The following is a 57,671-nucleotide window of genomic DNA, read 5'->3' as shown; positions in this document are numbered from 1 at the left end:
TCAATTCCGTATCTGTCTCAATGTCCTCACGGTCTACTTTTAAAATGCCGCTTACCATGTCTGTCAAAGCGGTCTGAAGCGTTTGAAGAGATTCTTCTGCATCGTGTTTTTCTTCCGGCTGAGAAGGAAGGCCGGCTTCTGCCTCATCCGTCAAATACTCTGCTAAACTGCGGATCGTCCCGTGTTCGAAGAAGATCGTCGGCGCCAGTTCCAGCTGATACGCTTCATTTAATTGATTCGTAAAGACGGTAAACGATACGGAATCAAAACCGTATTCACTCAGTTCCGTATCAATATCAATCTCGTCTTGGCCGACTTTTAAAATTGAACTGACCAATCGGATAAGCGCACCGTGCCATTTGTCTCCCGAAACGGCGGATACAGGCTCTATTTTCTCCACCTGCGGCTTTTCAGTTTCAGAAACGGATAGGAAGGACTGTTTTAATTTTGCTGCGTGTCCTTCAGCTGCTAAAAGCTGCGGCTTTTCCTGAGCCATTCCTTCATAAAAAGCAGCCAGGCCTGACGCCTTTTGAAGCGGAACCATGCCGAAAGCTTTTTTCATCATTCTCTCCGTCTCGTCTCCCGCCTGCATACCGCCATCTTTCCACAGCGTCCAGTTAAAGGCGACCGTTTTTCCGTGCCGAAGGCCATTCTCCGTAAGGGATTGCCTGTAAGCGGCGTACGCATCCATAAACGCGTTGCCGGCGGCATAATCAGCCTGCCCGACATTGCCGAGAACGCCGGAAACACTGGAGAACAATACGAAAAAGTCAAGATTGCAGTCTTTGCTGGCTTCATCTAAATAAGCGGTTCCGATCACTTTCGGATCAAGCACTTCCCTGAACTCTTCCTTCGTTTTTTGCAGCAGGAAGCGGTCTTGTATCACTCCCGCAGCGTGAATAATTCCGTTAAGCTTTCCGAAATCCGCCGTAACCTCTTTTATCAGCGCTTCATTTTCCCGCCGGTCTGCCGCATTCATCTTTTTGTAGACGACATTTGCGCCTGAGTGCTGAAGCATAGCAAGCTCACGCTGTTTGGCTTCTGCCAGATTTGAGCGGCCGGTCAGAATGATTTTCGGGTGTTTAACGCGACCTGCGATTTCTTTTGCGAACATCAACCCCAGGCTTCCTGTCCCTCCGGTTATCAGATATACGCCTTCGTCCTTCCAGACGGCGCCGCCCCCTGCGGGATGCATTTCTTCCCAAGCCTTCACATACCGTTTGTCTCCTTTATAACGGATATGTTTATCATGCGGCCGATGACTGTCGTTTTTCAGTTTTTGAGCGACAGCCGGCATTTCACCGATTGATTCCATTTCGATGAGCTGACAGTCAAGTTTTCCGTATTCCAGCTCGGCTGTTTTTAACAAACCTGTTAACCCCGCAAACAATTGCTGGCTGCCGTCTGCTGAAATAACAGTCTGAATCAGAATGCGGCCCTGCCTTTTTTCGCTGATGATCCGCCGGATGTGTTCAGCGATTGTCTGCGCGTAGCTTTGGAAGCGTTCAGCGGCTGTTTCACCCTCACCTTCTGCAATCAGCAGTTCGGCGTCTTTCAGGCCGGATGCCGCTTCATCTTTTATACGGCAGGCATCTTCACAAAGTATGATCAAATGCTCATCAGCATGGACAGAGGCTTTCTCGGATGCGGCGGCTTCTTTCCAGACCGGTGCAAACAAGACCTTTTCCGAGCCTGATAGCCGCTGAGCCGATTCTGCATCGCCTTCAAGCACTCTCGTAGAAAATCCTCTCACCTTCACGCAAAGCGCTCCTGTTTCGTCGAACAGGTCAATGTCGGCTTTCTGCACGGAATCACCGGTTTGATATCCTTCGCTGAAGCGTGCATGCGCCCGCATAGTCGGCGTGCATGCTTTGACGACTTCAAGATATTCCAGCGCAAACGGCAGAATCAGCTTTTGTCCGGGAAACTCCTGCATAATGCAGATCGTTGCCGTCTGAATAGCTGAATCAATGATGCTCGGATGAAGCGTAAATTGTCCGTTCGTGTGAGAAACAGAATCCGGAAGCTGTATGTCCGAAAGCACTTCTTTCTCGCCGATAAAGGCGGACTTAATGCCTTGGAAGGCTTTTCCGTGGAACATCCCCCTGCTCCGGCCTTCCCGATAAAAGGCCGCCGGATCAAGAATGTCCGCTGTGCATCTGTTTTGTATGGCAGAAAGGTCGGCCTCAGGCTCTCGTTCAGCCTTTATGATTTCGGCCCGCCCTTGGCTGTGCAGCACTTCTTCGCCGTCAGCGTTTACGCTGTAAATGTCATATGAGATGATGCCGTCCTCTTCAGGGAACAGCGCAATATGGACCTGGCGCTCTTGTTCGTGAACGACGATCGGCTTCATCCAGACGGTATGATGGAGCGTTATTCTGTCTTGGTCTTTTAATAAGCCGCCAAGCGCCCGTTTTACCGCTTCATAAGACATTTCCAAATATGCCGCTCCCGGCAGCACAGCTTTTTCCCTGACCACATGATCCTTCAGGAAAAATTCTGAGCCTGTAAACCGTGAGCTGAACCGCTGAACGGCCAAATCTGACGTATTTTGCTGCACGAGCGGGTGTAAAACTGAGACTCCGGTGTGTGCGGCAGATGTGTTCGTTTCTGCTTTTTTCGGCCAGTACGGCTCCTTTGCAAACGGGTAGACCGGCACGCTGATTCGTTTCGGATGCTTGTCTTTGTAAAGCTTGTGCCAATTGATGGCGACACCTTTACTCCACATTTCACAGAGCTTCGATCCTTTTCCTTTCGCAAGCCATTTCTCAATGAGTTCAGCGCTGTCATCATCATCAGAAAGCCAGGCAATATCTTTCGCCTGCTGTTTTTCTCCCCTGAAGCAGCCTGTTACAGCCGGCTTATCATTGATAAAATCGGCAAGCTGCCGCTTCAGCTCCGCAATGCCGCTTGTGATAAAGGCCGCGCGCTCTTCCATCGCTTCCCTTCCGACTTGGAACGTGTAGGCAAGATCAGCGAGGTCGGCGTCCGTTTTTCTTTCCAGAAAAGCCAGCAGCTGTTTTGCGTACTCCTTCAGACGATCTTTTTTTCTGGCAGACAACGGAATGATGAACGGACCGGCAGCGTCTGCTGCCTCAGATGCATCCGGATATTGTTCAAAAATCGCGTGTGTGTTTGTTCCGCCAAGACCGAAAGAGCTTAAAGCCATGCGGTGCGCTCTGTTCTCACGGGTTAACTCTTTCTTTTCTTCCGCTACGTAAAACGGAGAGTCTTCTAAATGAAGATTCGGGTTCGGCTCTTTGTAATTGATGCTCGGCGCGATTTCCTGATGATATAAGCTCATGACAACCTTGATGCAGCCCGCCATTCCGGCCGCTGTATCCAAATGCCCGAGATTTGTTTTGACTGAACCGATGCCGCAGTATTGTTTTTTATCTGTATATCGGCCGTACACCGATTGAAGTGCGGACAGTTCGATCGGATCGCCGAGTTTTGTTCCTGTGCCGTGAGCTTCGACGTACGCGATCGTTTCGGGATGGATGCCCGTCTGATCAATGACCTTCTGAATGACCTCAGCCTGTCCTTTGACGCTCGGCGCATAAAATCCGACCTTATCCGCTCCGTCGTTATTGACGCCGATTCCGCGCAGCAGCGCATAAATATGGTCGCCGTCCTTAACGGCATCAGACGCTTTTTTCAAGAGCACGGCGCCGGCTCCTTCACCGCCGATCATTCCGTCAGCAGCCGCGTCAAACGCTTTAATATGCCCGTCGCTCGAAAAATTCAGCCCCGGCTGATGAACATATCCGGCGCTTGATTCCGTATGAAGGGTCGCACCGCCGACAAGGGCGTACTTGGCTTCGCCGGACTGCAGGCTTTGAAAAGCCGAATGCAGGCCGATTAACGAAGATGAGCAGTTGGCATGGACAAAATAGCTCGGCCCTTTCAACCCGAGTTTATGAGAAATCATCGTCGGAATCGTACCGCTTTGGGCAAGCACCCATGACACGTAGCCATCCGGCGTTTCCAGCTGTGCTGTCGTCTCCTCCGGCAGCAGGCTGCGGTAAGAGTTCGTGCTGGCAGACATATACACGCTTGTTTCCGGAATTTCTTTTGAGATATATCCCGCATCCTCGATTGCCTTCCATGAATGGAGCAAAAGCATTCTCAGCTGAGGGTCCATATATTCCGCATCTTTCGGTGAAAAGCCGAAGAAACCGGGATCAAACATTTCTTTCCCCTCTAAAACTGATTTAGCCGGAACGAAGCCGGGATGATCAGCCAGTTCTTCAGAAATACCGGATCGGCGGAGCTCTTCTTTTGAAAAGAAGGTGATGCTTTCTTTGCCTTCTTTGATGTTATTCCAAAATTCATAATGATCTTTCGCTCCCGGAAATTCACAGGATATACCGATAACCGCGACACTGTCCTCGTAATAACCGGGAATTTCTCCCGCTAGATGTTCCCGGTCTTCTGTATTCACTTTCTTTTGCGGCACAGGAGCCAAAACGGTTTCTTTCGGTTTTTGTTCTGTGATGTACCGGCTGATGTCTTTTACCGTCGCGTATTCAAAGAGCTCTGTTACACTGAATTCACAATCCAGTTCCTGCGTCATCCGGTCAGTGACAGTCACGGCAAGAAGCGAATCTCCCCCCGCATCAAAAAAGCGGTCATCAAGCTCTATATCTTTGCTTTTCAATACATCCTGCCAAATCGCCAGCACCGCCTGCTGGATATGAGATGATGAAAATGTTTGTGTGTCCGGCTGCTTTTCCGTCAGATCGCGGGCAGCAAGAAGCTTGCGGTCCACTTTTCCGTTCGGTGTGAGCGGCAGCTCTTCAAGTCGGATAAACGAAGCTGGCGTCATATATGCCGGCAACGCTTGTTTCAAATGATTGCGCAATTCCTTTGCAGATGGAAGCGGCTCTCCGTTTTTCAGGATATAAAACGCGCAAAGCTTCTCATTTCCGGAGTGATTGTTCACAACCACTACGCTTTCCTGTACGGCCGGATGGGCATTCAGCCGGCTCTCAATATCTCCGGGTTCAATCCGGTAGCCGCGGATTTTGACTTGGGTGTCCATCCGTCCCATGTATTCAATGCGGCCGCCGGGAAGAAAACGCGCCATATCGCCTGTTTTATAAAGCTTTGATCCCAGTTCGAGCCGGTGGCTGACGAAAGCTTTATCTGTCAGCTCAGGCTTGTTGAAATACCCTCTTGCCAATCCGTCTCCCGCAATACAAAGTTCTCCCGGCACCCCTTCTAAAACAGGGTTGAGACCGGAATCCATAATATACACGCGGGTATTGGCGATCGGGCGTCCGATCGTAAGCGCACTCTCATTTTCCGTGATACGCTGCACCGCGGACCAGATTGTCGTCTCTGTCGGCCCGAACATATTCCAAGCCTCACTTTTCGTATCTAGAAACTGCTGCTTCAATTGTTCGCTGAGCGCCTCTCCGCCGCAAAGGATTTTCACTTTTTCTTCATTTGACCATCCGGAATGAAAGAGCATTTTCCACGTAAACGGCGTCGCCTGCATGATCGTCGGTTTGTACTCTTGAATCAGCTCTTTCAGCTTTCGTGCGTCTTTTGTGACTTCTGTCTTACAGATGTTGCACTCCGCTCCTTTGATTAAAGGAAGGTACAGCTCCAGTGCCGCGATGTCAAAGCAATATGTCGTGACGGCAAGCAGTTTGTCTTCGGACGAAAGCCCCGGTTCATTCGCCATCGAGATTAAGAAGTTGGTCAGCGCCCGGTGCGGAATCATCACGCCTTTCGGTTTGCCCGTGCTGCCCGACGTGTAAATGACATACGCCAGATCGTCAGGTGTCACTAACCGCTTCAGCGACGTTCTTTCCGCGGCTGTACTTTCAATATGAGACCAATCGCGGTCAATGGCAGTTGTCTGCACGCCTCCCCAGTTCAAAGAGTGCTCTAAATCAGCTGTCGTCAGGCACATTGAAATCCTGCTGTCGGTGATCATATATTCCAATCTGTCAGCGGGATAAGAAGGATCAAGCGGCACATACGCTCCCCCGGCTTTTAAAATGCCGAGAAGGCCGACAGCCATATGCAATGAACGGTCTGTATAAATGCCGATGAGATCATCAGGGCCTGCACCGTGCGCCTGCAAATAGAGCGCCAGCTTCGTGCTTTTTTCATCAAGCTCACGGTACGTCAGCCTTTGCTGTTCATACACGACCGCACAAGCGTCCGGTGTTTCTGCCGCCTGACGTTCGAATAATTCATGGAAGCAGGCATCCGGATATTCACGGCTTGTCTCATTCCAAGTCTTAAGAATCATGTGCTCCTCTCTTTTTGTCATGAGAGAAACGTTCTCAAGCGGCATATCCGGATTCGCCGTCAAAGCTTCAGCAGCCTGTACAAATTGGCTAAAAAGCCTGGCCGCCCCTGCTTCGTCGAATAATTCGGTGCTGTATTTAATCGTAAGATCCATGCCTGATGCTTCTTCCCACATTTCAAAAACAAGATCATATTCCCCCTCCTGATGAATGTCTTTTACAAACTCACAGGAGAATTCCTTGTATTCATCAAGCATCGATTGATAGCTCGAATGCTGCAGAAAGTTCTGATAGAAAAAGGCATTGCTGAAAACAGGCGAACCGTTCTGCCGGGGTTTCGCATGCACATCACGCACCATTTTCGGAAACGGATAAAATGAGTGATCCAGTCCGTCCAGAACGGCATCCTGCACCTTTTGAACAAAGTCAGCAAATGTTTCTTTTCGTCCGGCTCTGTTCCGTATGGGAAGCATGTTGAGGAAATGGCCGACCACTCCGTCAAAGCGTTCTTCGGGTCTGACCATTGCAGGCATGCCTGTCACAATATCTTCCTTATCCGTATATTTGCTTAAAAGCACCATGTAACAGCTCAGCATGACGGTAGACAAATGAATCGAACGGGATGCGGCAAACACCGTTATATTATTCAGCAGCCGTTCGGGAAGACGGCGTGTCAGCGTATCTTCTGTAAACTCCGGAACACTGCTGTCCGTGCGCATCGGCGGAAGCTGAAGGCCAGGCAGATCGCCCCCGAGCTGTTTCATCCAGTAAGCGCGGGCAGCTTTGCTTTCTTCCCCCGCTAAATACCGCTTTTCCCAAGCCGCGAAATCGGGATGAATGCCGGGAACGGCGGCCGTAAACTCTTCTTTTCCCTCCAGCAGCGCCTGATAACGATCCAGCAGACTGTGAATAAATGTAATGGATGAAATGCCGTCAAATACGATGTGGTGAATGACCGTCAAAAGATAATGTTCCTCGGCGGATTTTGAAAGCAGCTGCACGCGCAGCAAAGGCCCGCCTTCTTTGACAAACGGCTCTTTCACTTTTTTCCGTATCAGAGCGGATATTTGTGATTCATTGACGTCAGAAATATCTTCTTCCGAGAATACAAAAGGATTTGCCGCTTCTCTGAAATAAAACCCGCCGTCTGTTTCATTCACCGCGCTTTTGAGCATCGGATGCTGCTTTAATACGAACTGAAACGCCTGTTTCAGTTTCTCTTTGTCGATTCCGGATGTGAATCGGAAACAGAGCGGGACATGGTATACAGTCGTTTCAGGCGACATTTTCTGCAATGTCCACAGCCCTTTTTGGACTTCTGAAAGCGCTGGCGCCGTTTGCCGTCTCTCCCGTTCTGCCGGCGGGTCGGTTTTTTGGAAATGATGCTCCGCTGACATGTTTGCCGCTTTTTCAGCAGTATAAGCTGCTAAAGCGCCAATCGTCGGGTTTTTGTGCAGCTCTCTTGCCGTCAGCCGGACGTGATACGTTTTTTCAATTGATCTGGCGAGTTTCATCATCTTGATGGAATTGACGCCAAGACTTTGAAACGGCGTATTTGGATCAACGAGCTCATCCGCGATGGAAAGTTTCTCTTTCAGAAAACGGATAAAATCCCGTTCAATTTCTTTCTCTGCAGAAGCCGTGTCTGAATTGCCGCCTTCTTGCCTGCTATTATGTAATGAATCAAATTCCCCTTGTTCGAATGAATGTTTCAGCTGAGTGCGCTGGATTTTCCCGATCGCCGTCTTAGGAATGTCTTCTTTTGCGACCGGAAGCAGATAATCAGGGGTAACGCCGATTCTCTGTGTCACGTGCTGGTGAATGTGATGAAGAAGCTTCGTCATGCGGTTCTCATCCAACGGAACAGATGTCACAAAGAAAATCGCCAGCTCATCTGTCGTGCTTTGATTCGGCCGGACGGCGCATGCCGCTGTATAAGACGTTTCAATTTCCGGCAATTCCTCAACGGCTGATTCAATGGCATGGCTGTAATAATTCACACCGTTGATAATGATGGCATCTTTCGTGCGCCCCGTTATCGTCAGGCGGCCTTCACGCAGAAATCCGAGATCTCCCGTTTCAAACCAGCCGTCTTCTGTAAAGACACTGTCATTTAAGTCCGGGCGCTCATAATATCCGCTCGTTACAGTCAGACCAGACACTTGGAAGCGGCCGATTTCTCCTTCTTCCACCACTTGATTGCGGTCATCGGTAATTCTCATATTAAATCCCGGAATCGGCAGACCGATCTCGACGAAACGATCGTCGTCACTCGTGTTTTCCAGTGTAAACTCATCTGAGAAAATAACGCCCGAAGACGTTTCGGACATTCCCCATGCGGGACGGATGGCATTAGCCGGCAGACCGTGCGGCTCTAAAAGCTCCATAATTCTGCGTCCGACTTTCGCAACCGCGGCCTCCCCGCCGTTCAGCATGTAACGCATGGAAGATAAGTCCCATTTCCGCGTTTGAATCTCTTCTGCAAAATCGGCAAGCAGTCCAAAGGCAAAATTGGGGGCCCACGTGACCGAAGCGCGGTAATGATCAATCAGGTCGAGCCATTTTAAAGGGTCCATCAAAATGGATTCGCTCGGTATGTTGATTTCCTCACATCCGAGATAAACATCACGCAGATGAAGCATTCCGATGCCGCCGACGTGGTCAAAAGGCATCCAGTTAAACGTGACATCCTCACTTGTATAGCCCTGCATCTGAATATTTCCTTTGACCATGCAGACGATGTTTTCATGGCTGAGCATCACGGCTTTCGGCGTGCCCGTGCTTCCCGAGGTCAAAAGCAGCATCGCCAAATCTTCCGGACGGGGATGATGACAGTCCGTATCCATTTCGTGCGCACTGAGATCTTCTGCCGCCAAAGCGCAAAACCCGGAAAGCTCCTGCTCCTCCGCCCATTCAGTCATCTCCGGCAGCACGTCACGGCTTGTGATGACATACGGCTGATTCAACAGCATCCAGGCGTCTTTTAGTTTTTGCGTCCCGCTGTTCATTTCTGTATAAGCCGGAGCGGCCGCAAGCGGAACCGGGATCGCTCCTAAAAAAACACAGCCCCAAAAAGCAGGAATCAGCTGGGAATTGTCACTGAGCTGTAATATGACTTCATCCTGAGCCTTCACTCCTGATTGGCGGAGCCCTTTCACAATCGAAAGAGCGATCTTTTTCAGGCCGCTGTAAGTCTGGTACACTTTGGTGCCGTCAGGCTGTATATATGTGATGCCCTTTTGATCTCCCGCTGCCGCGGCGGTTTTGTGCAGGACTTCAGGAATCGTCATCGGCTGATCCGCTGAAAGCCGCAATGATTTTCCATAGCTGACAGATGGCTTGAGTAACCCGCTTGCCTTCATATCACTTTTCATAGAGCTGCCTCCATTTCATCTGTATGTAAGATGTATGTCTTATACTCCGTACATCGTCGTGATTCGTTTTTTCACTTCATCATCATGAAACGTCTCATCGTGCATGATTAACTCCTTCTCAATGACGGCCGGAAGCTGCTCGCGAAACGGCGTCACCAAGTGCCTTTTCAATGTAATTAAAGAGTTTCTCGGTTTTTCCGCAAGCTCACGGGCCAATTCCTGCGCATAGTCTAGTACTTCCTGCCGCGGAAGCACCGGAAAAGGCACCCCTCTTTTCTCCAGGTCACCGCCGCGGTAGTGGCCGCCGTTTAACAGCATTTCATGGCCGAGGCTTGCCCCAAGCTTCTCCGGAACGATAAAGGTAGCGCCCATTCCGGGGGTGAAACCGTATTTCATAAAGTTTGCGGTATACACGCTTTCTTTGCTTAATATGACAAAATCACTGAAAAGCCCCATGACAAACCCGCCTCCGATTCCGTGGCCCTGCATGGCGGAAATGACGGGAATATCACATTCCAGCGCCAAAGAGTACATGCGGTCTTCCGTAAACTTCGTGATGCCCTGCTGAATCCTGAGCAGGCCTTCCTGTGTGCCTCCGGAAGCAAAGTAATGGCCGTATCCTGTTAGAATCACAGCTTTATAGACTGACGATTTTTTTATACGGGTGAACGCTTCCATCAATCCATCCGTCAGTTCTTTGGAGAAGGCGTTTTTATGGGCTTTATCCTGCATTGTCACTTGGATAATATCCGGTTCAATTTCGAGCAGTTCAACTGCGGCGTTCGGCATGATATCCTCCTAACTGTTCTCCGTTTCCCAAGGAAGCCGTCCCGTTTCTGCATAACGGGTGATGGCTGATTGGTTATCCGGATCTGAAAACATCGCTTGATTTTCGGCTAAAGCAATGGATTTCGAACGATGAACAAGGTCGTTTAAGGAATCCATGTATTTTTTATAGCGGATGACTGCTTTTTTCGACAGCGGGCGAAGACGCAGCAAATGCTTTCTCAGCTCTGTTGCTGAGTCCGGGACGCATACGTCACAAAGTCCCCATTCAAGCGCCTGGCGTGCCGGCACGGGCTTTGTCATGATCGTCATATAATGCGTCTTTTGAAATCCGATTCTTTGAATTAAAAACGGCAGAACGCAGGCCGGATAAAGTCCGAATAACAGTTCAGATAAACTGAACGAAGCACTCTCCTCTGCAATGACGATATCGCACGCGGCGGCAAAACCGACACCTCCCGCATTTACTTTTCCGCGGACGCGGGCGATTGTGATGTACGGCCCGGATTTTAATGCCAGCCACAAACGGTAAAGCGGCTCCTGCGATTCCGCATGCTGCATTCCCTGCCTCATTTTCCGGTACATCTCATCAAAATCCGCCCCGAAACAAAATACCTCCGGCTGCCCTTCAAGCACTACGGAGGTCACGGAGTCTTCACATTCAGAAAGAACGTGCAGGCATTCCTCCACTAAACGCTCATTAATCGTATTGTTGGCTTCAGGCCGATCAAAGGTGATGAAGCAGACATTTTGCTGAAAACGGACGTTTATCGTTTCATAGGTCACGATATCCACCTGTATTTCCGATGAAATTCCGTGATTTCTTCCAAATACAAACGAGGGCTTCCGGCATGATGGTCTAAAATGTTCGGAATCATATTCATATCCAATTTGACATTCCGGGTTCCGAACTTCACCAGACCGCTGCCTTTAAACAATTCTTCATACTCCTCCATGGACAGCCTGTACCTGTTGTTCAGGTGCTCTTCTATTTTGAAAGAATGCTGCCGCGTTTGTCCTTCAGGCGTCACAACGCCGCTGTAAAATTCTGAACAGCACCCGGAGCCGTACGAAAAACAGCCGATCCGCTTAGAAGTGTCGAATGCCCCTTGGTCAATCGTGCTTGCAAGAGCCAGTAAAGAGGCTGCTCCCATAATGTTTCCGACTCTTTGGCAGTAGCGGAGCCCCGGCTCTACTCTGGTTTGAAAATCCTGTTCAATTTCAGCGTTTTTCGCTTTTGCAAGCTTGCGCATCATCGTCCGGTGGGCCCCTTTGACCATGCCGCCAAACGGTGTATGGAAGGCAAGATAGTGAAACGTCTCTTTGTAGTCAGCGCCCGGCACACGGTTTTTGTACTCGCGAAAAGTCTGTTCACAGCAATCGAGATAAGACATCAATGACAAGTCGGCGTCACCGGCTTCACTGTCCGGGATCGGACGGCATGTATCCATCACCTCATAGCCGTAATAGCCGTTGGCGCCCGCATCCGCCTGAAATACGAGTGGATTTTCACCGATCAATAAGGCGACGGCACCCGCTCCGGCGCTCGGTTCTGCGTAAGACCAATCCTCGCTTAACGCATCGCCGCCTTCGGCAATTAAAAACCGGGAAATATCCGTCGCGACGACAAGCGCCTTCGCTCCGGGGGATGTCTGCGACAAAATAAAGTTAAGCGCCATCTGCAAACCCGCCGTTCCTGAATAACAGGCTTGCTTCAGTTCAAATAAACGGCAGTTCCGGTTGAGGCCTAAGTAATCATGAATATATGTACTGAGTGATTTTCCGAAGTCGATGCCGGACTCCGAGCAGGTAATCAGCAGCTCGATTCTGTCTTTTTCAGCCTCTGTCAATCGGTCGATAATCGGCTTTGCCGCGTTAACGCCGAATGTGACGGGGTCTTCGTACGGAAGCGCCACCGCTTTTTCTTTCATCAGTAAATTCTCAAATCTGGCAGGGTCTAAGTTTCTGTACTCCGCCAGTTGCATGACATCAAGGTATGCTGTCCCGCCAAACACATTTATCGCTTCTATTCCGGCAGCCGCCATGAACTTCGCCTCCAATATGAATTTTGAGTTTCCGATTATTTCACCGTTTTATCAGACAGCCTGTACCTTTTCATAAAGCTTTGCTGCCAATTCGCCGATGTTTGACACTCCCGTCAGCTCAACACGCGGGATCTGCAATGATAATTCTTCAAGCATCATCGTGATAATTTCGGCGCGGTCCACTGAATCCGCCCCCAGATCAACTAACCGGTCTTCCTGTGAAAGCTGTTCGCCTTCTAAATCAGGCAAAACCTCGTAGATTGTGTTCTGCAGCAATTCAAAGATTTTTTCTTTACTCATTGTCAGTTCCTCCCTGTTTCATCTTTTATGAATATTCCATGTTTTCAATCTATCATTTCGTCTTGTCAACACGTTTGCAAAAATGAACCTAACTTCTGATTCAAAAGCGAGGCCGTCTCTTCCATAAGCCGCATGCCGATATCATCGGCATAGCGGTTTTTCCAGGACTCCAGCTCCGTACCTTTCACCCATTGATTAAAGGCGCCTAATGCCGGGCCGCAATGAATCTGGAAGTCTACCTTGGCATCCGGGTCTCCTTTAATCGCCGAAGCAGAACTTTGCCTGAAATACCATTTGAATATGAGCGCCATTTTCTGTTTCGGATTCCGTTCGGCTTTTGAAATGTCTTCATTCGAATAATGAGCCTTCACTTTGTCATAAATACTGCTTACACTTGCCTTAAAATACTTCTCTTCTATTTGTCTGAGTGTCTTTTCATCAATTTCTTCAATTGAGCGGTGACGCTGATACAGTTCATGCAGCTTAGAGGCGCGGGTCGGAAAGAACAGCCCTTTCTTTAATACCTGCACCTTGCTGCCTGATTCAAACATATCGCCGGCCGGCGCGTAGGCCGTATCCTGTACATTCATCTGCTGCAGGAGGTCCTTTACGAGGCCGCTCGTCGCTGCCTCAACGGTGCATTGGTTAATAGATCCGGTCACAATAAAATCAGCGCCGAGCATAAATGCGGCCATGGCAGCCTCGGGCGTTCCGATTCCCCCTGCGGCTCCGACGCGGACGGTTTTGCCGTATCGGTATTTTTTCATCATGTCATCTCGTAAACGGATGATCGCCGGCATGAGACTGTAAGCAACTCCGCCGTCAGTGTGGCCGCCTGAATCAGCCTCTACGCAGATGTCATGCGCAACGGGTATTTCTCTCATCAGACTTGCTTCTTCAGGGGTAATTTTGTTTTCGGCTGCAAGTTTCTGCAGAATGTGATCAGGCGCCGGGCTGAGAAACGCTTCCGCTACTTCCGGACGGGACAGCTTGGCGATAATCCGCTGACGCGCTATTATTTGTCCGCCGGCACCGCGTTTTAACCCCTTAGCGCGAAACCTTACTAAAGCGGGAGTAACCGTTAAAAACGCTGATGCTTCCAAGTTCTGAACCCCATGCTTCAATAAAAGATCAATCATTTTTTCTTCTGAATCTGTATGCTTCATGTTATGTACAATATTTATGCCGAAGGAACCGCCGTCACGAAGCTCATGCTGAATTGACAAAATGGCGTCCTCGACGTGCGCGATGTTCAAACCGCCCGTTCCGAAAAAGCCCATCATTCCTTTTTCGGCCAGTTTGACGACCATTTCCTTCGAAGAAATTCCGCGGTACATGCCGCCGGCCAAGTAGGCGTATTTCAATTGATAATCGCGCTTAAACTCTTCATTTCCTAAAGACGCCGCCGTAATTGAGCTTTTTCCAGTCTCAGCCGGGACTTTGATTTCATCTGTTATCGGATCCGCTTCAGCCGTAATTCTTTGAATCAGCCCCGTCAGCACTTTTCCGGGACCGATTTCCTCAAAGCTCATGTTCTTTCTTCCCATTAAGAAACGGATACTGTCAGTCCAGTTCACCGATCCCGTTATTTGTCCGGTGAGTGTCTCTTTCAGCTCTCTCTGCTCATAGGGTCTTGCCGTCACATTTGAAATGACCGGGATGGACAGCGGCTTAAAATGGAAAGATTCAATAAACCGTGAAAACTCTTCCTTCGCTTCCAGCATGTATCTGGAATGAAAGGCGCCGCTGACATTTAAGCGGTGAACCATTTTTACGCCGTTTACGGCTTCAAAAACGGATGCGGCTTTTTCAATATCTTCTTTATATCCGGAAATGACAATTTGCTGCGGTGTGTTCATGTTGGCGATATCAATCATATCCAAGTGATTTTCTCTTAAAACATCCGTCACCTGCTCATGAGTCAGGCCGATCACCGCTGCCATGCCGCCTCCTTTTGCGCGGCTCATCAGTTCGCCCCTTTTTTTGACCAGCTGTAAGCCTTCTTCAAAATCAAAGGCGCCCGAAGCGTATAACGCATTATATTCGCCCAAACTGTGTCCGGCGGTAAAATCCGGTTTCAAGCCGGTTTCTTCTGTTTTTTTCAAATAACTGAGGGCATTGACGACATAGAGCGCCGGCTGAGTGAATTGAGTCTGATTGAGACGTTCTCCGTCCCGGCACAGCTCCTGAATGGAATATCCGAGAATGTGATCGGCCTTTGCGGTTAATTCAGGATAGCGGCCGAACAGGTCCTCTCCCATCCCGATTTTTTGCGAGCCTTGGCCTGGAAAAACAAAGCTGATCATCTTACAGTCTCCTTCCGGGCGGTGATAAAATGCTGTCTTCTATTTGCTGCAAATGTGTTTGTTCTTTATGAAACGGCGTCATAATGGCACGGATGCGTTCAGCCGATCCCGCGGGAAGAATCTGTTTGGCAAATGCGGCCAATGTTCCGGAAGGCCCGGCATCGATATACAATCCTTTTTGGCGGCTGTCTGCGAATTGAAGCGCTTCGCGGAATCGAATCGGCTTTCTTACGATATCCCAGAAAAAGTCCGCTTGTATATCGGTCTCAGCCTCTCCTGTCGCACTGGAGATGTACGGTATAAACGGAGTCCGGATTGATTTCTGAGCTAAAAAGCGCTTGTACGGCTGTTCCGCCTGATCAACCAGCGCTGAGTGAAACCCGTAAGATACCGGCAATAGCTGATGAGCAATCTGCTTTTCTCTCAGATCGTCCATGATCCTTTTGATATGCTCCCGCTCTCCTGAGATGACAAAGTGAGAATGATAGTTTACAGATGCCAATTCACTATGTTCGCCGAGCAGCGGATCATCTTGATATAAAGCCGGATCACCCAGTATCGCAAGCATGCTGCCGTTACGGCAAGTTTCCGTAACGATTCGGGCCTGTTCCAGCACGCAATCTAAAGCATCCTCGGCGCTCAGCACGCCCGACACAGCGGCCGCTGCATACTCTCCGAGGCTTGCTCCGATCACATAATCGGGACGTATGCCTCTTTGCTCCAAAGCATATGCAAGTGCGTACTCAGCCATAAAAATGGCAGGATGGCTGAAAAGAAGGCGGTCAAATGGATCAGACAGACGATTGCCTGTATGATACATCTCTTTAAGGACAGAGTAACCGAAACGGCTGACTGCAAAATCGTCCAAGTCAAGCATTTTCTGCCGAAAAGCGGCGTTATGTGCAAACAGCTCTTTCCCCATTTGATAGTATTGGGAACCCTGTCCAGAAAACATGAAAACAATTGGCTGGTTCATTTGTTCTCCTTTTTGCTGCTTATTTTTTTAAAATATTGATTTGTGAGTTTTTCGTGATGTCGTGTGCAGGTGAAGTGGTCGTGATGTTGTATGGCTGGCACTATTGTGTGAGATAAGAATTTTGACTTGCGTTCCGCTACATGGCGGGTGAAGCTTCAGTTTCTTTTTTGATGCGGTGAATAAGACCTGTCAGCACATGGCCCGGGCCGACTTCTTCAAATTCCATCCGCCCTTTGTCCAGCAGATAGCGGATGCTGTCGTTCCATCGCACTGAATGGTCGATCTGATCGGCCAGAACGGAGTGGATTCCGTCTTGCTCATAAGGTCTGGCATGCACATTAGAAATGACAGGAATTGATATAGCAGAAAAATGAAATGACTGTAAAAATTTTTCGAACTCTTGTTTTGCTTCACTCATATACCTCGAGTGAAAAGCGCCGCTTACGTTTAACGGATGAAACATCGTAACGTCTTTTAATCCTTCGAATACGCTTTTGGCTCTTTCAATGTCTTCTTTGCGTCCGGATATGACAACTTGGTGAGGAGAATTCATATTGGCAATATCAATCGTATGTAATCCGTGCGTTTGAAGGGCGTCTGACACTTGAGCTGCAGTTAACCCCATAACGGCGGCCATTTTTCCGTCAGTGGCCATACTCATTAATTCGCCTCTTTTACGGACAAGCTGCAGGCCGGTAATAAAATCAAAAGCACCTGCTGCAAACAGTGCATTATATTCTCCCAAACTGTGGCCGGCCACATAATCCGGCTTTATGTCATTGTCTTGGATTTTTTTCAAATAGCTTAACGCGTTTACAACATATAAAGCAGGCTGGGTGAACTGCGTCTTATGAAGATTGGAATACGGATTCTCAAGACAAAGCCGTTTCATGGAATATCCGAGTGTTTCATCAGCCTGCTCCGTTAAGTCTTTAAATTCATCAAACAATGAGCTCCCCATTCCCTGCTTTTGAGAACCTTGTCCGGGGAATAAGTATGTGATCATTTTCTCAGCCATCCTTTCTCGGATTCAGTTAAGAAGCATGTTCAAGTTGATAGTAACTTCACAAAAATACCATGTCAAGTTAATTTATCCTATGCGGAATCCTGAATAATGCCTATTTTTCCCTGCCAGAAGGCGGACTCAGGGCTTTCGGAACAGACGTAAGCAGAATGTCCCATTCGGCCTGCCCGGCGCTTTTATCCGCAAACTACCGTTACTCAGCCATTCATCACCAAAAAGCGAGCAATAACTATCATTTCATTTCAGAAGTTCCGTACCCCAAAAGAAAAACTAGTTAGATAGAACCAAATTATACGCTACTTAAAATGAAACAGCCCTTTTTGATTTTTTCTGTTGCGGAAATTCACGAAATGTTCTTTTTTTTCAATCTGAAAGTAAATATTGTTTTTCAAAAGACTCTCCATTTTTTGACCCGGCTTCTCCCCGAAGGAGTGCCCCGGATACACACGCACATGCGGCGGAATGGAGGCTTTGATCCTCTGTATACTGTGAAACATATCTTCAGCTGAGCTGCCCCTGTCCTCACATATACCGCACCCTTCTGTAAACACGGTGTCACCGGTAAAAAGGTGATCAGATAGTAAATAGCACATTCCTCCGGCCGTATGTCCCGGGGTCAGTATACTTCTGATGATAAACCCTCCGGCCGCAAAGGTTTGGCCGTCTTCAAGCGCTATTAAGTTTCTGCACCGGAATTGATAGAAATCGATTTCCGCCGACGACATGTATATATCAGAATGATAGATTTGCTGAAGCGGCTCCGCCAAGTTTACATGGTCATAATGCGAATGTGTTAATAAAATAGCTGATAATTCAACATCCAATTCATGCAGTTTATCGGTTATTTTATCGATTTCCCAGGACGGGTCCACCGCTATCGCAGATTTTTTTGAGCGGTCTGCGATAATATAACAATAGTTGGACCACATCTGGTGATAAGTTTTGATTTGATGCACTTCATATGTATGATCCATTGTCACCATTCCCATTTAAAAGATCCGGGCAGACTGCTGCCGCCGCCCAGCCGACTGTAACCACTTTACCAGATGACACCACGTTTTTCCATGGATTTTCCGGTAAAGATAAAAAACTGTTCAAATCAACCAAAAGAACCAGCCTCCGGTTTTTAAAATTTGTTATCGTAATATATAAGGAAATAAGAATATTCATTTACATGAATACTTTAGGAGATTTTATTCAGAAAATGAAGAATGGTATAATTTTCGAATAAAAAGAAAGAAAAACAAATCGAGTTTTTATTTCGGAGAGGATACTCAGTCTTTAAATGACTCTCAATCTTGATTCTTATTTCAATCCTTTTCTTCAAGCTAACCTAAACCGATACGGCTTCCTCAAAATATATCAGAATACCTTAGCTCCTTACCCGAATTTCAATGTTATGCTTATGAGTTGGCATTAACGCACAATTCGAATTAGAAAAATACGACGTAATTCACACACAAGATGTTGTTTCTTCACTTTCTTGGAACAGCCGGAGCATTCTCCCCTGAGTAATCTTTTATGCTAGAGATAAAGCATCTTCTGGACCAAACGGCACGTACGCCGCTTGGTGGATTACTTAACCCCTTATGTTTTCCCTTTAAACGGGACTATTGTTGGTGATTATCAAATTTAACCTGTGTTAAGCTTTAGACGGGAGGTAATTATGGAAAATAAAAGAAACGCTGAACCGAATCCAAAAGCTATAAGAATTCTAACTTACATCATTCCTATAGTTTTAATAGGTCTTATCCTTGTTCTTAAGAATATTAATACCGCAGCAGCAGAAATTTCATTTTATATTGTTGCTGTCGGTGTGGTTCTCTTAGTGGTTTTCAGTTTGATCAAAAACAGAAAAAACCGCAGGAAGAACTAAATGTAAGGGGGGCTAATTACTAGTCCCCTTTGACTTGCACATTGTCCACTCACCAAATTCCAATTTTATTTAAATTCTTCTCCCATCTCTTCCCATGAGAATCATCTTGCTCTTTAAGAGATTTTTCACTAGTAACATTCAATGAAAAATTCGGGACCATACAAAAAGACCCCTTGCTTTTTTATTGTGCTTCCAGGTTCATCTTCAGTGACAGCAAACTCTTGCAAGTATGGAAATCCTTCCTCTTTTGTTTTAAGATGTTTATGTTCAAGGATAGGAGAGGAGATCATTATGGCTTTATTTATTGCATTGTTTGGTGGTTTCATGGTTATAGGGGCATTTATTGGGGTAATATTGCTGGTTCCGGGAAAAACAAGAAGAACTGGACTTCGGCTGTCTCTTACATGTATCGTTATATTACTTTCAATAGGGTTCATTAATAAGCATTTTCTTAAATATGAAGATGAACCTATTGCGACCATTACGCCAGGCGAATATAAAAAAATAAGAGAAGATATGACTTATGATGAAGTCAAAAAAATTGTTGGCGGCAAAGCGAAATCTGAATATAAAATTAATAAATATTCATCACCAGATTATGATTTTGATGGAGAGGACGGCTTGGAAAATGATGCAACGGTATCTCTTCATTTTGTTGATGGTAAGTTAAGCGTCAAAAGTGAATATGGGTTAATTACTAAAAGTGATCAATCAGAATTAGATGACTCACCGTATGTGGATGTAACGGAAAATCCCGAAAATAAAATTAAAGAATTAGTAAATGAACACCTACATAACGTTTCTGTCGAAGATATTGAAGTCAATCAGGATCTTGGAACTAAAGAAAACGGTCAAAACATTGCACTGGTTCACTTGTCCTTTGATTTAAAAAATTCATTAGCAAGAACTAAGAAAATGATTGAATTATATAGTGATGATTTAGCTGCTCGCACAGCAATAGAAGACAAAAGCGTTAGTGAAATCTCTGTATTTTGGAAAGCTCCATACATAGACGAAAACGAAACCTTAGCAAAAGTCTCTTACAAAAGATCCGGTGAAAAGATGAAGGTCAGTGCGAGAAACTATTCTCAATCTTTAAGTTATTAATCAATTTAAATGAAAAAAGCCCTCTCATTAAGGGAGGATTTCATTCCTTCGTGTTACGATGAAATCAACAACAAAACCAGTCGTACCAAGCCCTCTCGGCAGATTTGCTGAGGGGGCTTTCTGCTGTTTTCGGAACTTTGAAAAGCGGTGTTTGTTTGCAGAAGGGGGATCGCCGTTCTCCGTTCGTTTCCCTTTCAAAGATTTGTTAGCGGGAGGGTCACTTGCCCTTGCTGCCGTGAGCCTTGTTGTGACACGCGTTACACAGCTTTCAAGGTTCTTCATGTCTAATCGTTTCGACCAATCTTTCTTTACTTCCACAATGTGATGCACCATGTCAGCCGGAGTGAAGCAATGATCTTTCAAACAACACTGACAGAGATAATTGTCTCGTATCATGCAAGTTGTCTTGTTCGTTTCCAATCTGTTGATTTATAAAAACTTGTTATTGTTTTGTTTCCTCCTGCTGAGCGTTTCTGTGGTCTGGACAATATCCCTCCCTGGTAATTGCCTTACACCACTGGCTTTACATTCCCTCAATGGCTTAAGCGGTATTGGAATCACCTTTTCTTTTTTTCATCAACGTAAAGAGTACAAATACGTCTAAATCCTCCACTATTGTACATGCATAAAATCCTCCTAAAAAGTGGCAGGATTTAATACGAACATACGTTAGTTAAATATTAGGAGTTAGCTGACATGTATCAGTCTGTATATAGTACATTGATCACTGGCACCGTGTGGCGCGAACATCCTCCGTCCCCGACAATTCTCCTCATCACTTTCTCAACTTAATCTATATCCTATCTACCCTTCATTCCTCTCAGCTCCTTTTAAAATAAAAAGACATCCGTTATGGATGTCATAAAAGTGATTATTTATCTTTTTCTTCTTTCTCAATTTCACTTTTTAAAAAGTTTATACCATTAGATGAGGCATTAGTAACGAAAACTTGAAACAAGTTATAAATAACACTTTTCAGCTCAATTAAAAAATTCAATATAAAAGTGATGTAAAAACTAATCAACAACGCAGATATTAATTCATTGGTTTCCTTACTCAAATAGATAAAATACCAATTACTGGATAAATATTTAAAAATAATCATCAACAAAAAATTAATGATTATTATAATTAAATAAAATACTCCCACACCCAAAAAATACAAATTGTATATTTTAAATTTGCTACTGTGCTCTTTATGTTTTACTGCAATTAAGGTTATCATGGTCTGGTCGTTAGCTAGTGCTTGAAAGATAGCATAACCTGTAACAATAATTGTGAAAATAGGGATTATGATCGTATTAACATTTACTGTTATGTCCGATATGATATCAATTGCACTAGCTACATTAAATAGAACAAAATTAAGGAATATGAATACAGCCACAAATATTAAAATCAAAAAGCACAATCTTATGTAAGATAATTTAAAAAGACCGACACTTTCTAAAAATATTTGATTAGAGCTCATTCTTTTGTATTTAAGTAAATCTTTAATATGCTCCTTTATCTGCTCTTTTTTTCCCTCATCCATTTAATCACCTTTTAAAAGCTATTTTTTAAATAATTTATTGTATGCATTTTCAAGTTTTGTATACATTCTATCGTATATTGACCTATTTTCTTCACTAGTTTCATTAAATTCCGTTTTATTTATAACTTTACCAGTAATCTCATCAATATTCTGATTGAAAGTTTCTTCTTCATCTAAAGGTATATTCATTACCTCTGTAAATGAATCATCCTTTAAAGTCCCTGAAGTTCCATTATTAAATTTTACTCTTATTGTAGGTTTCATTAAACCCTTTGTGTCTTTAATAATCGATACCACATTATCTTTATTATCTGGTGTATTGTATGTTATATTCCCTGTTTTTGAACCTAGTTTTTCTAAAGACTCGGTTAAATAATCGACTGTTTCATTGTCAATGATATCACCATTTAAAGGGTAAAATCTTAAGGTTACATTCTTGATTTTTTTTACTTTCTTTAACTCTTCCTCGATTGCTCCTTTAAAAGGGATAGCTACCACATTCAAATTAACATTAGGTAATCTTTCTTCCCTAACTTTATTCTCTTCCCTAATGAAGGTTTTAATTTTATCCCTAGCTGTTACTGAAAAATTCTTTAAAGTTGGACTTCCTTTTTGATTTTTAACTAAAACCATGCGATGGTTTTTTAAATTTATTAAGAAATAAGAGTAAGGATCCGAAGGATATACTTCATTTGTCCTTACTAATTCACCATTGATGATTCTCGACTTCACTTTTAAAGTAGTACTTCTAACAATTAAACCAGCAAGGACAAATTCACCTTTTACATTAGTCAGTTTAACATCGCGGAAAAAGAAGTCAGCATCCTTTTTTTCACTTCCTTTTTTTTGATCTTCTTCTTTTAAAAAAGCCGGTAGTATAATTTCAAAAAAGTAATCCAACATAGGTTGATTTTCTTTTCCAAAAGTACAATTGAAATTTGCAATATAAGATTGTTTGTCTTCTAACAATGAATATTTCCCCCTTTTTATATTTCCAACTCATAGAATTCAACAAAAATAGGGGAATTCCTGCTACTATTTACTCATCATTAATAATAAGCGAACAAACGTTCTTGGTCAAGACTTCATTAAGAGAACTTAAATAGGCAATGCAATTAATTAATAAAGAATTTTATCTACATGGTACAAGTTAGGAAAGCAATTGGTATATTCTTTCTAAACTACCCCCGTACTCAAGCTGATTCACGCCGATTGTCCATCCTGAGAATTACCGGACGAGTTTACAGAGAACATAAAAAAGCAACCCGTAGGATGCTCTAATTATTTCTTAAATAGTTGTTGATATTTAAGCATATCACCGTATAACTTCTCAAATACTTCTTGCCATCTACCAGAATCAAAAAGCTCTTTGGCTAAAAATTCAACAAAGTGATAATTGCCATTTTGCTCAGGAACAATTTCATACAAAGCTTGTTCAAAGGAACCGTGGTGTACATCCATCTTATTCTCAATACGGGTTCGGTAGTCATCAAAAAGATCATAGATTTGATCTACTTGTTCTTCTGTTATTTTATATTCAAAAAACAAACGTGAAACAGGATCGTCCCGAAATAACAATTCCTGTCTGAATTCAATAAACTTCAATCTTTTCTCTAAATCAGTCATTCTATCACCTCCCACCTTATTATCGGTGAAAGAGCGTAATGAAGGAACTGTTTGCAAAATTTGTCGAACGATTCACTAGAGTTGTTTGCAGAGAACATAAAAAGCGCCCCCCTTATTGGGCGGCGCTTAATTCTCGAAATGAACATTTAGTACAAAATTCATTTAGTTATCAAACTGGATCATAACCTCTTATGCTGTGACAAATGTCGTCGTGCTTGTTGTATTCAATCTTTAAAGAGGGTTCTTCTTTTGTCGACTTAACTTCTAATATTTGACCAGCGTCAAGAATTTGTTTGATTTTGTTCAGAGCCGCTTCCTTGCAATGTGTGTCCCGCATTACTAAATTCTTCAATGAAATCCCTCCAATAGAAAAAGCGCCCTCCCGATTGGGAAAGCGCCTGCCTGTTTATTACCTATTACCATAATACCCTATCTAAAACAAAATGGTGTGCCGTTATTATGCCATGTTTGTGCCAAAACAAAATAATTGGTTTCACGCTGAAACCTCTTCACATAAGACCCTCCCGTAAAATTCCATTTCCTTCTCCCTGATTTCCACTGAATTAAAATAGGGTTTCACGCTAAACTTTTGTTTATATTTCACATCATATGGATCGGTGTATTCTATTACTAAGAACAAGTCAAAAAGCTTGATCTTTCGGTAAGCATATTCATTAATATTTAACAACAATAAATAGAACAATGGAATGTGGATCTTTGTAGATTCTGTATTATATTTCGATGGTTGAACTGTACCTACATTTTCATATTGGGGAAAGATAGGTATCCTTATCTTATTACTAATCTCATCTATTGGTGAAAAGTGATGAAATGAAAATTTTGCTCTTCTTTCTTTTCTAAATAAAAAGATAGTATATCGTCTTTATAAGTCCAACCACCATCCGAATACAGGGCAATAAAATCATCTAGACCTTCATATTCAAAATGCATAACTACATTTCTTGCATAAGCATTTCCTATATTATTTAGATTTAAAAAGTAATTAGCCGCTCCATTTTTCAAGGGGTCTTTAACTCCTCCTTCCCATTGACCCAACAAGTTTTTTTCTAATGGGCCTTTGAACTTTTTTGAAGGCACATCCAATACAGGTTTATCTCGTTTTTGTATCTCTTCTATATTTATTTTATTACTTTTTGCTGCTGCTTTTGCTGCATAAAAAGAAGCAGTAGCTGCAACAGCGGTAAATATTGTGGACAGTATTGAAATAATCAATTGAAATGTCTCCATAGATTCATCTCTCCAAACTTAGTTTTTTTACAATTATACTAAATTATCCACAAAATCCACGAATTACCCATATGTTATAGACTGTGCAACTGCCCGAAGTGCCGTCAGCCCTTGCCATCCGTGTTTTCAAACAATATCCCTAAAATGAATTCCACGTTTGCTTTTTGAAGAAAATCAATAAAAATATGCAGAAAAAAAAGACTCATCTTGCTTATGAGATGAGCCTGCTTATATTTTAAATTTCTTCATGGCGTTGTTCATGGCATCCTGATTAATTCCAATGTATCGAAGGGTTGTCCGCTGGTCTGAGTGATTAAAAATCTCCTGCAGCATGGCAACATCTTTTGTTTGCCTGTAAAATGGTATCCGAATGTTTTCCTCAGCGTGTGTGTGCCTATATCATCCAAACCGACATACTCAGCGGCAGCCCTTAGAATCTTATAAGCCATCGACCGGGAAATGGGCTTGTTGATCCCTTCGCGACTTTTGAAAAGATATTCAGCATTAACCCGTTTGATGAATACCTAAACAGCTAAAAACCAGTGGGCAAAATGTGGGCACGAGGGGCACATCCCACACAGAACCCTTCTACATCACACGCTTAAACATCTTCTCCATCTCATACGTACTGTGGTGAATTATAATCGGCCGGCCGTGCGGGCATGTGAACGGGTCTGTCGTTCGGCGCAGGTCGTCCAAGAGCGCTTTGATTTCATCGTTTCGCAAATGGCGGTTCGCTTTGATTGAGCCTTTGCAGCTCATCATAATGGCCGCTTCCTCCCGCAGTTTCTTAATATCGATCTGTTTGGCGTCAAGCACCTGCTGAATGATTTCTTCAATCAGTTCAGCTTCTTCCCCTTTTGGAAACCAGGCCGGATGGCAGCGGACGATGTAGCTGTTCGTGCCGAATGCTTCTAAAAACACTCCGACACTTTCAAGCTCATGCTGATGCTGGTCAATGATCAGCGCTTCATTTGCCGCGTAATGAAAGGTGAGCGGCACGATCATGTCCTGTACTTCAGGCTCGACCTGCCCGACTTTTTCCCGGAAATATTCGTATTTAATCCGTTCTTGTGCCGCATGCTGGTCAATGATATACAAGCCGTTTTCGTTTTGGGCTAAAATATATGTCCCGTGCATTTGGCCGATCGGATACATCACCGGAACTCTTTCTTCACGTATTTCTTCAGAGACAGCTTCCGGTTCCGGAGTATCGGAAACAGGCGCTTCCGGTTCCGGCATGCCGAGCTCCGGCGGCACTTCGTGATCCGCTTCATTCGGGAGAATCTCTTCTTCTATTATTACCGGCTCAGGCTCTTTTACAACCGAACTCAGCTTCATTGGTGAGTAAGACGGCTCCGGCGTTTTTTCAGGAAGTTTCCGCTCAGGCGCGCTTTCCTCGAATGTCATAAATTGCTGTTCGTTTTTGGCCGGTGCCGGCGCTGATTTTTTCGGGAGCTGGGCGCTCGGAATAAGCCGCTGCTTTTGAAACACTTTCTTTATCCCGTCACGGATCAGCTCATGCAGCTCCGTCTCTTTGCTGAGGCGGACTTCAAGCTTCGAGGGATGGACATTGACATCGACCAAAATCGGGTCCATCGTAATTTCGATAAACGTAATCGGATGGCGGCCGATCGGCAGAAGTGTGTGATAGCCCTCATGCACCGCTTTTACAAGCGGGAAATTCTTAATGTATCTTCCGTTAATGACAGATGACATGTAGTTTCTGGATGCACGCGTGATTTCCGGAAGCGCAATGTAGCCCTTGACTTCAAAATCAAGCGAGCTGACATGGAGCGGTATCATTTTTTTCGCAACCGCCGTCCCGTAAATTGCGGCCAGCACATGGCGCACATCCCCGTTACCGTTTGTCTGCAGCAGATTTTTCCCCTGATGACGGAGACGGATCGATACTTCCGGATGCGCAAGAGCGATCCGGTTGACAACATCCGTAATATTGCCGAGCTCCGTATGCACGGTTTTCATATATTTCAATCTGGCGGGTGTATTGAAAAACAGGTTGGTAACGATAATCTCCGTTCCTTTTCTGCTGGAGGATTTCTGTTCAGAAATGATATTCCCGCCCTGAAGAATGAGATGGGTGCCCGCTCCCTCGCCGATGCTCGTTTTAATTTCCAGATGAGAAACAGACGCGATACTTGGCAAAGCTTCTCCGCGGAAACCGAGTGTTCTCACCCGGAACAGGTCGTTTTCATCTTTGATTTTACTGGTCGCGTGGCGGCGGAAAGCCCGCTTGCAATCATCGGTTTCCATCCCTTCGCCGTTATCGAGCACCCGAATCGACGAAAGCCCCGCTTCCTCTATGTCGATTTCAATGACTGTGCTGTTTGCGTCGATGGCGTTTTCCACCAATTCTTTAACGACTGAGGCAGGCCGTTCGACCACCTCGCCGGCCGCTATTTTATTTGAAAGTTCATCTGACAGCTGGATGACTTTTGCCAAGTCCGTCACCTCTTTCTATTTTAATTTTTTTTGCAGCTTGTACATTTCGTTCATCGCTTCAAGCGGCGTCATATCGAGAATATTGATTGACTTAAAGGCTTCAAGCACTTGTTTTTCTTTATTAGAAACAGCCGGTGCCTTCTGTTCTTTTTCACCGTCAGCAAAAAAGGACAGCTGTGCCGGTTCTTCTCTGACGGCGGACTTTTTCTCAGATACCGCCGGAAGCTCCGGTTTATCTCCTGACTGCTCAAGCTGTTTTAAGATCTCCTGCGCGCGGCTGATCAGATCGTCCGGGAGCTCGGCAAGCTGGGCGACATGAATGCCGTAACTTTTATCTGCGGCTCCTTCTTTGATTTGATGGAGAAATACGACCGTTCCGTTATATTCCTCTGCGCGCACATGAACGTTTTTCAGCTGAGGAAGCTTATCTTCAAGCACCGTCAGCTCATGATAATGCGTGCTGAACAGTGTTTTAGCGCCGATATGATCATGGACATATTCAATAATCGCCTGTGCCAGCGCCATTCCGTCGTACGTTGATGTCCCGCGGCCGATTTCATCAAACAGGATCAGGCTGTCTTTTGTGGCGTTCACAATCGCGTTTTTCGCTTCCAGCATTTCCACCATAAAGGTGCTTTGTCCGGAAATCAAATCATCCGCTGCCCCGATTCTCGTGAAGATTTGATCAAAAATCGGCAGAACCGCTTCTTTTGCGGGCACAAAACAGCCGATCTGGGCCATGATCGATAAAAGTGCGATCTGTCTCATGTACGTGCTTTTACCTGACATATTCGGACCCGTAATCAGGAGCATTTCCCGCGAATCGCCCATCAGGCAGTTGTTCGGCACGTATTCTTGACTGTCCATCACCTTTTCAACGACGGGGTGTCTCCCTTCAATGACTTTTACTTCATTATCAGAAAAGACGGGCTTTGTGTAATGCCTGTTTTCACTGATCGTAGCAAAGCATTGCAGTGCGTCCAGCTCACTCATTTGTTTGGCAAGACGCTGCAAGCGCGGAATAAATTGTTTCACCTTTTCACGCAGTCCGGCAAAAAGCTCATATTCCAGCTCGCAGATGTTGTTTTCCGCTTCTAAAATAAGCGCTTCTTTTTCCTTCAATTCCGGCGTAATGTACCGTTCGGCGTTTGTGAGGGTCTGCTTCCGCTCATACCGTCCGTCTTCAAGCAGATGAAGGTTTGCTTTTGTGACTTCAATATAATAGCCGAACACTTTATTGAAACCGACCTTTAATGAACGGATGCCCGTATAAGCGCGTTCCTGCTGCTCCAGTCTGGCAATCCAGTCTTTACCGTTTTTGCTGGCGTCACGGTACTCATCGAGCTTCTGATGATAGCCGTCTTTAATTAAATTGCCTTCTTTTAACGATAACGGCGGGTTTTCATGAAGGGCTTCTTCTAACAGGTCAAGCAAATCTCCGCACGGATCAATCAAGCCGGCGCGTTCTTTTGCTTTTTTATCGTTAAGAGACCCTACAAGCTCTTTGATGCTCGGCACTTGTTTTAAAGATTCTTTCAGCTGGATTAAATCCCTTGCGTTGACGTTTCCGAATGCGACCCGGCCCGCTAGACGTTCTAAATCGTATACTTCCTTCAGGCGCTCTCGCAGATCTTCACGCTCAAACAGATGATTGACCAGCGTCTCGACCATTTCCTGGCGTTCTTCGATTTGGGATGCCCTGATCAGCGGGCGGTCAATCCATTGTTTGAGAAGCCGGCCGCCCATCGCTGTTTTCGTCTCGTCTAAAAGCCAAAGCAATGACCCTTTTTTGCTTTTCGAACGGATCGTTTCCGTCAGCTCAAGATTCCGTTTTGAATACAGGTCAATTTTCATCGCTTCTTCCAATTCATATACTTGAACCGGCTGCAGATGATCCAGGCTCCGTTTTTGCGTTTTCTGCAAATACGTATATAAACGCATAAACGTCTCTGTCAGCTCTTCGCCCGGCAAGTGCTTTGCGATTTCAATGCGTTCTGTTATTTCCCCGTCTTCGATGGAAATCGTGGCGCCGCACCGTTCTTTCAGCTGAGCAGCTGTATGTTCGTTAAACTTGCTTGATACGACAATTTCCTTTGCGCCGACTGAGTAAATTTCTGACATGACATCTTCAATCCGCTCAATAAATACGGCCAGGTTTTCTCCGGTCGTTAAGTCCGATAAAGCGAGACCGTATCCGTCACGGAATTCGGAAACGGAAGCGATAAAGTTGTTTTCCGATTCATGAATGCCTTTTCCATCCATCACGGTTCCCGGTGTGATCAGCTGGACGACTTCTCTTTTTACAACGCCTTTAGCCGCCTTCGGATCTTCCGTCTGCTCACAGATCGCCACTTTATAGCCCTTTTTAATCAGCTGTTCAATATAAGCCGCCGCGGAATGATACGGCACGCCGCACATCGGAATTTTATCAGCCGAACCTCCGTCTCTGCTTGTCAGTGTAATTTCAAGCTCTTGTGACGCTTTTTTTGCATCTTCAAAAAACATTTCATAAAAGTCACCAAGCCGAAAAAATAAAAAGGCATCTTGGTGCTCTGCCTTTATCTTCAAGTATTGCTGTATCATAGGCGTGTAACTAGCCATCATTTAATCCCTCACTATGTATCTTCTCTTATCCGAATCCCATTATAACATAAACAAAAGAGTGATATCTTTATATATAAAAAAGAGACTTGGGGTGTTAAACTCCCCTAGCCTCAACTTATTCTTCAGGATCTCCGACTAAAAATTCAGGGTTAATGTCCTCTAATTCTTCATCAAGATCGTCTTCCCAATCATCATCATCGTCTTCTTCCCAGTCAGGATTGACTTCGACGACGACTTTCGTTTCACCGACCACTTCTGCTAAAAATTCTCTCTCTGCCTGAACCACGATTTTATTTCCGTTAGGAGAAATGGTGACTTCAAGACAATTCGGCTGCTGCAGCACTTTGGCAATGACTTCGTGTTCGTCATCTAAGTAATTTGTGTCTCTGTATCTGAGTTTAATCACATCGACATACTTTACTCTCTCGGTTACAACTTCCGTTTTTGTATTATCGGCGTAAGAGTACCAGACGTTTATATCATAATACCCTTCAATTTCTACAGTCTTCCCGATCTTTTCGGCATCGTACTTGTGGTTGATAATCCAGCCGCCCAATATACTTGACGGTTTTTCTCCAGGTGAGATCGTGTTGGTGCATTGGGTGAATTTTCTTCCTTTCGCAACTACCGCTTTCGTAATAATTTCCCTGTATTCAGACATTCCGGCAGGCCTCCTTGTTCTTCTTCGTGTTATCTTATGCTGGGCATTTGTCTCATGTGCATTTTTATAATAAAAATATAAAAATACAAAGTTTCTGTTTCATTGTATGCAGCCCTGCCCAGAAACTTTACTTTTAAGTATGATAAAACTTTCCAGTAAAATCGGACAAAACGGTGACCCGATGAAAATTTAGTACATATTACAATTAGTTCTCAAACAGCAAAAAAACACGGGCCGAAGAAGGCCCCGTGTTTAAATAGAACAGCTGTTATTCGAATGTTTTACTTTTGAACCGGTTTCTCCCGTCAGCAGGTTGCCTCCGGTAGATGTAATGATTTCGTTTGTCACCTGATTTGAGATCGTATGTGCGACAAGCTGAAGAAGGTCATTGACCTCAATCTGGGAATCTCTGAATTCCTGAATGATCGGAATCCCTTCAAGCTCTTCCTGCAGGGCGTCAATTTTACTTTCCACTTGTTTCAGCGCTTCACGCTTTTCGTAGTGCTTCAGGTTAACGGCTTGCTTTTGCAGGGTTTTAATCTGATTAATAATCGCAGAGACTTTTTCATTTTCGTTAATCTGCGCCTCAGCGCGTTTGAAAAAATCAACTTCTTCTGTTTCAGAAATCATTTTCGCAAGGTTCCTAGCCTGCTGTACAATGTCTTTCTTAGAGTAAAGCGTCATTATTATTTCACCTCGATTGCTTCTCCTGCCATCACACCGTCAAGCGACCATGTTTTCGCCTGTTCGATTTTGACGCGTACAATCTTGCCGATGGCGTCTTTCGGCCCTTTGAAGTTGACGAGCTTGCTTTTTTCCGTATAGCCGGCAAGAATGTCAGGGTTATTTTTGCTTTCTCCCTCAACTAATACTTCGACAGTCCTGCCTTCATATTCCTTCATTTTTTTGGCTGAAATTTCTTTCACCAAATCATTGAGGCGCTGAAGACGTTCTTTCTTGACCCTCATCGGAACATTGTCTTTCATCTTCGCTGCCGGCGTGCCTTCACGCGGAGAGTAAATAAACGTATATGCGCTGTCAAATTCCACTTCGCGATATAACGAAAGCGTTTCTTCAAATTGTTCATCGGTTTCATTCGGGAAACCGACAATAATATCGGTCGTCAGTGAAGCGTTCGGCATCGCCGCTTTAATTTTTCCGACAAGCTCCAGATAGCGTTCTCTGTCATATTTGCGCGCCATCATTTTTAACATCGCTGAGCTTCCTGATTGAACCGGAAGATGGATATGGTCAAGAAGGTTGCCGCCTTTGGCGAGCACTTCGATCAGATGATCATCAAAGTCACGCGGATGACTCGTCGTGAATCGGATTCTCGGAATATCAATTTTACGCAGTTCGTCCATTAAATCACCGAGACCGTACGTGATATCCTCAAAATCTTTTCCGTACGCATTCACGTTTTGACCGAGCAGCGTGATTTCTTTATAGCCTTCGCTTGCAAGTCTTCTGACTTCCTGGATAATTTCCTCAGGACGGCGGCTTCGTTCTTTTCCGCGGGTATACGGTACGATGCAGTATGTGCAGAACTTGTCACAGCCGTACATAATGTTGACCCAGCCTTTAATTTTTCCGTTGCGGACTTTCGGAAGGTTCTCAATGACATCCCCTTCCTTCGACCACACTTCAATGACCATCTCTTTTGATAAATATGCCTCTGATAAAAGTTCCGGCAGACGGTGAATGTTGTGCGTGCCGAAAATCATATCGACAAACGGGTGCTTCTTAAGGATGCGGTTTACGACTGATTCTTCCTGTGACATGCAGCCGCAGACACCGAGAATCAAGTCCGGGTTATTTTTTTTGAGCGCCTTTAAATGGCCGAGCTCGCCGAACACTTTGTTTTCAGCGTTTTCCCGGATAGCGCAAGTGTTTAATAAAATGACGTTCGCGTCATCAACCGAATTTGTCGCTTCATAACCGAGCGCCATAAAAATACCCGCCATGACTTCCGTATCATGCTCGTTCATTTGGCATCCGTACGTGCGGATATAAAATTTCCTGCCTTCACCGAGGCCTTTAAATTCTTCTGAGATTTTAAAATCGTTATGATATTGAACGGATTCTTTGCCCCGTTTTTTCGCATCTTTTAAAGAAGGCGGAATATAAACGGCTTCAAAATACTTGCTGTAATCCTTTTCGGATTTTTTGTCCGCCGGATTCACTTGTCCGCTTTCCTGCTTTTGCTTTTCATTCATGTTCGAATGTCTCCTTTCAACCGAAACTTCCACCCTCAAGTATACTGGTTAAAAGCGTTTGGCACAACCGCCAGCCTATTATTGTACACCTTATTGAGAATAAGAATCAATAAGAAATAAAAAAGAGGGAATCATTTCCCCCTTACACAAGCTGAAGCTCTTTTGCGGCTGAACGGATTACTTCCAGTGCCCGGTCAAGCTCCTCTTTTGTATGCTCCGCCGTAATAATGGTGCGGATTCTCGCTTTTCCTTGGGCGACCGTCGGATACACGATGCTTTGTGCAAACACGCCGCGGGTCAATAAAAGGTCTGATAATGCCTGGGCTTTTTCTTCCTCCCCTATTAATATCGGCACGATCGGTGTTTCGCTTTTTGTGAGGGTCAGCCCCATTTGAACCAGTTTGTCTTTGAAATACGCCGTGTTCTCCCATAGCTTTTCCATATGCTCAGGCTCTTCCAGCAGGACGTCAATGGCCTCTATGCATGCGGCCGTTACCGCAGGCGGATGAGAAGTGCTGAATAAGAAAGGGCGCCCTTTATGGCGCAGGTAATCGATCAGAACCTGCGATCCTGCGGCGTAACCGCCAAGCACTCCGATGGCTTTGCTTAATGTGCCCACCTGTATGTGGACTCTTCCGTCAAGCCCGAAGTGATTAACCGTTCCCCTTCCGTTTTTTCCGAGTACGCCGGAAGCATGCGCGTCGTCGACCATCACAAAGGCATCGTACGCCTCTGCAAGTTTGACGATGTCAGGCAAAGGAGCGATGTTGCCGTCCATTGAGAATACGCCGTCGGTGACGATCAGGCGCATGCGGTAATTCATCGATTTTTTCAGCACCCTTTCCAAATCGTCCATATCAACATGGCGGTACACCTTTTTATCTGCTTTTGTGAGCCTGATCCCGTCAATGATGGAAGCATGGTTCAGTTCGTCAGAGATCACGATATCCTCTTTTGTAAGAATGCTTGATAGGACGCCCTGATTCGTTGTGAACCCCGATTGAAAAACAAGTGCCGCTTCTGTTTTTTTAAAGTTTGCCAATTTCTTCTCCAGCTCATTGTGCATTGTGAATGTTCCGGCGATTGTCCGGACGGACCCCGTACCCGCTCCGAATTCTTCCGCGGCGCGTTTGGCCGCTTCGACAAGCCTTGGATGCGACGTCAAACCGAGATAATTGTTCGATGAAAGCTGTATCACGTTTTCCCCTTTGACTTCCACCGACGGACCCTGCTTCGTTTCAATTTGTTTCATTTGCTGCCACGTTTTATTTTCTTTCATTTTATCAAGCTCGGCTTTTAGAAATTCAAATTCTTTCATTATAGAACCCTCCCCTTATGGAATCAAAATGACTTTGCCGCACTGGCCCTTTCTCATCAGGTCAAACCCTTTTTCAAAGTCTTCAAGCGGAAACTGATGCGTGATCACCGGCGTCAGATCAACAAGGCCGGATTCAAGCAGGTGCGATACCTGCCGCCATGTTTCAAACATTTTTCTGCCTGTGATGCCTTGGACGGTAAGTCCTTTAAACACCACGTCATTTGTCAGGTCAACCGTCACCGGACGTTCCGGCAGACTCAGCATGTGGAACCTTCCCCCGTTGGCCGCCATCTTTAATCCTTGTGTTATGGCTGTCGGGTGGCCGGACATTTCACAGACAAGGTCGATTCCTTCTCCGCCTGTTAAGGTGTCGATCACCTCAAGCGGATCTTCCTCGTCAGCTGGAATGGTGATCGTGGCTCCCAATTTCTTCGCAAGAGCCAGCCTGTAATCATTTTTATCAATGGCCGCAATACGGGACGCACCGGCCGCTTTAGCCACCGCCACCGCCATCAGTCCGATCGGTCCGCAACCGATAATTGCAGCGGAACCGCCCGCAAGCTGGCTGTTTTCCAGCACCGTATGCACCGCGTTGCCAAGCGGCTCTTGAACAGAAGCGACGGCGGGGTCCATATCAGCGGGATTTTTCCAAACATTTCGAGCCGGCACTTTGACATATTCAGCGAAGGAACCGGCTGTATCTACGCCGAGGATCTTTGTATGGGTGCACACATGATGTTTTCCTGTTAAACAAGGGACACAAGTACCGCAGACGAAGTGGGTTTCAGCCGAAACGTAGTCACCTATTTTGACATTTGTGACGTGTTTGCCCGTTTCCGCTACGATACCGCTGAATTCATGTCCGAATACTTGAGGTGTTTTGATTCGTTTCTGCGCCCATTGATCCCAATTATAAATATGCACATCTGTACCGCATATAGATGCGGCCTGTACTTTAATGAGAACTTCATTCTCATTAATGGAAGGTATGGGAATTTCTTTCAGAGTTGCTCCGAAAGCGTTTTCATTTTTGACGATAGCTTTCATCTTTCCTCCCAACATGTACACTCCTCCTCGAAAAAACACTGTAATAACTGGATTGTAACATGAGATAAAAAGGAGGTAAATACCAGTGTCCACTCCAAGAAAACAACTGCTTCCGTCCGGAAAAATGGGCGGGATTTTTTTTGAATATTATATGAATAAAGCCATTTATCATCTCTTCGTACTATCAATATAATATTGTGAGAAAATATGACAACAATAAAAACAACCCGCTCGCCTTACGCAAGCAGGTTGAGAATGTCATGTTTTTGTTTTTAACGGGGTTCGACGATTAACTTAATCGCCGTTCTTTCTTCTCCGTCAATCTGTATATCTGTAAAAGCCGGAATACAAATCAAATCTACGCCGCTTGGCGCGACAAAGCCTCTGGCAATCGCAACCGCTTTAACAGCCTGGTTTAAGGCACCCGCCCCAATTGCTTGAATTTCGGCGGCTCCGCGTTCCCTCAATACACCGGCAAGCGCGCCTGCTACTGAATTTGGACTTGATTTTGCTGAAACTTTTAAGATTTCCATTTCTGCTCCCCCTTAGTTTTACAATGGATAAGTGAGTGTTCATTAGAACAATCATTATTAGATGTTGCTATCCAAAAAGCCATCCCCACAATGCTTTTCAAAAATAGCGGGCTACCTTCCATTTCTACTATATTCACTAAGAAGTTGCTATATTCCTGCTTTTCCTTTTAATATTTTTATAAAATAAACACATGATCACCTATTCAAAGAACATATGGTCATCATTGATTAATATCCGTTCGATATTTACGGCCTTTTTCGTTTGATCGTCGATGTCAATGAGCACTCCGCTCAGCGTAGTTTTACCTTCCGCCACCGTAAACCGGACGGGAAGATTGGTTTTAAACCGCTTGATGACCGTTTCTCTGTCCATACCGAGAATTCCGTCGTACGGACCCGTCATGCCTACATCAGTAATATATGCCGTTCCTTTCGGCAAAATGCGGTTATCTGCCGTTTGCACGTGTGTATGGGTGCCTACCACGGCAGAGGCTCTTCCGTCTGTGTACCAGCCGATCGCAATTTTTTCGCTTGTCGCTTCGGCGTGAAAATCAATAAAAATGTACGGCGTGCGCTTTTTCGCTTCTTCTATTAATTCATCCGCTTTAGCAAACGGATCATCAAGCGGCGGAAGAAACGTCCGCCCCTGTAAATTAATGACGGCAAGCTCTTTTCCGTTCGATTTAATATAAGTAATGCCTTTGCCCGGCGTACCTTCCGGGAAATTCGCCGGCCGGACAAGATGCGGCACATCATCAATAAAGTCGAAGATCTCTCTTTTATCCCACGTATGGTTTCCCATTGTAATGGCGTCGGCTCCCGCTTCCATCAGGCTGTGGTAGATCTTTTCTGTCAGTCCTTTTCCGTGTGCTGCATTTTCTCCGTTAATAATTGTAAAATGCGGTTTATGTTTCGCTTTCAGTTTCGGGACATATTCTTTTACCATGTCGCGGCCTGGGGAACCGACAACATCTCCGATAAATAAAATTCTCATACATTCCATTCCTTCCTTTTCAGGGACTCAAAAAAATAAAGTGATGCGCTAAGCATCACTTTATTTTGCATACTCTACGGCTCGAGTTTCTCTGATTACGGTCACTTTAATGTGGCCCGGATAATCAAGCTCGTCCTCAATTCGTTTACGGATATCACGTGCCAAACGATGGGCTTCTAAATCATTAATGGAGTCCGGCTTCACCATGATGCGAACTTCACGGCCGGCCTGAATCGCAAATGATTTTTCAACACCTTCGTAAGACTCGGAGATTTCTTCAAGCTTTTCAAGTCTGCGGATATAGTTTTCGAGCGTTTCACTTCTCGCGCCCGGTCTTGCGGCTGACAGTGCATCAGCGGCAGCGACCAGAACGGCGATAATGGAAGTCGGCTCTTCGTCTCCGTGGTGTGACGCAATACTGTTAATGACGACTGGATGCTCTTTATATTTGGTCGCAAGCTCCACTCCGATTTCCACGTGGCTTCCTTCCACTTCATGGTCAATTGCTTTTCCGATGTCATGCAGAAGACCGGCCCGCTTGGCAAGCTTTGCATCTTCTCCAAGCTCGGAAGCCATTAAACCGGCTAAAAACGCAACTTCCATAGAATGTTTCAGTACGTTCTGCCCGTAGCTTGTACGGAATTTCAACCGGCCGAGGATCTTGATCAGATCCGGGTGGAGTCCGTGAACGCCAACTTCAAACGTCGTCTGCTCACCCATTTCCCGGATATAGTCATCAACCTCACGGCGGGATTTTTCAACCATTTCTTCAATGCGCGCCGGGTGAATACGGCCATCCTGAACGAGTTTATCAAGAGCGATTCTTGCCGTCTCCCGTCTGATCGGATCAAATCCGGAAAGAATGACTGCTTCAGGTGTGTCATCAATAATCAGGTCAATACCTGTAAGCGTTTCAAGCGTACGAATGTTACGCCCTTCACGGCCGATGATACGTCCTTTCATCTCATCATTCGGAAGATTGACGACCGATACCGTCGTTTCGGCAACATGATCTGCTGCACAGCGCTGCAAAGCAAGCGACAGAATGTTTTTCGCCTTTTTATCTGCCTCTTCTTTCGCACGGTTTTCGGTTTCTTTTGTCATGATGGCGATGTCATGTGAAAGCTCATTTTCAACCCGGTCAAGAATGATTTGTTTCGCTTCATCCCGTGTCAGGCTCGAAATGCGTTCGAGTTCTGACTGCTGCATACGAATCATCTCATCCACTTTGCTTTCCATCTCTTCAATATGTTGTTGTCGTTCATTCAGAGAATGATCTTTCTTCTCCAACATCGCTTCCCGTTTATCAATTCCTTCATGTTTACGGTCAAGATTTTCTTCTTTTTGAAGTAAACGGTTTTCTTGTTTTTGAAGCTCATTTCGTCTTTCACGAACTTCCTGTTCAGCATCTATTCGAAGTGTATGGATTTCGTCCTTTGCTTCAAGCAGAGCTTCTTTTTTCAGTGCTTCAGCATCACGCTTTGCATCTTCAAGGATTTGCTCGGCAGCACCGCGTGCGCCCGCAATCTTTGCTTCGGCAATGGTTTTACGAACATAGTAGCCAACAACTAAACCGAGCAGAGTCAGCAAAATGGAGATGAGAACCGTCATTGGGGTCATACTTTCACCTCCTCTTGCTATGAACTTGGTTTTTGCTTAAATAAGTGCCGGCATGTACATTGTTTGATTTTCTCAACATACAGAACCTTCACAGGGAATGAGTCTCTCATGCCCTTGTCAAGTTTAAATGGTTTAACAATCATGTTAAAAAAACAAATGTTACAACTTCATTGTAATTGTGTCGGAAATACTTGTCAAGCTTGCCAGCTTAACGATTCGCCTTCAGCTCGGAATCTTCGCCATGTATATATCATACCATACCTAGATCCGCTTTTCGTGAATGACGGCTCTGTCAGTCCGCCTGGTTAAGCAATTGGTAAATTCTATTGTTTACCTGTCCTAATTTGGCGTTATTCTGAATATTTGACAGTAATATGACATATTTGCTTGCCGAATGGCTGAAGCTGTTCAAAATGTTGTAACCGGGCATAACACCGTGATTGGAATAGCTTCCCGGATCAATGTAAAACCCCATGCCGTAAGCGGCACTGCTTCCTGCTGTAAACATTTTTGTGAAGCTTGCTTTTGAAAGGAGCGTGTTGTTTACGATCGCTTTATCAAATTTATAGAGATCTTCAGCGCTCATATACATGTCGCCTGCCCCGTACAGCTGCGATAAGTCCAAAAGGTGCGGCGTTACAAGACTGCCGCTCTCATCGACTTTGTAGCCGACGGCAGGATATTTGGCTTTGGCAAATGTTTTGTAAAATCCGGCATGCTTCATTCCGGCCGGTTTGAACACGTGTTCTTTTATATATTGTTCATAAGACTCCCCGCTGACCTGAGATACGATATAAGCAAGCACTGAATAGTTGGAATCCCTGTAATCCCAAACCCCGGGCTGCCGTTTAATTCCGCGGTATTCTATATCCTTGATTAAATCAATTGGAGAAATCGGTCCCTGCCCCTCAATATGCCCGTTTATGCCGGACGTATGATTGAGCAGGTTTTTCAGTGTAATGCGCGTGCCGTTGGGAAAATTCGGCAAGTATGTACTGACGGGGTCACTCGTCTGCAGCAGCCCTTTTTCTTCAAGCTGCAGGACAGCCGTCGCGATTAACGCTTTTTGTGAAGAACCGATATAATATGATGTCTCCGGATTGTTTTTAATTTTTTGTTTTCGGTCCGCATAGCCAAAGCCTTTTTTCAGCACAACCTTTCCATCTTTTACGATCATTGCTGTGCCGCTGAACCCGATCTGTTGCAAGTAATTGCTGATCTGTTTATTGTGATCGATTGATTTAGGTGTTTTCTCTTTTTGCGTCTTTTCTTTTTTCTGTTGAGTCTGGTCTTTTGAAGTATCAGATTGAGCGGCGGGAGCGCTTTTAACGGATTCCTTCTCCCGGTGATGCGCTGTGACGGTCCAGATCATAATAAAAACAGTGACAAGCAGCAGAAAAAGAAACAGCCCTCCCGTTTTCATCAGCTTCTTCTTTCTTTTTTTATTTATTCTTGTGCGGCGGGGGCTCGTCATCTTTTTTCCTCCTCAGATATAATTTCAACTTTCGCCATGATGTTAGACGAGTGAAGGGTGAAAAAAGTTGTAACATTCCAGATAAAATTTTCCGAAACAGCCAGTGTTTTTTGAAACACACAAAAAAAAGAGCGGAAATTGCTTATTCCGCTCTTTTGATCGTGTTTTTATTCTTCTAATTCCATCTCTTCCTGAACTTCTTCCGCTTTGTCCGTTACACCGTTATTGTCCAAACCGTAATATTCACGGATTTGCTCCTGAATCATCAGCATGATGTCTTTATTTTCTTTTAAGAACTGCTTGGCGTTTTCACGGCCCTGTCCGAGGCGTTCTTCTTCATAAGAATACCACGAACCGCTTTTTTGCACGATATCCAGTTCAGTTCCAAGGTCGATGATTTCCCCTTCTTTGGAGATTCCTTCACCGTACATAATGTCCACTTCAGCCGTACGGAACGGAGGAGCGACTTTGTTTTTTACGACTTTAATTCTCGTTTTATTCCCCATGACGTCGTTGCCCTGCTTTAATTGCTCGGCGCGGCGCACTTCAAGGCGCACGGAAGAATAGAATTTCAGCGCGCGGCCCCCCGGTGTCGTCTCCGGATTTCCGAACATAACGCCGACTTTTTCACGAATCTGGTTAATAAAGATTGCGATTGTTTTAGATTTATTGATGGCGCCGGAAAGCTTACGGAGCGCCTGAGACATGAGACGCGCCTGTAAACCGACGTGTGAATCACCCATGTCACCTTCAATTTCAGCTTTTGGAACAAGCGCCGCAACAGAGTCAACGACTACGATATCAACAGCTCCGCTTCGCACCAGCGCTTCAGCAATCTCTAGCGCCTGCTCTCCCGTATCCGGCTGAGAAAGCAGAAGCTCTTCGATATTGACACCGAGCTTTTGCGCGTAAACAGGATCAAGAGCATGCTCAGCATCAATAAATGCTGCCTGTCCGCCTTTTTCCTGAACCTCAGCGATTGCGTGAAGCGCTACAGTCGTTTTACCTGAGCTTTCAGGTCCGTATACTTCAATAATCCGTCCGCGCGGGTATCCGCCTATTCCGAGAGCGGTATCAAGTGCAAGGGAACCGCTTGGCACCGTTGAAATTCTTGTATCCGTTTTTTCTCCGAGCTTCATGATGGAACCTTTGCCGAATTGTTTTTCTATTTGCTTAAGAGCCATATCTAAGGCTGCCTGACGATCACTCATTTATTTTTTCCTCCTTTATCTTGCCACTACATATACTATACCTTGTTTACTGGCATTTGCCAAGAAAAAAGCGAACGCATATTCGGATTTTTTCCGCGTTCGCTTTTCTGCAAAAGAGCATAATTTCCCTTATAAAACTTAAAAATCAGAGAAAGCGGCTCTTTAAAACTTTATTTTTGATCCAGCATTTTCAAAATGAGATGGCAGCCGTATTTAGCGGCGCGCTTTCTGATTCCGGTTCTTGAGCCGGCAAAGTTAAATTCGTGCACCTCTTCTTTTCCTTCCGCCGAAATGCCGATAAAGACGCGGCCGGGAGCATGCCCTTCCTGCGGGTCGGGACCCGCAACCCCGGTAAAGCTGATGCCGATATCGCTTCCGGTCAGCTTTCTCACACCGGCTGCAAGCTCTTTCGCACACTCTTTGCTGACCGCTCCGCTTTCTGCGAGCGTCTCAGCTTTCACGCCGAGCACATGCTGTTTCACGCTGTCGGAATAACAGACAACGCCCCCTGCAAATAGTTGAGACGCACCGCTTAAATCAGTCACCCACTCTGAAAACAGGCCGCCTGTAAAGCTTTCGGCAGAAGAAATCGTGATTTTGTTTTGTCTGCATGCTTTTGAAAGCTCCTTCACCAGAGACGTATCATCATATCCGTAGAAAAATTCACCGACACGTTCTAAAATGGCGGCTTCCGTTTCTTTTAAAAGCTGTTCTGTTTCTTTTTCGTCAGCATGTTTCGCCGTTAAACGCAGCGTGACCTCTCCGTCAGCAGCAAGCGGCGCAATCGTCGGGTTCGTCTGCGCATCAATGATATCTTCTAAATCAGCTTCAAGCTGGGATTCACCGATTCCGAAAAACCGCAGCACGGTTGAAACGATTTTCTCATTAGAACCGAGCTTTTTAAGAAGCAGCGGCTTCGCTTCATTTTCAAACATCGGACGCAGCTCGCTCGGCGGCCCGGGAAGCAGCATATAAAGCCTTGAGCCGTGCTCTGCAAGCATTCCCGGCGCCATGCCGAAATGATTCGCCAAAACGTCTGAGCCCTCAATGACGAGCGCCTGTTTGCGGTTATTCGGCGACATGGTCCGTTTTGTTTTCACGAAATATTCTTCGATCGACCGGAATGCTTCGTCATTCAGAACGAGCGGGCGCCCCAGTGTGTTTGCAATGGTTTCTTTCGTTAAATCGTCCTTGGTCGGCCCGAGGCCGCCTGAAAAAATAATCAGGTCTGAGCGCTCTTCGGCAATGCGGATGACTTGCTTAAGCCGCTCCGGATTGTCACCGACAGCGGTATGATAAAACACGTTTACACCGATTTCCGCCAGCTCTTTACTGATAAACTGCGCGTTCGTATTGGCGATCTGGCCGAGCAGAAGCTCCGAGCCGACTGCAATGATCTCTGCTTTTTTTGCTATTTCCATCTTTAAGTCCTTCTTTCTTAGTTAGATGTTTTTAACGCATCCCAGTTCTTCGCAAAATAATCCCAGCCGGAAATGACTGTGAAGAGCACAGCCACCCATAAAGCGATATCGCCGAACGGGAAAGAAACGAGCTCAAACGGAAGATTATGCAGCAAAAGCGCGGCAACAGCGATGATCTGAGCCCATGTTTTAATTTTCCCCAGCATATTGGCGGCTACAACTTCCCCCGTTCCCGCCAGCACAAGTCTTAATCCCGTTACGGCAAATTCGCGGCTGATGATGATGATGACCATCCACGCCGGCGCAAGGTCAAACTGCACAAGCGTAATTAATGCCGCGGATACCAGCAGTTTGTCAGCCAGCGGATCTAAAAATTTCCCGAAGTTTGTCACGAGGTTCAGTTTTCTGGCGTAGTAGCCATCCACCCAGTCAGTCGTTGATGCGATAATGAATAAAACAGCTCCCGTAAGATGCGCTACCGGAATCGATTCATCCCCTATATGAACGCTGCCCCACTGAAAAGGAACAAGCATGATAATCATAAATACAGGAATTAAAGCGATTCTTGCCAGTGTGATTTTATTCGGTAAGTTAAACATAAAGCCCCTCCAATAATATGTACTCGGACGTGAAGAAAAAGTCATCTTAATCGTTCAGATGACTTTTCCCCTTTTATTTTTTCATCTTGATTGTGATGGTCTGCGCCATCACATCATGCGGATTGAGTTCATAGGACAGAACCTCTCCGTTGATTTTAATTTTCAGGTTAGGGGCATAGCCCGTGCGGATTTCAATCTGCTTTTGATCCGTGACGTCTTTTTTAAAGGTTTCGCCCTTTTGCAGCGTTCCTTCTTTTAAAGAACCGCCGCTGTCATCACGGACGCGGATCCATGCGCTGTCAGAAGCAATCAGTTCAAGCTTATACTTATCTGCCCCGGAGACGTTGTATGAAGAAGCTGAGCCTTCCGTTCCGGCCGCTTTGATCTCCGTCTTTTCACTGCTTTTTTCTTTCTTTTTCTGCTCTGATGCTTTTGTGTCCTTTTTATCTTTCTTGCTGTCAGATTGCGCTTCGTCATTTGTATTGCCGTCGTTTTTCAGCGCAGAATCCTTAGGAATCTCATACTTGCTCTCACTTTGGGTGACGGCTTTGTCTCCGTCTGTCTGCCCGGATTTACTCATTCCGAACTGAATAATCGCATAAATGATCGCGATGACGATAATGACACCGATGACGACAAGGACGGTCGGAAGCCATTCCGCCGCCTTTGAAGCGGACTTAGGAAGCTCCCTTTGCATGGCAAGACCGGAGATTTTTTCCGACACATCGTCATGGTACGTGTTAGGGATGTCTTTTTTGTATTCTTCAAATAACTGATCTGAATCAAGCCCGACAGCTTCAGCGTATTGCTTGATAAACGCCCGCACATAAAAATTGCCGGGAATGACGTCATAATTGCCTTCTTCCAGAGCGGTTAAGTATCTTTTCTGAATTTTCGTCGCCGCCTGGAGTTCATCCAATGACATCCCTTTTTCCTCTCTGGCTTCTTTAAGCCGGATTGCTAATTCTGTCACAACAAACACCTTCCAATATTAAAAATCAAAGCTTGAAAAACCGGTCTGATCAAACATTTGCGGTTCTTCTGCATGTTCATATGTAATGACTTCGTCAGGATCATTTCTGAGTTCGATAATATAATCGAAATCATCGAGCGTATACTCCGAATTTTGAACAAAAATATCGGGGTGCTCCACGACCTTTGTCGCCGGAAGCCGCATAATTTCACTGACGAGCTGAAGATGGCGCTCAGATCCCCGTCTTGTCGAAACGATGCCGTCGAGGATAAACACGTTTTCCGTGCTGTATTCATCGGCAACCAGCTGGCTCCGGATCGTTTGTTTTAGCAGCGTTGATGATACGAAAAGCCATCTTTTGCTGGCACAAACGCTTGACGCAACGATGGACTCTGTTTTTCCGACCCTCGGCATTCCCCGGATTCCGATCAGTTTGTGCCCTTCTTTTTTAAACAGCTCAGCCATAAAGTCAACCAGAAGACCGAGCTCGTCCCTTTCAAAACGGAAGGTTTTTTTGTCATCGGCATCACGCTGAATGTATCTTCCGTGGCGGACTGCGAGACGGTCGCGAAGCCTCGGTTCTCTCAGCTTCGTTACTTTAATGGTCTCCATTGTTTTTAAAATTGATTCCAATCGTTTAATTTGATCTATATGCCGGCATCTGAGCAGCATTCCCCTTCTGGAAAGGTCGACACCGTTAATTGTGACAATATTAATTGACAGCATCCCGAGAAGAGATGAAATATCCCCGAGCAGGCCGGGGCGGTTCACTTGAATTTCATATTCAAAATACCATTCGAGCTTTGCCAAATGATATACCCCCTCCATTGTGGCAAATTTTTACCTTCCTTTATCATAAAACATTTTTCTCTAATTAGAAAGAAGAATGTTGCTCTATAGAGGAAAACATAAAAAAAGAGAGGAGAAATCCCCCCTCTTAATGAGTGCTGTTATTTTCAACAAGCTTCACCATCATATTTGCGATGGCGCGCTGTTCATCTTCAGAAGCAACGCTCCAAAGATCAGCAAGCACTTTTTCCTGATGGTTTTTCGAGTCGACTTCGTTCGCAAGGTAACCGCCGATTTCTGTAGCGAGGTCAGTGATCGTTTCATCACTCATCCCTTTTTCCTGCGCATAGTTCAATCTGTCGCCAAGGAAATTCTTCCAATTATCCCAGTTTTCTAATACTGACATGTTGGGTTCCTCCATTTCATCTGTTGTTACAAAATTATTTTGTCCGTGCAGATGCAAACTATACACACATTTTTTTCAGCAGTGCCAGCCGCCGTTTACGGATAATATATGCCCCGTAATATAGGAAGCCTTGTCCGATAATAAAAAGGCCGCCGCTTCGGCGATTTCCTCCGGCTTTGCCAGCCGGCCCGCGGGAATTTCCTCTGCCAACGCTTCTTTTTCATCAGACGTGAACTGATCAAGCATATTTGTATCAACGGCACCCGGCGAGACTGCATTCACGCGGACGCCGCTCGGAGCAAGCTCTTTGGCAAGCGCTTTGACGAACGAATGCTGCGCTCCCTTGACCATGCTGTATAATACCTCGCACGATGCGCCTGTTTCTCCCCAGACGGAACCGATCGCGACGATGCCCCCGCTTTTTTCCCGGATCATGCCGGGCACCAGATTACGCGCCAAAAGAAACGGACTCGTCACATGCAGCTGCACCATCTCCCGCGCCATGTCATCCGTAACGTCCGTAATCAGGCCGAAATGACTTTTGCCGCTGTTTAATATCAGAGCGTCCACAGGCTGCTTAACGGAACGGCTGAGTGTCTCCGCGCCATCCGGTGAGGACAGATCCGCCTGAATAACGGAGGCTTTTACGCCGAATGATGCGCTCAGCCTTTCCGCAAGCCTGTGTGCGGCTTCCTTATTAGAATGATAATGCAAAAGGACGTCATATCCGTTTTTTGCGAGGACTTCACTTATACTTTGTCCGATTCCGCCGCTTGCTCCGGTTACGAGCGCTGTCTGTTTCATCAATCAATACTCCTTCTTTCCCTAGAAAAACATCCCTCAGGGCGTGAGGGATGTTTTTTGTTATGATTTTGGCACGACTTTGCAGACTGTCAGCCTGTCTTCTGATATTTCTTCTTTAATGACCCGCTTTACGTCTTCCAGCGTAATCTGCTCCAGTACGGTTACGACATCAAACAGACTCATATCTAAAAAGGCGTAGCGTGTAAATTGGTTGGCGATATATTCAGGCGAATTGAGCGCTTTTAAGAATGACCCGATCTTCTTTTTTCTCGCAAGATCAAGTTTTTCCGCAGTCACGGCTGATTCCGCATCAAGCAGCATGTGTTTTAATTCGTCAGCGAGCTTATCCGGCTCCGGTGTATCTCCTCCGACAGAGGCAAAACCGAATCCGTATTCAGCCGTGTAATCAAAGCTGAAGGTTTCATCAATGTAGCCTTTGTCGTACAAGTCACCGTAATGCGGTGAGCTTTTTCCGAAGAGACATTCAAGCATGAGGTTCATGCTGAGCTCGTGCTTCAACAGCTCCTGCCCCGTTTTATAAGGGTCTTTCGCCTTTAAGCCGACAAGACATTTTGAGCCTTGCACGTTCATTTTTAACTCCTGCTCCCGGCGGAAAACCGCTTCCTGCTCCTGAACTTCTTCACGTTTGATTTCGGGCTGGTCTGTAAAAGGCTTTTTCTCCTGGTTTTTCCGCACCTGGCTGATGACCGCTTCAGGATCTGCGGGACCGACGATAAAGAGCAGCATATTGCTCGGGTGATAAAACGTTTCGTAGCACTCATACAGCAGATCTTTCGTAATATGTGAGATGCTCTCCACCGTTCCGGCAATGTCAATTTTCACGGGGTGGTCTTTATACATATTTTCGATAAGGCCGAAAAACAGCCGCCAATCCGGATTATCATCATACATATTGATTTCCTGGCCGATGATGCCTTTTTCTTTTTCAACTGATTTTTCCGTGAAATACGGGTCCTGAACAAAATCCACGAGTGTTTCCAGGTTTTTCTCCACATTAGAAGTGCTGGAGAACAGATAAGCGGTTCGTGTAAATGATGTAAAGGCATTTGCCGACGCCCCCTGCTTACTGAAGTCCTGAAACACGTCGCCGTCCGCTTTTTCAAACAGTTTATGCTCCAGAAAATGCGCGATTCCGTCAGGGACGTGTACCATTTCTTCCTTATTTAAAGGAACGAATTGATTGTCAATGGAACCGTACTTTGTCGTAAACACGGCGTATGTTTTATTAAAGCCCTGTTTCGGCAGCACATAGACATCAAGGCCGTTTGCCATTTTTTCATGATACAGCGTTTCCTGAAGCTGTTCGAAGTTTATCGGTTTAGTCAAGATGCTCCCCCCGTCCCTTTTAAGAAATAAGTCGTATCCAGCTTAATGTTCTTTCCGACATTGATAATGTCCTCTTTTGTCACTTTCTCGATATTGTCAAGGAACCTTTCGATCGGTATCTCTACTTGGGCTGAGGCCTGCTGATACAGAAATTCCGCTAAACCGTATGCCGTATCAATCGTTTCTAATACTTGATTTTTAATAACGGCTTTCGTTTGGGCGATATCATCTTCTGAAAAGTCACCGTTTTGCATAGCCTGAAACTGTTCTTCAATGATGGTGACGGCCTGCTTGTAATTTTTCACCTCAATGCCCGACATGACCATCAAAAGCCCTTTGAAGCTTTCCACCCTTGAGGCTGCATAATAGGCGAGGCTCGCTTTTTCACGGACATTTATAAACAGCTTTGAATGAGAGAAACCTCCGAACAGCCCGTTAAACACCTGCAATGCCGGATAATCCGGATCTGTATATGTCGTATTGGTCCGGAATCCGATATTCAGCTTGCCCTGCTTGACGTCCTCTTCATCAATGACTTCCTTCGGATCGGGCTGTTCATTCGCCGCGCTTCTTTCAAAAGGCTGCAGCTCCCGTTCTTCCGTTTTAAAATACGTATCAACGGCCGTTTTCACCTGATCTGTATCAACATCGCCGATGACGTACAGGTCCAGCTGGTCTTCGCGTATGGCTTTTTGATAGGCTTCATACAAATCTTGCGGTGTAATGTGTTCAACATCATCGAACTCGCCGTTGACGTGAAGCGCATACGGTTCGCTTTTGCACATTTCCTGAACGAGACGCAGATTAGAATATCTCATCTTATCATCATATACGGCTTGAATCCGCTGTTTCAGCGTCCGTTTTTCCTGCGTGACATAAAGGGGCAGGAAGGCGCCGTTTTCCAAAGCGGGCGAAAAGACAAGCTCTGATAAAAGCTGAAGACCTTTTTCCAATAACGGTGTGCGGTCCTTCAGATACTTTTCATTAGGAATCTCAAGTCTGAACGTAATGACATGACGTTCTCCCTTTTTTGTCAGATCAGCTGAAACGGATGTGCCGTACAGCTCATCAAAATAAGACCGCAGATCAGCGGTTTTCGGGCGGCTTTCTGTTCCGCGCAGAAGCACATGCGGAAACAGCGCCCTTTTTGTTACGAGCTCTTTCGTTAAAGGAGCCAGCATTTTAAACGTCAGCGAAACGGTTTTAAATTTCTCGGTCTTTACGATGTGGGCGGTGATCCCGCCGTGCTTTGACTTCATTTCATTTACATAAGTCATGTGAAACCTCCTTCGTTCATTCTTTCATAGTATGTATTATGACCAAATTTCAGCATTCGCAAAAAAGAGTACGCAGATGTAATTATATCAACTGGAGGATTTATAAGGAAACAAAAAACCTCTGCCCGAAAACAGGCAGAGGCATCGAACGTTATTTTTTCAAATTGAAAGGCCACCAGTTGGCTCTTCCGAATATTTTCACCATGACCGGTACAAAAAACGGAAGGACGACAATTGCGTACATGAGAAGGCCTGTTAATACCACGGTTGCAATCTGTAATAAGGAAAGAACGCCTGACGGTAGCATGGCCGCAAAGGTTCCCGCTAAAATAATCGCCGCAGAAATGATGACGGAACCCATATTTTTCATACTGCTGATCATTGCGGGTTCCGTTCCTTCTTTTTTCAGCTCATTAAAGCGGTCCATTAAAAAGATGGAATAATCCACGCCAAGAGCCATCAAAATGACAAAGCCGAAGAACGGCACGGCCCAGTTTACGCCCGGATACCCGAAGAAGTGTGTAAAGATGTATTCCGTCACGCCGATGGATGCGAAATACGTCAGTACGAGCGACGCCACTAAATAAACAGGCATAATGAGGGAGCGCAGCATCACGATGAGAATCAGAAAAATTCCCGCCAGCATAAACATTGCCGTCCGTTTGAAGTCTGAATCCGATACTTCCTTCAGATCGGCATTCATGCTGGAGACTCCCGAAACGCCGAAGGAAGCATTCTTCAGATCCGTGTTCGGAATGGCCCTTTTTACGCTCGCTTTGATCGCTTGAATATCTTGAATGGCCGTATTTGAGTAAGGATTGTTATCAAGAACGACGGTCAATTCTGTCGTTTTTCTGTCATCTGACATGTACGTATTAAACACGCTTGTGAAATCACTGTTTGTCAACGCGTCTTTCGGCACAAACCAGCCTGTCATTTCTTTGTCTGACGCCTTATGAAGCTCACCCAGGTAATCATTCGCCCCCATCATGCCGCTTGATACTTTCTTAAGCCCTTTTACACTGTCGTTAAGGCCTGAAGAAAGATCGCTGAGCCGCGAAGAAAAATCGCCGAGACCGCTCTGCATTTTTTTCTGGCCCTCCGCGAGCTGTCCCGCCGCCGATTCAAGGCGCGGCATTTGTCCTGCGAGAGCCCCCTGTCCGTCTGACACTTGCTGCAGACCGTTTTCAATACTGGTCAAACCGTTGATCATTGCGTTAATTTGAGTGTCAATCTTCTTCTGAGCGGCTGCCAGTCGGGCAAATTGTTTTTCCGCTTGCTGCAGATGATCCTTTTGACTGTCGACCTGTTTAGAAAAAGCTTCTGCATCCGCGTTTGCCTTGGAAACGGCTGACTGTACACCCGTAAAGGCCGATTTGATTTTTTGGTAAGAGGGATCGGTTTTGACTGACGGTATTGACGCCTCCAATTTTGCAAACGGCAGCCGGGCAAGCTGCTTGTTCAAATCGGCAAGCTGTCTGCTGGCTTCATCTTTCATCGGCAGGACGGTTTTTACCAATTTTAAAGCGTTTTGCGTTTCTGAAGCGAGACCGCTGTTTTGGCTGAGCTGTGAAGTCAGCATTTGTTTTTGCTCTTCAATCTGCTTTCTCATCTGGGCGACGCCGGCTTTATTCTCGTTCACGCCAGCCTGCAGTTTATTCAGGTTTTCTCCTATATCAGAAAGCCCGGATTTCAGAGACAATGTTCCGTCAATAAGCTGATTGACGCTTTTCCCCGACTCTTCGATCTGCGGCTGTGAATCAGCTAACGACTTTGCGGCATGCCCTAATCCGTCCGTAATTTTTTCAAGTCCTGTATTGCCTTTATCAAGCCCTTCTTGAAGCTGCTTTGCCTGATTTGTGACAAATAATTGATTCAATCCGTTTCCGGCAGGGCGCGTGGCGCTTCTGACCGTTTTTACACCCTCTGTTTTTTCAAGTTCTCTGCTGATTTTTTCGATATCAATCAGGTGTTTTTTGGTATTTAGAGTCTCATCATTTTTGATGACGACTGTGGCCGGAAGAAGTTCTCCCGGGCCGAATGCGTCTGAAATCGTATTAAACGCGCGGACGGATTCATATTTATCCCCGATTTCGTCAAGACTGTTGTAAGATAGCGACCCTTTGTAAAGAAGGATAGGCGGGACGGTGAATACCGCAACGATTGCAAGACTGATGAGCGGCCTTTTAAATGAAAACCGCCCTGACGTTTCCCATGCTTTGCTTTGAGGATGGGAAATATCGCCCTTAACAGGCCAAAACAGTCTTTTTCCTAAAACAGCCATAAAAAACGGCACGATCGTCATGAGCGCAAGCAGCAGCACCGCGACACCGACCGCAACGGCCGCTGCCGACTGATACAGCTTAAATGTCGCAAATCCGATGCAGGCAAATCCGATCAGCACCGCACCGCCGCTGTACAAAACCGTCTTTCCGGCCGTTTTGTAAGTCACGACGATCGCTTCTCTTATATCAGCGCCATGCGACAGTTCTTCTTTAAACCGGCTGAGAAGCAGAATGCAGTAGTCTGTACCGATTCCGAACATAATCGCAACCATAAAAATCTGAGTAAAAGTTGAGAGCGGAAAATTCAGCTGATCGACTAAAAATGCGACAATCGACTGGCTGACTAAATAAGATATCAATACTGATAAAAGCGGCACAAACGGAGCGACCACTGACCGAAATACAAGGATCAGCACGATCAGGATAAAAGCGACCGTTATATATTCAGTCTTTTTCAAGCCGTCCTGTGAGCTTTTTAACACATCTTCGTCGATCAGCGATTGGCCTGTAATGCCGTATGATACGCCGTACGGTTTCAGCTCTTTATCAATTTTATTTTTTATTTCGATGATATCGTTTTTGGATGTATCAAGCTGCAGCTGAACGAGCATCGTTTGTCTGTCTTTTGACAGCAGCTGTTTTTTGATGTCGTCATTTTTCTCCCCGAAGTATGAAGTCACCGTTTTAATCTGAAGCGCTTTTTTATGTTCAGACAAAGTGCTGACGGCTTCTTCCAGACGATCTTTTTTGTCTGTCATTAAGCCTTTTTCGTGAAATACGATGACGGCAGAAGAAGACGGCGCATCTGAATCAGACATTTCATCAAGCAATTCATGGGCGTAAGAAGAGGAATACCCGTCCGGTACGGAGATCTGCCCTTTCTCCCGTGTCAATTCAGCCATATCAGGCGCTGTAAGCATAAATATCACCGTTGCGGCGACCCATACCGCGGCGATGATCCAGCGGGCTCGGATAATGTTTTTCATTATGTCTGCTGATCCTCCTCTGTCATCATCAATCGATATAATTTTTCATATGTATTCACGAACATCTCCGCCTCGTCTTCATCAAAATACATAATATATGAACGGACGAGTTCCTCAATCCGCCGCTCCACACGGTGAAATACTTCCGTTCCCTTTTCCGTGACATTTAAAAGTATGCTCCGGCGGTCGCTTTGGCTGCGTTCTCTATTGATGTAGCCTTTTTCATACAAGCGGTTCGTCATAGATGTAATGGCGCTTTTATTGACGTGGCACACCGCGGCCAGTTCAATTGATTTGCAATCGGGATTGAGCATAATATAGCGGAGGATATAATATTGATCCAATGTCAGTTCTTTGTTCACTTTTTCAGCGATAATGCTGTCAATTTTTTTTAAGACGTGCAGGTATACATCGGAATAACGCTGAATCAGCTGCTTTACTTTTTCTTCATGCACCTTTTCCCCCTCCTTCCAATAGTTAATATGTTTAACTATTAAAAAGAATAACGACTTGACGGTATCATGTCAATCTTCAAAATAAAATAAAAAAAGACAGTGCAGATTACACCGTCTTTAATGATTCCTTCTTTTCTTTTGCTTGTGATGAGATATTTAACAGCGCTAAAAATACAGATACAATGCCGCAAAAAGCGGATAAAATAAAAATCAGCCAGCCTGCATTTGACATCAGGGCAGCAAAGATCGGCGGTCCCGCCGCTACTCCGATAAACCGCATGCTGTTATAAAATGAGGTGATGGTTCCCGATTCCTCGTTGTCTACGCCTTCTGTGATGACAGCGTCTAAAGCCGGCAATGCCATTCCGATACCGATACCGCTGACACACAAAAAGATAAATAATAAATAAAAACTGTGATTCCACCATAGGCCGATAAACGACAGTGTCACGGCACTCATTCCGAAAACGATGCAAAACTTCATTTTGCCTTGGTCTTTTCCGATTTTTCGGCCTGATATATATGAACTGACGGATAGAAATAAAAGCGGGATTGCCAAAAGCGCTCCTTTAGCCACACCGTCAATTCCGTATTTCTTCTCCAGTGAGTCTGATAAATAAAAAAGAACCCCGAACAGCAAAAACATAATCACGCAGCCGATGATAAAAACCGTAAAGAGCCAGCGTCCGTCACGCTTAAATATGCGGCCGACATTTTTCACAAATTCGGAAATAGAAGGCGCTTCTTTTTGTTCCTCCGGCTTTGCCACCAAAAACAATACGAGAAAAAAACTGATGAGCGAAAAAAACGGAATGAACCAAAACGGCATAAACCAAAACCATGCAGCCAAGAGCGACCCGAGAATCGGGCTTATTACTTTCCCGGCTGTGTTTGACGTCTCAATGTCGCCGAGCCCCGCGGTAATCCGCTCATCATCCCCTTTGAATAAATCACCGATAAACGGCATCACTACAGGAGCCGCCCCTGCCGAACCGATTCCCTGCAGCACCCGCCCCGCCAAGATAATGGGGTAAGGATGCTTGAACGCGGTGGAAGCTATCGCGGCAAGCGCTCCGCCCGCACCGGCTATGAGAAGACAAGGCAGAAGAACCTTTTTTCTTCCGAATTTATCGGACAGATATCCGGCAATCGGAATACAAATAATCGCCACAATCGAATAGACCGTTATAATTAACGATACTTGAAAAGACGATATGGACAGCTTCTTTTCAATCATCGGAAGCACAGGAATCAGCATGGAATTCCCGAGTGTCATCACGAGCGGTACAGAAGCCAGAGCAATGATATTTTTCGTTCCATTTTTCTTCTTACTCAACTTATTCACCCATTCACTATACTTGGTTGTTTCCTGTTTTATTGTGCCTTGCAGAAAACAAAGTATGTACTGAAACGGCAAATAAAAAAACAGACACATGACGCGTCTGTCTTAAAAACGTTTTCTTACAACATGAAAACTGAACTTATCAGCCCGGAAATAATTTAATGAATACAGCACAGGTTCATCATTCTGATTATAGTGGGTTTGCTTCAGCAATAAAAGCGCCGTCTCCGGCTCGCATTCCAAAACCGGTGAAATCGTATCGTGATATCCGATCGGTTCGATATCAGCAACGGCATAGCTGATCACAGACCCGGAGTTTTTTTCCAAAAGATCAAAAATAGACTCCTGTTCATGACAGAAAGAATTCGGCAGAATGTGCATCGGAATCGTATCTAAACAGTAAACGACCGGAGTGCCGCTTGCCGTTCTCACGCGTTCCAAATAAAAAAGCTCCTGCTCAGGCTCAAGCCGGAATCTAGCGATATCTTCATCAGACGGCGTGATGACCTGAGACGACAAAAAAATCGTACCCGGCACCATGTTCGCCTGCTGAATCGTTTTCGTCACGCTGTTGAGCTGTTCAATACCTGAAAGAAACAGCGGTTTTGTATGGACGAAAGTGCCCACACCGTGCCTTCTGATAATCACATGCTCCTCTTCAAGGATACGCAAAGCTTCACGCAGAGTTGCCCGGCTGACACCCATTGATTTTGAAAGCTCAAATTCAGAAGGAAGCTTTTCCTTTTCGGTGTAAATTCCGTTTTGTATATCCTCTTTGATTCGCTCAATCACTTTTAGATACAAGTGACGATTGTCAGCTTTTGTAGACATGTTTCCCCTCCGTAAACCACTTTCATAAATTATTGAACAATTGGGACAACTATATCATGTTTTGATAAAAAAATAAATAGGAATGATTTTGGTGATATCATTTTCAGTGAAAACTCTCTCCTTTTTAAGAAGAGAGCTCATCATATTGTTCCTTAGATAATAGTACTTCCCTCGGTTTGCTTCCTTCATACGGCCCGACGACGCCCCGTTCCTCCATTGCGTCAATCAGACGGGCAGCTCTCGTATATCCGATTCTGAACCGCCTTTGAAGCATGGAGACTGATGCCGTCTGCATGCCGATAATCAAATCGACCGCTTCGTCATAGAGATCATCCGTTACTTCACTGTGTGTTTCCGAAACTTCTTCCGGAATCATCTCTTCTTGATACTGCGCTTTTTGCTGCGTAATGACATGATCTACGACATGCTCAACCTCTTCATCGGATAAGAATGCCCCTTGCACACGCACCGGCTTATTTGCGCCTACAGGCAGAAACAGCATGTCTCCGCGCCCCAGAAGTTTTTCAGCGCCGCCCATGTCTAAAATTGTCCGTGAATCGGTCTGAGATGAGACACTGAAAGCGATTCTTGATGGAATGTTGGCTTTAATAACACCGGTAATAACGTCGACTGAAGGCCTCTGTGTCGCGATAATCAAATGAATTCCCGCTGCCCGCGCCATCTGTGAAAGTCTCGTAATTGAATCTTCCACGTCAGAAGAAGCGACCATCATCAGATCGGCAAGCTCGTCAACGATGACGACGATGTATGGCAGCTCAGGCTGCTTGACTTCTTCTTCGGCATTTGACCGCTTAATATGGTCGTTATAGCCTTCTATATTTCTCGTACCCGTATGGGAGAACAGCTCATAGCGGCGCTCCATCTCATTGACGACCTTTTTCAAAGCCTGCGAGGCCTTTTTCGGATCTGTCACGACCGGCGCAAGCAGATGAGGAATGCCGTTATACACATTCAGTTCAACCATTTTCGGGTCAATCATCATCATCTTCACTTCATGCGGTTTGGCCCTCATCAGAATGCTCGTAATAATACCGTTGACACAGACGCTTTTTCCGCTTCCCGTTGCCCCCGCTACGAGCAGGTGGGGCATTTTGTTCAGTTCGGCAAGCACGGCTTCCCCGGAAATATTTCGCCCCAAGCCGATCAGAAGCTTCGCGTCCGGCTTGTCATTGAGCTTGGATTCAAGCACTTCTTTTAACGAAACCATCGCAACTTCAGCATTGGGCACCTCGATGCCGATTGCCGATTTGCCCGGAATCGGCGCTTCGATCCGGATATCCTTCGCGGCAAGCGCGAGCGCGAGGTCATCGCTCAGATTCACGATTTTACTGACTTTGACCCCGACGTCCGGATACACCTCATATTTTGTGACCGCCGGACCGAGATGAACCTGCGTCACTTTCGCCTTTACGCCGAAGCTTTGAAAAGTCCGCTCGAGTTTTCTTGCATTCTCGTAAATGTTTTTCTTATCGGTCTGCTGGCCTGTATGTTTCGGGTCAGCCAGTATGTCCAATGAAGGCATTTGATAATCTTTATTTTCAAGCTCTGTAAACGTCATCGGCGGAGCCGCAGCCGTTTCGCCACTGTCTTGAGCGCCGCCGGAAGGCTCATCTTTTACCGCTTGTGCAGCCTCCTGCGTTTTTTCCGGAATCAGCGGTTCGGCGGGCTCTTCCTGACGGTCTGAAAAGCTTGAAATAATCGGCTCTGAATGGATGATCGGCGAAATGATTTCCTCATCCTCTTCCTCCGGTTCAGGCTCTTCTTTTTTCTTTTGAACCCGTTTTTGTTTTTTGCCCGATTTTGTTTTTGTTTTCGGCGAAGACATATTCGTTCTGACCGTCTTCATATCCTCAAGAAATGCCTGCCATTGACCGCGGATAAACCGGCCGACGGGGCTCGTCCACTTTTTGAGCGTTTCCTGCAGTGAACGGCCCGTTACAAGAATCAGCCCCATTAAGATCAGCACGATCGCCATGATTTGTGAACCCGTTGATGCAAATAAAAAGTGGGAAGCTGCAAACAGTACCGCGCCGATCATGCCGCCACCCAAATCAGGGGAAGCAGCCTGCTGTTTCATGTCAATCATAAACAGCTCCCACGTGTTGCCGATGACACTTGCCGACCGAATCGACCCGTGATGAGACAGATTTTTAAAGAGCTGCACGTGAGACAGCAGCAATATACTGGCGATAATACAGTACAATCCTGCCTTTCTTCTCGTTAAAAGGCTTGGACTCTTCTTTTTCCAAAACAGCGAAATTCCGAGAAGGAAGAGCGCAATTAAGCATAAAATAAACCACTCTCCGGCAAAAAAACGGAACAAGTACACAAATGTCTGTCCCACAACGCCGAGCTGCAAAACAGCAATAATCGAGATTGCAACACAGAGCAGTCCGCTTAGTTCGTATTTTAGATTGAGCTTACTCTCTTGTTTCTTTTTAGATTTCCGTTTTTTCTTTGCCACACTCATCACCTTACTGCGTTAAAAAATGTAAAATCATACATCATGAAGAAAAGCAGCCTTTTGCCGGCTGCATTTTTCTGTAGGATTCCCCTATTATAGCATATTTTGCCCCCGAGAAACGGACTGAATGCCGGTTAGATTTTCAGCTTGATTTTTTGTCCCGGAGCGATGTCCGGATTCAGAAAATCCATCGGGTTCGTACTTAAAATTTGTACGACTTCAGCTTCATTTCCCTTCATCTCAACTAGCAGCGGCACGCCGGCGTAATCTACCTGTTCATGCACGCTTTGCTCTAGATCCTGACCGTAAACGACTTCTTGGGGCATGACGGTATAAAGGATCATTGAATCATCCTTCCTTCCTCGCCCTTTCGTTCCTCAATCAGCTGATTCAGCTTTTTTATCGCCTGTCCGACGCCGCCCACAGCATCAATTAATCCGTAATCAGCCGCATCTTTTCCGACTACGTTCGTTCCGATGTCCCTGGTTAAGTTTCCTTTTGAAAACATCAGCTCTTTGAATTTTTCTTCGGAAATATTTGAATGATGGGTCACAAAGTTGACGACCCGCTCCTGCATTTTATCCAAGTATTCAAACGTTTGCGGAACCCCGATAACCAGACCTGTAAGCCGAACGGGGTGAATGGTCATTGTCGCTGTCTCCGCGATAAAACTATGATCACATGACACGGCGATCGGCACACCTATGGAGTGGCCCCCGCCGAGTACGATTGAAACGGTCGGTTTTGATAAGGATGCGAGCATTTCCGCAATCGCAAGCCCCGCTTCCACATCGCCTCCGACGGTGTTTAAGATGATCAGAAGTCCTTCGATTTTCGGATTTTGCTCAATCGCGACGATTTGCGGAATGACGTGTTCATATTTGGTTGTTTTATTTTGCGGCGGGAGCTGGACGTGCCCCTCAATTTGGCCGATGATCGTCAGGCAGTGAATATTGGTATCTTGGGACATTTGCGGCAGAGATGTCTCTCCCAGCTGCTGAATTTTGCTCATAATGCTGTCTTTCGCATCTGATTTTTCGGGCTGCTGTTCTTCGGTGTTTT

44 protein-coding genes and 2 pseudogenes (2 of these 46 running past the window's edge) are annotated in these 57,671 nt (G+C 45.5%); 2 read left to right on the top strand and 44 right to left on the bottom strand.

The features are described 5' to 3' along the window. The 10 genes from ACNFN4_RS16255 to ACNFN4_RS16210 form a co-directional block, all read right to left on the bottom strand. A protein-coding gene (locus tag ACNFN4_RS16255) for an amino acid adenylation domain-containing protein (protein ID WP_448200307.1) crosses the window boundary here: on the bottom strand, window positions 1-9,640 show its 5' portion. It extends 5,312 nt beyond the left edge of the window; 9,640 of the gene's 14,952 nt are visible here — the first part of the coding sequence; its start codon is at window positions 9,638-9,640; its stop codon lies beyond the left edge, outside the window. Window positions 9,641-9,679: 39 nt separating this feature from the next. Beyond that, a complete protein-coding gene (locus ACNFN4_RS16250) occupies window positions 9,680-10,429 on the bottom strand; it encodes a polyketide synthase (protein WP_003154094.1) in 750 nt (249 codons plus the stop codon). Between the two features lie 9 nt (window positions 10,430-10,438). Further along, the gene (locus tag ACNFN4_RS16245; RefSeq protein ID WP_448200306.1) at window positions 10,439-11,212 is read right to left on the bottom strand and encodes an enoyl-CoA hydratase/isomerase; all 774 of its coding nucleotides are present in this window, start codon (window positions 11,210-11,212) and stop codon (window positions 10,439-10,441) included. Next, a complete protein-coding gene (locus tag ACNFN4_RS16240; RefSeq protein WP_448200305.1) occupies window positions 11,209-12,471 on the bottom strand; it encodes a hydroxymethylglutaryl-CoA synthase family protein in 1,263 nt (420 codons plus the stop codon). Before ACNFN4_RS16240 ends, ACNFN4_RS16245 begins: the two co-directional genes overlap by 4 nt. Window positions 12,472-12,522: 51 nt before the next feature. After that, entirely contained in the window at window positions 12,523-12,771 is a 249-nt protein-coding gene (locus tag ACNFN4_RS16235; RefSeq protein ID WP_014417817.1) for an acyl carrier protein, read from the bottom strand. A gap of 65 nt (window positions 12,772-12,836) precedes the next feature. Then, complete coding sequence (gene fabD, locus ACNFN4_RS16230) at window positions 12,837-15,077, bottom strand: ACP S-malonyltransferase (RefSeq protein ID WP_448200304.1); 2,241 nt, start codon at window positions 15,075-15,077, stop codon at window positions 12,837-12,839. Between the two features lies 1 nt (window position 15,078). Beyond that, window positions 15,079-16,053 carry an acyltransferase domain-containing protein gene (locus tag ACNFN4_RS16225; protein ID WP_160182674.1) on the bottom strand — a complete coding sequence of 325 codons (975 nt, stop codon included), beginning with the start codon at window positions 16,051-16,053 and terminating at the stop codon, window positions 15,079-15,081. 136 nt (window positions 16,054-16,189) lie between these two features. Next, window positions 16,190-17,059, bottom strand: coding sequence for an ACP S-malonyltransferase (gene fabD, locus ACNFN4_RS16220; RefSeq protein ID WP_015417505.1), 870 nt, complete (start codon window positions 17,057-17,059; stop codon window positions 16,190-16,192). Between the two features lie 314 nt (window positions 17,060-17,373). Next, window positions 17,374-18,051 carry an MBL fold metallo-hydrolase gene (locus ACNFN4_RS16215; protein WP_053284982.1) on the bottom strand — a complete coding sequence of 226 codons (678 nt, stop codon included), beginning with the start codon at window positions 18,049-18,051 and terminating at the stop codon, window positions 17,374-17,376. Beyond that, entirely contained in the window at window positions 18,035-18,184 is a 150-nt protein-coding gene (locus tag ACNFN4_RS16210; RefSeq protein WP_223255065.1) for a hypothetical protein, read from the bottom strand. Before ACNFN4_RS16210 ends, ACNFN4_RS16215 begins: the two co-directional genes overlap by 17 nt. Window positions 18,185-18,743: 559 nt before the next feature. On the opposite strand from ACNFN4_RS16210, the gene ACNFN4_RS16205 reads away from it, so the two are divergent. Beyond that, a complete protein-coding gene (locus ACNFN4_RS16205; RefSeq protein WP_032863736.1) occupies window positions 18,744-18,953 on the top strand; it encodes a hypothetical protein in 210 nt (69 codons plus the stop codon). A gap of 291 nt (window positions 18,954-19,244) precedes the next feature. Then, window positions 19,245-20,060 carry a hypothetical protein gene (locus ACNFN4_RS16200; RefSeq protein ID WP_053284983.1) on the top strand — a complete coding sequence of 272 codons (816 nt, stop codon included), beginning with the start codon at window positions 19,245-19,247 and terminating at the stop codon, window positions 20,058-20,060. Window positions 20,061-20,277: 217 nt separating this feature from the next. Here ACNFN4_RS16200 and ACNFN4_RS16195 read toward each other — a convergent pair. From ACNFN4_RS16195 to ACNFN4_RS16030, 34 genes and pseudogenes are all read right to left on the bottom strand, one after another. Beyond that, a pseudogene (locus ACNFN4_RS16195) lies at window positions 20,278-20,612 on the bottom strand (HNH endonuclease). Between the two features lie 319 nt (window positions 20,613-20,931). Continuing rightward, window positions 20,932-21,594 (bottom strand): hypothetical protein, encoded by a 663-nt coding sequence (locus ACNFN4_RS16190; protein ID WP_053284984.1) that lies wholly within the window; start codon window positions 21,592-21,594, stop codon window positions 20,932-20,934. Between the two features lie 18 nt (window positions 21,595-21,612). After that, complete coding sequence (locus ACNFN4_RS16185; RefSeq protein ID WP_061862209.1) at window positions 21,613-22,563, bottom strand: hypothetical protein; 951 nt, start codon at window positions 22,561-22,563, stop codon at window positions 21,613-21,615. A gap of 312 nt (window positions 22,564-22,875) precedes the next feature. Further along, window positions 22,876-23,220, bottom strand: coding sequence for a hypothetical protein (locus ACNFN4_RS16180; protein WP_053284986.1), 345 nt, complete (start codon window positions 23,218-23,220; stop codon window positions 22,876-22,878). A 169-nt stretch (window positions 23,221-23,389) separates the two neighbouring features. Further along, entirely contained in the window at window positions 23,390-23,572 is a 183-nt protein-coding gene (locus tag ACNFN4_RS16175) for a hypothetical protein (protein WP_061862208.1), read from the bottom strand. 458 nt (window positions 23,573-24,030) lie between these two features. Further along, window positions 24,031-24,468: a hypothetical protein gene (locus ACNFN4_RS16170; protein WP_448200303.1), complete on the bottom strand. Its 438-nt coding sequence runs from the start codon at window positions 24,466-24,468 to the stop codon at window positions 24,031-24,033. 228 nt (window positions 24,469-24,696) lie between these two features. Next, window positions 24,697-24,983, bottom strand: a pseudogene (locus ACNFN4_RS16165) (tyrosine-type recombinase/integrase); the annotation flags it as partial. A gap of 73 nt (window positions 24,984-25,056) precedes the next feature. Next, window positions 25,057-26,931, bottom strand: a complete 1,875-nt coding sequence (gene mutL, locus ACNFN4_RS16160) for a DNA mismatch repair endonuclease MutL (RefSeq protein ID WP_095060075.1) — start codon at window positions 26,929-26,931, stop codon at window positions 25,057-25,059. Between the two features lie 15 nt (window positions 26,932-26,946). Further along, window positions 26,947-29,532, bottom strand: a complete 2,586-nt coding sequence (gene mutS / locus ACNFN4_RS16155) for a DNA mismatch repair protein MutS (protein ID WP_448200302.1) — start codon at window positions 29,530-29,532, stop codon at window positions 26,947-26,949. Window positions 29,533-29,650: 118 nt separating this feature from the next. Further along, window positions 29,651-30,196 carry an outer spore coat protein CotE gene (cotE, locus tag ACNFN4_RS16150; RefSeq protein ID WP_003154111.1) on the bottom strand — a complete coding sequence of 182 codons (546 nt, stop codon included), beginning with the start codon at window positions 30,194-30,196 and terminating at the stop codon, window positions 29,651-29,653. 252 nt (window positions 30,197-30,448) lie between these two features. Then, window positions 30,449-30,880, bottom strand: coding sequence for a RicAFT regulatory complex protein RicA family protein (locus ACNFN4_RS16145; RefSeq protein WP_326157089.1), 432 nt, complete (start codon window positions 30,878-30,880; stop codon window positions 30,449-30,451). A 2-nt stretch (window positions 30,881-30,882) separates the two neighbouring features. Beyond that, on the bottom strand, window positions 30,883-32,412 hold the full coding sequence (miaB, locus tag ACNFN4_RS16140) for a tRNA (N6-isopentenyl adenosine(37)-C2)-methylthiotransferase MiaB (RefSeq protein ID WP_007611533.1): 1,530 nt from the start codon (window positions 32,410-32,412) through the stop codon (window positions 30,883-30,885). Between the two features lie 142 nt (window positions 32,413-32,554). After that, entirely contained in the window at window positions 32,555-33,733 is a 1,179-nt protein-coding gene (locus tag ACNFN4_RS16135; protein WP_029325912.1) for a glycine C-acetyltransferase, read from the bottom strand. A gap of 12 nt (window positions 33,734-33,745) precedes the next feature. Beyond that, entirely contained in the window at window positions 33,746-34,792 is a 1,047-nt protein-coding gene (tdh, locus tag ACNFN4_RS16130) for an L-threonine 3-dehydrogenase (protein ID WP_106067965.1), read from the bottom strand. A gap of 257 nt (window positions 34,793-35,049) precedes the next feature. Further along, on the bottom strand, window positions 35,050-35,310 hold the full coding sequence (gene spoVS, locus ACNFN4_RS16125; RefSeq protein ID WP_003154135.1) for a stage V sporulation protein SpoVS: 261 nt from the start codon (window positions 35,308-35,310) through the stop codon (window positions 35,050-35,052). A gap of 199 nt (window positions 35,311-35,509) precedes the next feature. Continuing rightward, window positions 35,510-36,304: a TIGR00282 family metallophosphoesterase gene (locus ACNFN4_RS16120; RefSeq protein WP_003154137.1), complete on the bottom strand. Its 795-nt coding sequence runs from the start codon at window positions 36,302-36,304 to the stop codon at window positions 35,510-35,512. A gap of 60 nt (window positions 36,305-36,364) precedes the next feature. Next, a complete protein-coding gene (gene rny, locus ACNFN4_RS16115; protein ID WP_003154140.1) occupies window positions 36,365-37,924 on the bottom strand; it encodes a ribonuclease Y in 1,560 nt (519 codons plus the stop codon). Window positions 37,925-38,216: 292 nt separating this feature from the next. Further along, complete coding sequence (locus ACNFN4_RS16110; RefSeq protein WP_071181769.1) at window positions 38,217-39,398, bottom strand: serine hydrolase domain-containing protein; 1,182 nt, start codon at window positions 39,396-39,398, stop codon at window positions 38,217-38,219. A gap of 167 nt (window positions 39,399-39,565) precedes the next feature. Beyond that, on the bottom strand, window positions 39,566-40,609 hold the full coding sequence (recA, locus tag ACNFN4_RS16105; protein WP_003154145.1) for a recombinase RecA: 1,044 nt from the start codon (window positions 40,607-40,609) through the stop codon (window positions 39,566-39,568). A 170-nt stretch (window positions 40,610-40,779) separates the two neighbouring features. After that, on the bottom strand, window positions 40,780-42,030 hold the full coding sequence (locus ACNFN4_RS16100; RefSeq protein WP_448200301.1) for a competence/damage-inducible protein A: 1,251 nt from the start codon (window positions 42,028-42,030) through the stop codon (window positions 40,780-40,782). 17 nt (window positions 42,031-42,047) lie between these two features. Continuing rightward, on the bottom strand, window positions 42,048-42,629 hold the full coding sequence (pgsA, locus tag ACNFN4_RS16095; RefSeq protein ID WP_007409821.1) for a CDP-diacylglycerol--glycerol-3-phosphate 3-phosphatidyltransferase: 582 nt from the start codon (window positions 42,627-42,629) through the stop codon (window positions 42,048-42,050). 73 nt (window positions 42,630-42,702) lie between these two features. Beyond that, window positions 42,703-43,602, bottom strand: coding sequence for a helix-turn-helix domain-containing protein (locus ACNFN4_RS16090; protein WP_003154148.1), 900 nt, complete (start codon window positions 43,600-43,602; stop codon window positions 42,703-42,705). Window positions 43,603-43,620: 18 nt separating this feature from the next. Next, window positions 43,621-44,412 (bottom strand): DUF3388 domain-containing protein, encoded by a 792-nt coding sequence (locus ACNFN4_RS16085; protein ID WP_003154149.1) that lies wholly within the window; start codon window positions 44,410-44,412, stop codon window positions 43,621-43,623. Window positions 44,413-44,539: 127 nt separating this feature from the next. Further along, complete coding sequence (locus tag ACNFN4_RS16080) at window positions 44,540-44,797, bottom strand: DUF3243 domain-containing protein (RefSeq protein ID WP_003154150.1); 258 nt, start codon at window positions 44,795-44,797, stop codon at window positions 44,540-44,542. A gap of 75 nt (window positions 44,798-44,872) precedes the next feature. Further along, a complete protein-coding gene (ymfI, locus tag ACNFN4_RS16075; RefSeq protein ID WP_014417800.1) occupies window positions 44,873-45,601 on the bottom strand; it encodes an elongation factor P 5-aminopentanone reductase in 729 nt (242 codons plus the stop codon). A 60-nt stretch (window positions 45,602-45,661) separates the two neighbouring features. Further along, window positions 45,662-46,948 (bottom strand): EF-P 5-aminopentanol modification-associated protein YfmH, encoded by a 1,287-nt coding sequence (yfmH, locus tag ACNFN4_RS16070; RefSeq protein WP_014417799.1) that lies wholly within the window; start codon window positions 46,946-46,948, stop codon window positions 45,662-45,664. Further along, complete coding sequence (yfmF, locus tag ACNFN4_RS16065) at window positions 46,945-48,225, bottom strand: EF-P 5-aminopentanol modification-associated protein YfmF (protein ID WP_012117578.1); 1,281 nt, start codon at window positions 48,223-48,225, stop codon at window positions 46,945-46,947. Before yfmF ends, yfmH begins: the two co-directional genes overlap by 4 nt. 151 nt (window positions 48,226-48,376) lie before the next feature. Continuing rightward, complete coding sequence (locus ACNFN4_RS16060) at window positions 48,377-51,496, bottom strand: MMPL family transporter (RefSeq protein WP_448200300.1); 3,120 nt, start codon at window positions 51,494-51,496, stop codon at window positions 48,377-48,379. After that, entirely contained in the window at window positions 51,496-51,951 is a 456-nt protein-coding gene (locus ACNFN4_RS16055) for a MarR family winged helix-turn-helix transcriptional regulator (RefSeq protein WP_003154157.1), read from the bottom strand. Before ACNFN4_RS16055 ends, ACNFN4_RS16060 begins: the two co-directional genes overlap by 1 nt. A 106-nt stretch (window positions 51,952-52,057) precedes the next feature. Then, a complete protein-coding gene (locus ACNFN4_RS16050; RefSeq protein WP_017417794.1) occupies window positions 52,058-53,287 on the bottom strand; it encodes an MFS transporter in 1,230 nt (409 codons plus the stop codon). Between the two features lie 111 nt (window positions 53,288-53,398). Continuing rightward, window positions 53,399-54,124 (bottom strand): GntR family transcriptional regulator, encoded by a 726-nt coding sequence (locus tag ACNFN4_RS16045; protein ID WP_007409813.1) that lies wholly within the window; start codon window positions 54,122-54,124, stop codon window positions 53,399-53,401. Window positions 54,125-54,248: 124 nt separating this feature from the next. Continuing rightward, window positions 54,249-56,609 carry an FtsK/SpoIIIE family DNA translocase gene (locus ACNFN4_RS16040; protein ID WP_029973456.1) on the bottom strand — a complete coding sequence of 787 codons (2,361 nt, stop codon included), beginning with the start codon at window positions 56,607-56,609 and terminating at the stop codon, window positions 54,249-54,251. 134 nt (window positions 56,610-56,743) lie between these two features. Beyond that, a complete protein-coding gene (locus tag ACNFN4_RS16035) occupies window positions 56,744-56,953 on the bottom strand; it encodes a YlzJ-like family protein (RefSeq protein ID WP_061862200.1) in 210 nt (69 codons plus the stop codon). Continuing rightward, on the bottom strand, window positions 56,950-57,671 hold the 3' portion of the coding sequence (locus tag ACNFN4_RS16030; RefSeq protein WP_003154162.1) for a ClpP family protease. The gene runs 16 nt beyond the window's last position; 722 of the gene's 738 nt are visible here — the last part of the coding sequence; the start codon falls outside the window, past its right edge; its stop codon occupies window positions 56,950-56,952. The genes ACNFN4_RS16035 and ACNFN4_RS16030 overlap by 4 nt, the downstream gene beginning before the upstream one ends.

It is taken from the genome of Bacillus sp. N1(2025), assembly GCF_053470005.1.
The sequence above is the reverse complement of the archived record's forward strand: the minus strand, read 5'-3'. Positions and strand labels throughout refer to the sequence as shown.

Coding starts and splice junctions, on each gene's coding strand:
- ACNFN4_RS16200 (WP_053284983.1), top strand. CDS start 19,245: ATGGCTTTATTTATTGCATTGTTTGGTGGTTTCATGGTTATAGGGGCA.
- ACNFN4_RS16035 (WP_061862200.1), bottom strand. CDS start 56,953: ATGATCCTTTATACCGTCATGCCCCAAGAAGTCGTTTACGGTCAGGAT.
- ACNFN4_RS16225 (WP_160182674.1), bottom strand. CDS start 16,053: ATGAACCAGCCAATTGTTTTCATGTTTTCTGGACAGGGTTCCCAATAC.
- yfmF (WP_012117578.1), bottom strand. CDS start 48,225: ATGACTTATGTAAATGAAATGAAGTCAAAGCACGGCGGGATCACCGCC.
- ACNFN4_RS16215 (WP_053284982.1), bottom strand. CDS start 18,051: ATGGATCATACATATGAAGTGCATCAAATCAAAACTTATCACCAGATG.
- ACNFN4_RS16190 (WP_053284984.1), bottom strand. CDS start 21,594: ATGGATGAGGGAAAAAAAGAGCAGATAAAGGAGCATATTAAAGATTTA.
- ACNFN4_RS16080 (WP_003154150.1), bottom strand. CDS start 44,797: ATGTCAGTATTAGAAAACTGGGATAATTGGAAGAATTTCCTTGGCGAC.
- pgsA (WP_007409821.1), bottom strand. CDS start 42,629: ATGTTTAACTTACCGAATAAAATCACACTGGCAAGAATCGCTTTAATT.
- miaB (WP_007611533.1), bottom strand. CDS start 32,412: ATGAATGAAAAGCAAAAGCAGGAAAGCGGACAAGTGAATCCGGCGGAC.
- ymfI (WP_014417800.1), bottom strand. CDS start 45,601: ATGAAACAGACAGCGCTCGTAACCGGAGCAAGCGGCGGAATCGGACAA.
- tdh (WP_106067965.1), bottom strand. CDS start 34,792: ATGTTGGGAGGAAAGATGAAAGCTATCGTCAAAAATGAAAACGCTTTC.
- ACNFN4_RS16145 (WP_326157089.1), bottom strand. CDS start 30,880: ATGACGCTTTACTCTAAGAAAGACATTGTACAGCAGGCTAGGAACCTT.
- cotE (WP_003154111.1), bottom strand. CDS start 30,196: ATGTCTGAATACAGGGAAATTATTACGAAAGCGGTAGTTGCGAAAGGA.
- recA (WP_003154145.1), bottom strand. CDS start 40,609: ATGAGTGATCGTCAGGCAGCCTTAGATATGGCTCTTAAGCAAATAGAA.
- rny (WP_003154140.1), bottom strand. CDS start 37,924: ATGACCCCAATGACGGTTCTCATCTCCATTTTGCTGACTCTGCTCGGT.
- ACNFN4_RS16060 (WP_448200300.1), bottom strand. CDS start 51,496: ATGAAAAACATTATCCGAGCCCGCTGGATCATCGCCGCGGTATGGGTC.
- fabD (WP_015417505.1), bottom strand. CDS start 17,059: ATGATCACATACTTATTCCCCGGACAAGGTTCTCAAAAGCAGGGAATG.
- ACNFN4_RS16205 (WP_032863736.1), top strand. CDS start 18,744: ATGGAAAATAAAAGAAACGCTGAACCGAATCCAAAAGCTATAAGAATT.
- ACNFN4_RS16240 (WP_448200305.1), bottom strand. CDS start 12,471: ATGGCGGCTGCCGGAATAGAAGCGATAAATGTGTTTGGCGGGACAGCA.
- mutS (WP_448200302.1), bottom strand. CDS start 29,532: ATGGCTAGTTACACGCCTATGATACAGCAATACTTGAAGATAAAGGCA.
- spoVS (WP_003154135.1), bottom strand. CDS start 35,310: ATGGAAATCTTAAAAGTTTCAGCAAAATCAAGTCCAAATTCAGTAGCA.
- ACNFN4_RS16100 (WP_448200301.1), bottom strand. CDS start 42,030: ATGGAAATAGCAAAAAAAGCAGAGATCATTGCAGTCGGCTCGGAGCTT.
- ACNFN4_RS16170 (WP_448200303.1), bottom strand. CDS start 24,468: ATGGAGACATTTCAATTGATTATTTCAATACTGTCCACAATATTTACC.
- ACNFN4_RS16235 (WP_014417817.1), bottom strand. CDS start 12,771: ATGAGTAAAGAAAAAATCTTTGAATTGCTGCAGAACACAATCTACGAG.
- ACNFN4_RS16250 (WP_003154094.1), bottom strand. CDS start 10,429: ATGCCGAACGCCGCAGTTGAACTGCTCGAAATTGAACCGGATATTATC.
- ACNFN4_RS16120 (WP_003154137.1), bottom strand. CDS start 36,304: ATGAGAATTTTATTTATCGGAGATGTTGTCGGTTCCCCAGGCCGCGAC.
- fabD (WP_448200304.1), bottom strand. CDS start 15,077: ATGATCAGCTTTGTTTTTCCAGGCCAAGGCTCGCAAAAAATCGGGATG.
- ACNFN4_RS16045 (WP_007409813.1), bottom strand. CDS start 54,124: ATGTCTACAAAAGCTGACAATCGTCACTTGTATCTAAAAGTGATTGAG.
- ACNFN4_RS16110 (WP_071181769.1), bottom strand. CDS start 39,398: ATGACGAGCCCCCGCCGCACAAGAATAAATAAAAAAAGAAAGAAGAAG.
- ACNFN4_RS16180 (WP_053284986.1), bottom strand. CDS start 23,220: ATGACTGATTTAGAGAAAAGATTGAAGTTTATTGAATTCAGACAGGAA.